Annotated in this window: 57 protein-coding genes and 3 tRNA genes (2 of these 60 running past the window's edge); 30 read left to right on the top strand and 30 right to left on the bottom strand. The window is 70.6% G+C overall.

Going from position 1 to position 56194, the window contains the following annotated elements:
• The 4 genes in view from yidC to rpmH are tightly spaced (at most 12 nt apart) and all read right to left on the bottom strand, a layout consistent with a single transcriptional unit that may run on beyond the window.
• A protein-coding gene (gene yidC, locus ACWPXV_RS06780; protein WP_454084513.1) for a membrane protein insertase YidC crosses the window boundary here: on the bottom strand, positions 1-339 show its start. The gene continues 873 nt to the left of window position 1, outside the view; only the first 339 of its 1212 coding nucleotides appear in the window; it begins with the start codon at positions 337-339; its stop codon lies beyond the left edge, outside the window.
• Positions 340-351: 12 nt separating this feature from the next.
• Entirely contained in the window at positions 352-687 is a 336-nt protein-coding gene (yidD, locus tag ACWPXV_RS06775; RefSeq protein ID WP_454084512.1) for a membrane protein insertion efficiency factor YidD, read from the bottom strand.
• A complete protein-coding gene (rnpA, locus tag ACWPXV_RS06770) occupies positions 684-1040 on the bottom strand; it encodes a ribonuclease P protein component (RefSeq protein WP_454084511.1) in 357 nt (118 codons plus the stop codon). Before rnpA ends, yidD begins: the two co-directional genes overlap by 4 nt.
• A 3-nt stretch (positions 1041-1043) precedes the next feature.
• The gene (rpmH, locus tag ACWPXV_RS06765; RefSeq protein ID WP_110853377.1) at positions 1044-1181 is read right to left on the bottom strand and encodes a 50S ribosomal protein L34; all 138 of its coding nucleotides are present in this window, start codon (positions 1179-1181) and stop codon (positions 1044-1046) included.
• 218 nt (positions 1182-1399) lie between these two features.
• Between rpmH and dnaA the strand changes: the two genes are divergently transcribed.
• The 12 genes from dnaA (at position 1400) to ACWPXV_RS06705 (ending at position 14054) form a co-directional block, all read left to right on the top strand.
• Positions 1400-2881, top strand: coding sequence for a chromosomal replication initiator protein DnaA (gene dnaA, locus ACWPXV_RS06760; protein ID WP_454084510.1), 1482 nt, complete (start codon positions 1400-1402; stop codon positions 2879-2881).
• A 528-nt stretch (positions 2882-3409) separates the two neighbouring features.
• Complete coding sequence (dnaN, locus tag ACWPXV_RS06755) at positions 3410-4537, top strand: DNA polymerase III subunit beta (protein ID WP_454084509.1); 1128 nt, start codon at positions 3410-3412, stop codon at positions 4535-4537.
• A gap of 47 nt (positions 4538-4584) precedes the next feature.
• On the top strand, positions 4585-5481 hold the full coding sequence (gnd, locus tag ACWPXV_RS06750; protein WP_454084508.1) for a phosphogluconate dehydrogenase (NAD(+)-dependent, decarboxylating): 897 nt from the start codon (positions 4585-4587) through the stop codon (positions 5479-5481).
• A gap of 2 nt (positions 5482-5483) precedes the next feature.
• Complete coding sequence (gene recF / locus ACWPXV_RS06745) at positions 5484-6644, top strand: DNA replication/repair protein RecF (protein ID WP_454084507.1); 1161 nt, start codon at positions 5484-5486, stop codon at positions 6642-6644.
• Complete coding sequence (locus tag ACWPXV_RS06740; protein WP_454084506.1) at positions 6637-7191, top strand: DUF721 domain-containing protein; 555 nt, start codon at positions 6637-6639, stop codon at positions 7189-7191. Before recF ends, ACWPXV_RS06740 begins: the two co-directional genes overlap by 8 nt.
• Positions 7192-7421: 230 nt before the next feature.
• Positions 7422-9446, top strand: a complete 2025-nt coding sequence (gene gyrB / locus ACWPXV_RS06735) for a DNA topoisomerase (ATP-hydrolyzing) subunit B (RefSeq protein ID WP_454084535.1) — start codon at positions 7422-7424, stop codon at positions 9444-9446.
• 94 nt (positions 9447-9540) lie between these two features.
• Positions 9541-12030 carry a DNA gyrase subunit A gene (gyrA, locus tag ACWPXV_RS06730; RefSeq protein ID WP_454084534.1) on the top strand — a complete coding sequence of 830 codons (2490 nt, stop codon included), beginning with the start codon at positions 9541-9543 and terminating at the stop codon, positions 12028-12030.
• A gap of 131 nt (positions 12031-12161) precedes the next feature.
• A complete protein-coding gene (locus tag ACWPXV_RS06725; RefSeq protein WP_454084533.1) occupies positions 12162-12779 on the top strand; it encodes a DUF3566 domain-containing protein in 618 nt (205 codons plus the stop codon).
• 104 nt (positions 12780-12883) lie between these two features.
• A tRNA-Ile gene (locus tag ACWPXV_RS06720) sits at positions 12884-12957 on the top strand.
• Positions 12958-12986: 29 nt separating this feature from the next.
• On the top strand, positions 12987-13145 hold the full coding sequence (locus ACWPXV_RS06715; protein WP_307784934.1) for a DLW-39 family protein: 159 nt from the start codon (positions 12987-12989) through the stop codon (positions 13143-13145).
• Between the two features lie 38 nt (positions 13146-13183).
• Positions 13184-13259: transfer RNA gene (locus ACWPXV_RS06710), tRNA-Ala, on the top strand.
• 105 nt (positions 13260-13364) lie between these two features.
• Complete coding sequence (locus ACWPXV_RS06705) at positions 13365-14054, top strand: DUF981 family protein (protein WP_454084505.1); 690 nt, start codon at positions 13365-13367, stop codon at positions 14052-14054.
• Between the two features lie 63 nt (positions 14055-14117).
• Here the strand turns inward: ACWPXV_RS06705 and ACWPXV_RS06700 are convergent, their stop codons facing one another.
• A complete protein-coding gene (locus tag ACWPXV_RS06700; RefSeq protein ID WP_454084504.1) occupies positions 14118-14852 on the bottom strand; it encodes a hypothetical protein in 735 nt (244 codons plus the stop codon).
• Positions 14853-15048: 196 nt separating this feature from the next.
• Here ACWPXV_RS06700 and ACWPXV_RS06695 point away from each other — a divergent pair, with 196 nt between their 5' ends.
• Positions 15049-15570, top strand: a complete 522-nt coding sequence (locus ACWPXV_RS06695) for a peptidylprolyl isomerase (RefSeq protein WP_454084503.1) — start codon at positions 15049-15051, stop codon at positions 15568-15570.
• 4 nt (positions 15571-15574) lie between these two features.
• Positions 15575-16420, top strand: a complete 846-nt coding sequence (locus ACWPXV_RS06690; protein WP_454084502.1) for a rhomboid family intramembrane serine protease — start codon at positions 15575-15577, stop codon at positions 16418-16420.
• Positions 16421-16579: 159 nt separating this feature from the next.
• Here ACWPXV_RS06690 and ACWPXV_RS06685 read toward each other — a convergent pair whose 3' ends face one another.
• Positions 16580-16828, bottom strand: a complete 249-nt coding sequence (locus tag ACWPXV_RS06685) for a cell division protein CrgA (RefSeq protein WP_454084501.1) — start codon at positions 16826-16828, stop codon at positions 16580-16582.
• 146 nt (positions 16829-16974) lie between these two features.
• Between ACWPXV_RS06685 and ACWPXV_RS06680 the strand changes: the two genes are divergently transcribed.
• From ACWPXV_RS06680 to ACWPXV_RS06665, 4 genes are read left to right on the top strand one after another with little or no spacing between them, the layout of a single operon-like run.
• Positions 16975-17700 carry a DUF881 domain-containing protein gene (locus ACWPXV_RS06680; protein WP_454084500.1) on the top strand — a complete coding sequence of 242 codons (726 nt, stop codon included), beginning with the start codon at positions 16975-16977 and terminating at the stop codon, positions 17698-17700.
• Positions 17701-17743: 43 nt separating this feature from the next.
• Positions 17744-18538, top strand: a complete 795-nt coding sequence (locus ACWPXV_RS06675) for a class E sortase (RefSeq protein ID WP_454084499.1) — start codon at positions 17744-17746, stop codon at positions 18536-18538.
• Positions 18538-18702, top strand: a complete 165-nt coding sequence (locus ACWPXV_RS06670; RefSeq protein ID WP_454084498.1) for a hypothetical protein — start codon at positions 18538-18540, stop codon at positions 18700-18702. Before ACWPXV_RS06675 ends, ACWPXV_RS06670 begins: the two co-directional genes overlap by 1 nt.
• Complete coding sequence (locus ACWPXV_RS06665) at positions 18699-19319, top strand: aminodeoxychorismate/anthranilate synthase component II (RefSeq protein WP_454084497.1); 621 nt, start codon at positions 18699-18701, stop codon at positions 19317-19319. Before ACWPXV_RS06670 ends, ACWPXV_RS06665 begins: the two co-directional genes overlap by 4 nt.
• Before the next feature lie 118 nt (positions 19320-19437).
• On the opposite strand, the gene pknB is transcribed toward ACWPXV_RS06665, so the two are convergent.
• The 7 genes from pknB to ACWPXV_RS06630 form a co-directional block, all read right to left on the bottom strand.
• Complete coding sequence (pknB, locus tag ACWPXV_RS06660) at positions 19438-21324, bottom strand: Stk1 family PASTA domain-containing Ser/Thr kinase (RefSeq protein WP_454084496.1); 1887 nt, start codon at positions 21322-21324, stop codon at positions 19438-19440.
• Positions 21325-21326: 2 nt separating this feature from the next.
• Positions 21327-22388 (bottom strand): serine/threonine-protein kinase, encoded by a 1062-nt coding sequence (locus ACWPXV_RS06655; RefSeq protein ID WP_454084495.1) that lies wholly within the window; start codon positions 22386-22388, stop codon positions 21327-21329.
• Between the two features lie 2 nt (positions 22389-22390).
• Positions 22391-23848 (bottom strand): peptidoglycan D,D-transpeptidase FtsI family protein, encoded by a 1458-nt coding sequence (locus ACWPXV_RS06650; RefSeq protein ID WP_454084494.1) that lies wholly within the window; start codon positions 23846-23848, stop codon positions 22391-22393.
• Positions 23845-25281, bottom strand: coding sequence for an FtsW/RodA/SpoVE family cell cycle protein (locus tag ACWPXV_RS06645; RefSeq protein ID WP_454084493.1), 1437 nt, complete (start codon positions 25279-25281; stop codon positions 23845-23847). The genes ACWPXV_RS06650 and ACWPXV_RS06645 overlap by 4 nt, the downstream gene beginning before the upstream one ends.
• Complete coding sequence (locus tag ACWPXV_RS06640; RefSeq protein WP_454084492.1) at positions 25281-26576, bottom strand: PP2C family protein-serine/threonine phosphatase; 1296 nt, start codon at positions 26574-26576, stop codon at positions 25281-25283. The genes ACWPXV_RS06645 and ACWPXV_RS06640 overlap by 1 nt, the downstream gene beginning before the upstream one ends.
• Positions 26577-26580: 4 nt before the next feature.
• A complete protein-coding gene (locus ACWPXV_RS06635; RefSeq protein WP_454084491.1) occupies positions 26581-26928 on the bottom strand; it encodes an FHA domain-containing protein FhaB/FipA in 348 nt (115 codons plus the stop codon).
• A 129-nt stretch (positions 26929-27057) separates the two neighbouring features.
• A complete protein-coding gene (locus ACWPXV_RS06630; protein ID WP_454084490.1) occupies positions 27058-27771 on the bottom strand; it encodes an FhaA domain-containing protein in 714 nt (237 codons plus the stop codon).
• Between the two features lie 173 nt (positions 27772-27944).
• Here ACWPXV_RS06630 and ACWPXV_RS06625 point away from each other — a divergent pair.
• A tRNA-Leu gene (locus ACWPXV_RS06625) sits at positions 27945-28028 on the top strand.
• Positions 28029-28492: 464 nt separating this feature from the next.
• On the opposite strand, the gene ACWPXV_RS06620 is transcribed toward ACWPXV_RS06625, so the two are convergent.
• The 6 genes from ACWPXV_RS06620 to ACWPXV_RS06595 form a co-directional block, all read right to left on the bottom strand.
• Positions 28493-29080: a hypothetical protein gene (locus ACWPXV_RS06620; RefSeq protein ID WP_454084489.1), complete on the bottom strand. Its 588-nt coding sequence runs from the start codon at positions 29078-29080 to the stop codon at positions 28493-28495.
• Positions 29077-30231, bottom strand: a complete 1155-nt coding sequence (locus ACWPXV_RS06615; RefSeq protein WP_454084488.1) for a hypothetical protein — start codon at positions 30229-30231, stop codon at positions 29077-29079. Before ACWPXV_RS06615 ends, ACWPXV_RS06620 begins: the two co-directional genes overlap by 4 nt.
• A 59-nt stretch (positions 30232-30290) precedes the next feature.
• Positions 30291-30962, bottom strand: coding sequence for an ABC transporter ATP-binding protein (locus ACWPXV_RS06610; protein ID WP_454084487.1), 672 nt, complete (start codon positions 30960-30962; stop codon positions 30291-30293).
• 68 nt (positions 30963-31030) lie between these two features.
• Complete coding sequence (locus ACWPXV_RS06605; protein WP_454084486.1) at positions 31031-31636, bottom strand: hypothetical protein; 606 nt, start codon at positions 31634-31636, stop codon at positions 31031-31033.
• An 840-nt stretch (positions 31637-32476) separates the two neighbouring features.
• On the bottom strand, positions 32477-32911 hold the full coding sequence (locus ACWPXV_RS06600) for a hypothetical protein (protein WP_454084485.1): 435 nt from the start codon (positions 32909-32911) through the stop codon (positions 32477-32479).
• Between the two features lie 130 nt (positions 32912-33041).
• Positions 33042-34175 carry a calcium/sodium antiporter gene (locus tag ACWPXV_RS06595; RefSeq protein ID WP_454084484.1) on the bottom strand — a complete coding sequence of 378 codons (1134 nt, stop codon included), beginning with the start codon at positions 34173-34175 and terminating at the stop codon, positions 33042-33044.
• Positions 34176-34621: 446 nt separating this feature from the next.
• Here ACWPXV_RS06595 and ACWPXV_RS06590 point away from each other — a divergent pair, with 446 nt between their 5' ends.
• The 4 genes from ACWPXV_RS06590 (at position 34622) to ACWPXV_RS06575 (ending at position 38553) form a co-directional block, all read left to right on the top strand.
• The gene (locus ACWPXV_RS06590) at positions 34622-35899 is read left to right on the top strand and encodes a hypothetical protein (protein WP_454084483.1); all 1278 of its coding nucleotides are present in this window, start codon (positions 34622-34624) and stop codon (positions 35897-35899) included.
• 38 nt (positions 35900-35937) lie between these two features.
• Positions 35938-36408 carry a PPOX class F420-dependent oxidoreductase gene (locus ACWPXV_RS06585; protein WP_454084482.1) on the top strand — a complete coding sequence of 157 codons (471 nt, stop codon included), beginning with the start codon at positions 35938-35940 and terminating at the stop codon, positions 36406-36408.
• A 333-nt stretch (positions 36409-36741) separates the two neighbouring features.
• Positions 36742-38424, top strand: a complete 1683-nt coding sequence (locus ACWPXV_RS06580) for a sodium:solute symporter family protein (RefSeq protein ID WP_454084481.1) — start codon at positions 36742-36744, stop codon at positions 38422-38424.
• Between the two features lie 9 nt (positions 38425-38433).
• On the top strand, positions 38434-38553 hold the full coding sequence (locus ACWPXV_RS06575) for a putative transporter small subunit (protein ID WP_454084480.1): 120 nt from the start codon (positions 38434-38436) through the stop codon (positions 38551-38553).
• Here ACWPXV_RS06575 and ACWPXV_RS06570 read toward each other — a convergent pair.
• The 4 genes from ACWPXV_RS06570 to ACWPXV_RS06555 all read right to left on the bottom strand — a co-directional run bounded on the left by ACWPXV_RS06570 (position 38546) and on the right by ACWPXV_RS06555 (position 42562).
• Entirely contained in the window at positions 38546-40033 is a 1488-nt protein-coding gene (locus ACWPXV_RS06570; protein ID WP_454084479.1) for a peptide MFS transporter, read from the bottom strand. The genes ACWPXV_RS06575 and ACWPXV_RS06570 overlap by 8 nt on opposite strands.
• Positions 40034-40074: 41 nt before the next feature.
• Complete coding sequence (locus ACWPXV_RS06565; protein ID WP_454084478.1) at positions 40075-40746, bottom strand: signal peptidase I; 672 nt, start codon at positions 40744-40746, stop codon at positions 40075-40077.
• A gap of 28 nt (positions 40747-40774) precedes the next feature.
• On the bottom strand, positions 40775-41374 hold the full coding sequence (locus ACWPXV_RS06560) for a TasA family protein (protein ID WP_454084477.1): 600 nt from the start codon (positions 41372-41374) through the stop codon (positions 40775-40777).
• Positions 41375-41578: 204 nt separating this feature from the next.
• Positions 41579-42562: a diaminopimelate dehydrogenase gene (locus tag ACWPXV_RS06555; protein ID WP_454084476.1), complete on the bottom strand. Its 984-nt coding sequence runs from the start codon at positions 42560-42562 to the stop codon at positions 41579-41581.
• A 181-nt stretch (positions 42563-42743) separates the two neighbouring features.
• Here ACWPXV_RS06555 and ACWPXV_RS06550 point away from each other — a divergent pair, with 181 nt between their 5' ends.
• Together ACWPXV_RS06550 and ACWPXV_RS06545 are read left to right on the top strand one after the other, a co-directional pair.
• The gene (locus ACWPXV_RS06550) at positions 42744-43730 is read left to right on the top strand and encodes an ABC transporter ATP-binding protein (RefSeq protein WP_454084475.1); all 987 of its coding nucleotides are present in this window, start codon (positions 42744-42746) and stop codon (positions 43728-43730) included.
• Complete coding sequence (locus tag ACWPXV_RS06545) at positions 43727-44716, top strand: hypothetical protein (protein ID WP_454084474.1); 990 nt, start codon at positions 43727-43729, stop codon at positions 44714-44716. Before ACWPXV_RS06550 ends, ACWPXV_RS06545 begins: the two co-directional genes overlap by 4 nt.
• 6 nt (positions 44717-44722) lie before the next feature.
• Here ACWPXV_RS06545 and ACWPXV_RS06540 read toward each other — a convergent pair whose 3' ends face one another.
• The 7 genes from ACWPXV_RS06540 to ACWPXV_RS06510 all read right to left on the bottom strand — a co-directional run bounded on the left by ACWPXV_RS06540 (position 44723) and on the right by ACWPXV_RS06510 (position 51364).
• Positions 44723-45712 carry an ArsA family ATPase gene (locus ACWPXV_RS06540; RefSeq protein WP_454084473.1) on the bottom strand — a complete coding sequence of 330 codons (990 nt, stop codon included), beginning with the start codon at positions 45710-45712 and terminating at the stop codon, positions 44723-44725.
• Positions 45703-45927 carry a cory-CC-star protein gene (locus tag ACWPXV_RS06535; protein ID WP_285884065.1) on the bottom strand — a complete coding sequence of 75 codons (225 nt, stop codon included), beginning with the start codon at positions 45925-45927 and terminating at the stop codon, positions 45703-45705. The genes ACWPXV_RS06540 and ACWPXV_RS06535 overlap by 10 nt, the downstream gene beginning before the upstream one ends.
• A 46-nt stretch (positions 45928-45973) precedes the next feature.
• On the bottom strand, positions 45974-47674 hold the full coding sequence (locus ACWPXV_RS06530; protein WP_454084472.1) for a carbon starvation CstA family protein: 1701 nt from the start codon (positions 47672-47674) through the stop codon (positions 45974-45976).
• A gap of 120 nt (positions 47675-47794) precedes the next feature.
• Complete coding sequence (locus tag ACWPXV_RS06525; protein ID WP_454084471.1) at positions 47795-49522, bottom strand: BCCT family transporter; 1728 nt, start codon at positions 49520-49522, stop codon at positions 47795-47797.
• A gap of 73 nt (positions 49523-49595) precedes the next feature.
• Positions 49596-50072 (bottom strand): hypothetical protein, encoded by a 477-nt coding sequence (locus tag ACWPXV_RS06520; RefSeq protein WP_454084470.1) that lies wholly within the window; start codon positions 50070-50072, stop codon positions 49596-49598.
• Positions 50073-50162: 90 nt separating this feature from the next.
• Positions 50163-50918, bottom strand: a complete 756-nt coding sequence (gene mtnN / locus ACWPXV_RS06515) for a 5'-methylthioadenosine/S-adenosylhomocysteine nucleosidase (protein ID WP_454084469.1) — start codon at positions 50916-50918, stop codon at positions 50163-50165.
• Positions 50915-51364 (bottom strand): S-ribosylhomocysteine lyase, encoded by a 450-nt coding sequence (locus ACWPXV_RS06510; protein WP_454084532.1) that lies wholly within the window; start codon positions 51362-51364, stop codon positions 50915-50917. The genes mtnN and ACWPXV_RS06510 overlap by 4 nt, the downstream gene beginning before the upstream one ends.
• Before the next feature lie 447 nt (positions 51365-51811).
• Here ACWPXV_RS06510 and nrdH point away from each other — a divergent pair, with 447 nt between their 5' ends.
• The 5 genes from nrdH to ACWPXV_RS06485 form a co-directional block, all read left to right on the top strand.
• Positions 51812-52057, top strand: coding sequence for a glutaredoxin-like protein NrdH (gene nrdH / locus ACWPXV_RS06505; protein WP_454084468.1), 246 nt, complete (start codon positions 51812-51814; stop codon positions 52055-52057).
• Positions 52058-52152: 95 nt separating this feature from the next.
• The gene (gene nrdI / locus ACWPXV_RS06500) at positions 52153-52569 is read left to right on the top strand and encodes a class Ib ribonucleoside-diphosphate reductase assembly flavoprotein NrdI (RefSeq protein WP_454084467.1); all 417 of its coding nucleotides are present in this window, start codon (positions 52153-52155) and stop codon (positions 52567-52569) included.
• Positions 52566-54689 (top strand): class 1b ribonucleoside-diphosphate reductase subunit alpha, encoded by a 2124-nt coding sequence (gene nrdE / locus ACWPXV_RS06495; protein WP_454084466.1) that lies wholly within the window; start codon positions 52566-52568, stop codon positions 54687-54689. The genes nrdI and nrdE overlap by 4 nt, the downstream gene beginning before the upstream one ends.
• 45 nt (positions 54690-54734) lie before the next feature.
• Positions 54735-55712, top strand: a complete 978-nt coding sequence (gene nrdF / locus ACWPXV_RS06490) for a class 1b ribonucleoside-diphosphate reductase subunit beta (RefSeq protein ID WP_454084465.1) — start codon at positions 54735-54737, stop codon at positions 55710-55712.
• A 144-nt stretch (positions 55713-55856) separates the two neighbouring features.
• Positions 55857-56194, top strand: the beginning of a protein-coding gene (locus ACWPXV_RS06485) for an SDR family oxidoreductase (protein WP_454084464.1). 502 nt of this gene lie beyond the right edge of the window; only the first 338 of its 840 coding nucleotides appear in the window; it begins with the start codon at positions 55857-55859; its stop codon lies off the right edge, out of view.

Below are 56194 nucleotides of genomic sequence, written 5' to 3'. Positions count from 1 at the left end.
GCAGGAAGCGAACGGGTTGGTCCCGTGCTTCTGGTAGAGCGCCATCATCTCGGACTGCATCTGCTGACGCGACGCAGGGTCGTTCTTGCCCTTGTACTTCTTCTGCAGCTTCTGCAGCTCGGGCTGCAGGACCTGCATGCCGCGAGATGCCTTGATCTGCTTGAAGAACAGCGGGATGAGGAAGATGCGCATGAGGACCGTCAGCCCGACGATCGACAGCGCCCACGTCCATCCGCTGGCCGGGTCGAGCCCGACGAAGGTCCACAGCTCGTGGAAGAGGTGGAGGATCCACGCGACGACCCACTTGATGGGGAACAGGATCGTGTCAAAGGCACCCATGCGGGTCGTCTCCTAGAAGTCTTCCGGCGCGTCCGTCACACGCGCCCCACCGGCAGCTACACCGAGGGTACGTGCTCGTGCGTCGCGTCTTGACCACGGCATCGGCTCGCCGGTGTGCGGGACGTGGTCGACCCCGCCCCGGCTCCAAGGGTTACAACGGAGCAGTCGCCAGACGGCGAGAGCGAGCCCGCGCACCGCACCGTGCCGTCGCAAGGACGTCACCGCGTACGCGGAGCACGAGGGGTAGTAACGGCACGTCGGCCCGAACCAGGGGGAGACGACGAGCTGGTAGCCGCGCACGAGCAGGGCGAGGCCGCGGCCCAGCAGCCCGCTCAGGCGGTCGCTCATCGTCGCGCTCCTCGGCGGCGCGCACCGCTCAGCGCCGTGTCGAGGTCCGCCCCGAGCGCCGCGCTCGACGCCCCGCGGGCAGCCGGAAGCGCCCGCACGACGAGCTTGTCGCCGTCGTGCAGGGCGCTGATCCGGGAGGCGAGCAGTCCGCGCAGCCGGCGCTTGACCTGGTTGCGCTCCACCGCGTTGCCGACCGCCTTGGACACGACGAGACCCGCACGCGGCGCGGCCGGTGCGGCGTTCTCGGCGGACCGAAGGTGGACGACGAGTCGGCTCGTGCCGCTGCGAGCACCACCGCGCACCGCGTCGGTGAAGTCCTCAGACCGACGCATCCGGTGCTGCGGCGGCAGCACGACTCAGGCCGAGAGCTTCTCGCGGCCCTTGCGACGACGGGCGCCCAGGATGGCGCGCCCGGCGCGCGTGCGCATGCGCAGCCGGAACCCGTGCACCTTGGCACGCTTCCGGTTGTTCGGCTGGTAAGTCCGCTTGCTCACGGCAGTACTCCAAAACGTCGGTTGTCTACGCTGCGGCTGGGCAGCAGATCCGCGGCTGCGCCGCTCCTCCGCATGACAGAAGCGGTGCGCAGGCACCACGGAAGAGCCGTCAGGACGGCTTGGCCACGATACGTGAGCGGGAGAACGCCGGTCAATCCGACCTCCGAGCGTCCGAGTATGCCGTCCCTCACGCCCCTTCTGCACATCTGTGGATATCTATGTGGATCGAGGGGCAAGGTGCGACACTCGTGGCTCTGCCCGCTGCTAGAGAGGACCGCTGTGCCCGAGAACGACGACATCACCGACGTCTGGGCACGTGCCGTGGACATCCTCACCGAGAGTGGGGACATCGGCGGCGCCCAGCGCGCCTTCATCCGCCTCACCCGCCCCCTCGGTGCCGTCGACGGCACCCTCCTCCTCGCCGTCCCCAGCGACTTCGCCAAGGACTTCCTCGAGACCCGGGCCCGCGTCGCTCTCACCGAGGCGCTGACCGAGGCGTTCGGCTCGGCCGTCCGCTTCGCGGTCACCGTCGACCCGACGCTGGAGGAGACGTCGCCCCGCGTCCCCAGCGCCGACACCCCCGACGACGCCCCCGCCCCGCCCACCCCCAGGAGACGCGCGCTGCGGCCCGCCGCGCCTCCGCGGTCGCCGAGGCGGACGCCGCTCGGCTCAACCCGAAGTACACCTTCGAGACCTTCGTCATCGGCTCGAGCAACCGCTTCGCCCACGCAGCTGCGACCGCTGTCGCCGAGTCGCCGGCCCGCGCCTACAACCCGCTGTTCATCTACGGCGGCTCCGGGCTGGGCAAGACCCACCTGCTCCACGCCATCGGGCACTACGCCCGCAGCCTGGACCCCAGCGTCCGCGTGCGCTACGTGAACTCCGAGGAGTTCACCAACGACTTCATCAACTCGATCCGCGACGACAAGGCCGAGGCCTTCCAGCGTCGCTACCGAGAGGTCGACGTCCTCCTCATCGACGACATCCAGTTCCTGCAGGGCAAGGAACAGACGATGGAGGAGTTCTTCCACACCTTCAACACGCTGCACAACGCGAACAAGCAGGTGGTCATCACCTCCGACCTCGCGCCCAAGCAGCTCAACGGCTTCGAGGACCGGATGCGGTCCCGCTTCGAGTGGGGCCTGCTCACCGACGTGCAGCCGCCCGACCTCGAGACCCGGATCGCCATCCTTCGCAAGAAGGCGAACAACGAGAATCTCGAGATCGACGACGCCGTTCTCTCCTACATCGCCTCGCGGATCTCGACGAACATCCGTGAGCTCGAGGGCGCCCTCATCCGCGTGACGGCCTTCGCCAACCTCAACCGCCAGCCGGTCGACGAGTCGCTCGCGGTCATGGTCCTCAAGGACTTCATCACCGACACCGACGGCGAGGACATCACCCCGACGCTGATCATGGGCCAGACCGCCGACTACTTCTCCGTGTCGATCGACGCCCTGTGCAGCGCCGACCGCTCCCGTGTCCTCGTCAACGCCCGGCAGATCGCCATGTACCTGTGCCGCGAGCTCACCGAGCTGTCCCTGCCGAAGATCGGCCAGCTCTTCGGTGGCCGCGACCACACGACGGTCATGCACGCGAACCGCAAGATCCGCGAGCAGATGGCGGAGAAGCGCTCGACCTTCAACCAGGTCACCGAGCTCACCAACCGGATCAAGCAGAAGGCCCGCACCGGCGGCTGAGCTGCTCGACGCGTCAGGGACCTGCACGACGGCGGCACGTCGCCGTGCAGGTCCCTTTCTGCTGCCCCCGGCACGGTGATCGGCTCGCGACTGCGGCGCCTGCCGGTCCTCGCCGTACGGGGGCGCTGGACGAAGGAAATGTGTCCCGCGGCCCAATGCACAGCTGTGGACAAGTCTGTGGATTGCCGTGGACAGCGGAAACTTGTCAGTGGACAGACCATCCCCCGTCGGTGGATGACGCCGAGAGCAATGACAACAATCCACTGCTCCGGCCCGTCCTCCACAGGACGACCAGCACCGCCCCACACAGCCCGGCTGCCGGCGTGACCTGCACGGACGTGAGATGTCCACAGTGTCCACACCACCGACGACGAAGACGAGACCCCACTTCCAGATCGCTTGTGAATAACAAGATCTGGCCGGGCGATGGCACTCCACTCGCGTCCTGAGCGTCGGTGCACTCGCGTAAGGTTTCCCGTGCGCAGCACCATGCGCTGCGCCGTCACGCTCCGAGAGAGGTCAACAATCGTGAAGCTCAGGGTCGAACGGGACGTCCTTGCCGAGGCCGTCGCCTGGACAGCTCGCTCCCTTCCCGCGCGCCCGCCGGTCCCGGTGCTCGCCGGTGTCCGGCTGGAGGCGAGCAGCGAGGGGTCCCTCACCCTGTCGACCTTCGACTATGACGTCTCGGCCCGCTCCGCGGTCCCGGCGGCGGTCGAGGAGGCCGGCGTCGTGCTCGTCTCGGGCCGCCTCCTTGCCGACATCGCCAAGTCCCTCCCGGCCAAGCCCGTGGACCTCACGCTGGACGGGACCAAGGTCGTGCTCCGCTGCGGCGCCAGCCGGTTCACGCTCCTCACCATGCCGGTGGAGGACTACCCGGCGCTGCCGGCGATGCCCGAGCTCTCCGGCACCATCGACGCCGACGTCCTCACCGAGGCCGTCGCCCAGGTGAGCATCGCCGCGAGCCGTGACGAGACGCTGCCGCTGCTCACGGGTGTCCGCGTCGAGATCGAGGGCGAGAAGCTCACGCTCATGGCCACCGACCGCTACCGCCTCGCGATGCGAGAGCTCAGCTGGCACCCGAGCGACCCGTCGATCTCCTCCGTCGCCCTCGTCCGGGCGCGCACGCTGTCCGACGTCGCCAAGTCGCTCACCAGCGCGGGCAGCGTCGACGTCGCCCTCGGGGGCGAGTCCGCCTCGCTCGTCGGCTTCGCCGCCGGCGGTCGGCAGACCACCTCGCTGCTCGTCGAGGGTGACTACCCGCCGGTGCGTCGTCTCTTCCCGGACGAGACGACCACGCACGCCGTCGTCGCCACCGCCGCACTCGTCGAGGCCGCCCGCCGTGTGTCGCTCGTCGCCGAGCGCAACACCCCCATCCGCCTGAGCTTCTCCGACGGCCAGGTCGTCCTCGAGGCCGGCCAGGGCGAGGACGCGCAGGCCTCGGAGGTCCTCGAGGCCACGCTCGTCGGCGAGGACATCGTCACCGCCTTCAACCCGCACTACCTGCTCGACGGCCTGGGGGCGCTGACCACCGACTTCGTGCGTCTGTCCTTCACCCACCCGAGCAAGCCGGCCGTCATGACCGGTCAGGGCAGCGCCGAGGGGGAGAGCGAGGACGAGTTCCGCTACCTCCTCATGCCCATCCGGTTCGCCGGGTAGCCACGCTGCGGGTACGTTCGCAGCAGCCGTCCACGAGGGGAGCAGACATGCACATCGGCATGGTTGGTCTGGGCAAGATGGGCGGCAACATGCGCCAGCGCATCGAGGCCGCCGGGCACACCGTCACCGGGTACGACACCAACCCGGAGATCAGCGACGTCGCCTCCCTCGCCGAGCTCGCCGCGGCGCTGCCGGCCGGCAACCGCGTCGTGTGGATCATGGTCCCAGCCGGTGCACCCACCCTGTCGGTCCTCGAGGAGCTGGCCACCGGTCTGGGCGCCGGTGACCTCGTCATCGAGGGCGGCAACTCCTACTACCGCGACGACCAGACCAACGCGGCCATGCTCGCCAAGCGGGGCATCGGATACATCGACGCCGGCATCTCCGGCGGCGTGTGGGGCCGCGAGTACGGCTACGGGACGATGGTGGGGGGCAGTGCCGAGGACGTCGAGCGCGCGATGCCGATCTTCGACGCCCTGCGCCCCGACGGCCCCCGCGAGGAAGGCTTCGTCCACGCCGGCGGGGTCGGCGCGGGGCACTTCTCCAAGATGGTGCACAACGGCATCGAGTACGGGCTCATGCAGGCCTACGCCGAGGGCTACGAGATCATCGCCTCGCGCTCCGACCTCGTCCCCGACGTCGCGGCCGTGCTGCGCGCGTGGCAGCGCGGCACCGTCGTCCGCTCATGGCTCCTCGAGCTGCTCGTCGACGCCCTCGAGGGCGACCCGGGCCTCGCGAGCGTCGACGACTACGCCAACGACTCCGGCGAGGGCCGCTGGACCCTCGAGGAAGCCATCGACAACGCCGTGCCCGCCCCGACCATCTCCGCCGCGCTGTTCGCCCGCTTCGCCTCCCGGCAGGAGCAGTCTCCCGCCATGAAGGCGATCGCCGCCCTCCGCGAGGAGTTCGGGGGACACGCCGTCCGTCGCGCCGACGAGCGCTGAGGATGTACGTCTCCAACCTCTCCCTGCACGACTTCCGCTCCTACACCGAGCTGGTCCTCGCACTCGACCCGGGCGTCACCGCCTTCGTGGGACACAACGGCCAGGGCAAGACGAACATTGTCGAGGCCGTTGCATACCTCGGGACCTTCTCCAGCCACCGCGTCGCCTCCGACGCCGCGCTCGTGCGGCACGGGACGGGCGGCGCCGTCGTGCGGGCCAAGGCCAACCGCGGAGGACGCGAGACCCTCGTCGAGCTGGAGATCGTCGCGGGCAAGGCCAACCGGGCACGTCTCAACCGGGCGCCGGTGAGCCGGACCCGCGACGTCCTGGGCATCGTGCGCAGCGTCGTCTTCGCGCCCGAGGACCTCGAGCTCGTCAAGGGCGACCCCCAGGCCCGCCGCCGCTTCCTCGACGACCTCCTCGTGCTCCTCACCCCGCGGCTGGCCGGTGTGCGCAGCGAGTACGACAAGATCCTGCGCCAGCGCGGTGCGCTCCTCAAGACCGCCGGGGCCGCCCGCCGCCGCGGCTCCAGCCCGGACCTGTCCACCCTCGACGTGTGGGACCGCCACCTCGCCGCGGCCGGCGCGGAGATCACCGCCGCCCGCATCGACCTCCTCCACCGGCTGCGCCCGCGGACGGCGCAGGCTTACGAGCAGGTGAGCGCCGGTCAGGGCGATGCTCACCTCGGCTACCGCTCCGCGCTCCTCGGCGTCGACGGCGAGGGCGAGGCCAGCCCCGAGGAGGAGAGCGCGCTCACCGACGTGGCCCAGCTCGAGGAACGGCTCGTCGAGGCGATGTCCCGCGTGCGGAGCAAGGAGATCGACCGCGGCGTGAGCCTCGTCGGCCCGCACCGGGACGACCTGGTCCTCACCCTCGGCGGGCTCCCCGCCAAGGGCTACGCCAGCCACGGGGAGTCGTGGTCCTACGCCCTGGCCCTCCGGCTCGCGTCCTTCGACGTGCTCTCGGACGACGACGACGGCGGACCCGTCCTCATCCTCGACGACGTCTTCGCCGAGCTCGACGTCCGTCGGCGCGAGCGGCTGGCGACCATGGTGGGCGGGGCCGAGCAGGTCCTCATCACCGCGGCCGTCGCCGAGGACGTCCCCGACTCGCTGCGCGGGGCGCGCTTCACAGTCACCAAGGGCGAGGTCACCCGTGAGTGACGAGACGCCCGAGGAGCCGGAGGAGGAGGAGACGACGTCGTCGGCCGCGCGCCAGGCCCTGGCCCGCGCCCGCGCCGCCGCCGCGGCCAAGGGCCTGCGACGCACCGCCGCCGGACGGCCCGTCCCCGGCAAGCGCCGCTTCCATCCCGGGCCCGGGTTCAGGGACGTCGGCAGCGGCTCCGGCCCCTCCCGCCGCGACCCGCAGATGCTCGGCCCGATCGTCGACAAGATCCTCACCGAGCGCGGATGGACCGCCCCCGTGAGCCTGGGCGGCGTCGTCGGGCGCTGGCGCGAGATCGTCGGGGACCAGCTCGCCGACCACTGCGTCGTCGAGACCTTCGACGAGTCCGTGCTCGTCGTCCGCGCCGACTCCACCGCCTGGGCCACGCAGCTGCGCCTGCTCCAGCCCCAGCTCGCGCGCCGGCTGGCCGAGGAGGTCGGTGAGGACGTCGTGGAGAAGATCGTCATTCGCGGACCCGGTGGACCGAGCTGGACGCGCGGGCCGCGATCGGTGCGGGGCCGAGGACCGCGCGACACCTACGGCTGAACCCGCTCACGAGGCGCTCGCGGGCGACCAATCACACTGTGGATGAACTTGTGGATATGCGGTGATTCGGGCCCCCACGCAGTAGAATCGGGTGACCCCGCCCGCGGGGTGTCGGCTGGAGTCACACCCCCGGGCAGCTGTGGTGCCAGGTGCACCGTCCCGGACCAGGCGACGATGCGGTACTGCGCCGCGACGAATGACGAGGAGAGCCCCAGACAGTGGCTGACGAGATGCCCCCGAGCCCCGGGACGAGCCAGCAGGACGCCGGCTACGACGCAACGAACATCACCGTTCTCGAGGGCCTCGAGGCCGTCCGCAAGCGGCCGGGCATGTACATCGGCTCCACCGGTGAGCGCGGCCTGCACCACCTCGTCTACGAGGTCGTCGACAACTCCGTCGACGAGGCGCTCGCCGGCCACGCGACCACCATCGACGTGACGATCCTGCCCGACGGCGGCGTGCGCGTCATCGACGACGGCCGCGGCATCCCCGTGGACATCGTCGAGTCCGAGGGCAAGCCGGCCGTCGAGGTCGTCCTCACCGTCCTGCACGCCGGCGGCAAGTTCGGCGGCGGCGGCTACGCCGTCTCCGGCGGTCTGCACGGTGTGGGTGTGTCCGTCGTCAACGCCCTGTCCACGCGGCTGCACGTCGAGGTCCACCGCGCCGGCGACATCTGGCGCCAGAGCTACCAGGACGGCGTCCCCACCGCTCCCCTCGCGCGCGTCGGCAGCACCGAGCGGACCGGCACGACCGTGACGTTCTGGCCCAACGCCGACATCTTCGAGACGACCGACTTCGACTTCGAGACGCTGCGCGCCCGCTTCCAGCAGATGGCGTTCCTCAACAAGGGCCTGCGCCTCACCCTGACCGACGAGCGCGCCGGCGTCACCGATGCAGGAGACGAGGTCACCGGTGACGACGAGGGCACCGCCGACGACGCCCACCCCGGCCGCCGGGAGGTCACCTACCAGTACGAGAACGGGCTGCGTGACTACGTCGCGCACCTCAACTCGGCGAAGAAGGTCGAGCTCGTCAATCCCGAGATCATCGACATCGAGTCCGAGGACACCGACCGGCAGATCTCCCTCGAGATCGCCATGCAGTGGACCAGCGCGTACTCCGAGTCGGTGCACACCTACGCGAACACCATCAACACCTCCGAGGGTGGCACCCACGAGGAGGGCTTCCGCTCCGCGCTCACCTCCCTCATCAACCGGTACGCCAAGGACAAGGGACTCCTCAAGGACAAGGACGACAACCTCACCGGGGACGACATCCGTGAGGGGCTGACCGCCGTCATCTCGATCAAGCTCGGCGAGCCGCAGTTCGAGGGCCAGACGAAGACCAAGCTCGGCAACACCGAGGCGCGGACGTTCGTCCAGCAGGTCGTCTACAGCCACCTCGGCGACTGGCTCGACGCGCACCCGAACGAGGCCAAGGACGTCATCCGTAAGGCCCTGCAGGCCGCGGCGGCGCGGATGGCCGCCCGCAAGGCCCGTGAGGCCACGCGCCGCAAGGGTGCCCTCGAGTCCGCCTCGATGCCCGGCAAGCTCAAGGACTGCTCGAGCCGCGACGCGACGAAGTCCGAGATCTTCATCGTCGAGGGTGACTCCGCCGGCGGCTCGGCCGTCCAGGGCCGCGACCCCGAGCACCAGGCGATCCTGCCGCTGCGCGGGAAGATCCTCAACGTCGAGAAGGCCCGTCTCGACCGTGCCCTGGGCAACCAGGAGATCCAGGCGCTCATCACCGCCTTCGGCACCGGCATCGGCGAGGACTTCGACATCGCCAAGCTGAGGTACCACAAGATCGTGCTCATGGCCGACGCCGACGTCGATGGCCAGCACATCACCACGCTGCTGCTCACCATGCTGTTCCGGTACATGCGCCCCCTCATCGAGGGCGGTCACGTCTACCTCGCCCAGCCGCCGCTCTACCGGCTCAAGTGGTCCAACGCGCAGCACGAGTACGTGTACACCGACCGCGAGAAGGACGCCCTCCTCGCCGAGGGCGCCGCGGCCGGCAAGCGACTCCCCAAGGACAGCGGGATCCAGCGCTACAAGGGTCTGGGCGAGATGAACGAGCAGGAGCTGTGGGACACGACGATGGACCCCGACACCCGCACGCTGCGGCAGGTCACGGTGGGAGAGGCCGCGGCTGCGGACGAGGTCTTCTCCGTGCTCATGGGCGAGGACGTCGAGTCCCGTCGTGAGTTCATCCAGCGCAACGCGCACGACGTGCGCTTCCTGGACATCTAGACCTCCCTGCCCCGCCCTGCCTGCCGAAGGATAGAAGGACGAAGTGACCCAGCCCCCCATCGACCACGTCGAGCAGGTCGACCTCAAGCTCGAGATGCAGCGCTCGTACCTCGACTACGCGATGAGCGTCATCGTCGGGCGAGCACTGCCGGACGTCCGCGACGGACTCAAGCCGGTCCACCGCCGCGTGCTGTACGCGATGTACGACGGCGGGTACCGCCCCGACGCGTCGTTCAACAAGTGCTCGCGCGTCGTCGGCGAGGTCATGGGGCAGTACCACCCGCACGGTGACACCTCGATCTACGACGCCCTCGTGCGTCTGGTGCAGCCGTGGTCGATGCGCTACCCGCTCATCGCCGGGCAGGGCAACTTCGGCTCCGCGGGCAACCTCGGCGCCGCGGCCCCGCGGTACACCGAGTGCAAGATGGCGCCGCTGGCCATGGAGATGGTCCGCGACATCGACCAGGCCACCGTCGACTTCCACGACAACTACGACGGCAAGAACCAGGAGCCGGACGTCCTGCCGGCCCGGTTCCCCAACCTCCTCGTCAACGGGTCCGAGGGCATCGCCGTTGGCATGGCCACCCGCATCCCGCCGCACAACCTGCGCGAGGTCGCGTCGGGTGTCCAGTGGTTCCTCGACAACCCCGAGGCGAGCAAGGAGGAGCTCCTCGAGGCGCTCATGGAGCGCATCAAGGGCCCCGACTTCCCCACCGGCGCGACGATCCTCGGCCGCCGCGGGATCGAGGACGCCTACCGCACCGGCCGCGGCTCCATCACCCAGCGCGCCGTCGTCAACGTCGAGGAGATCCAGGGCCGGCAGTGCCTCGTGGTCACCGAGCTGCCCTACCAGGTCAACCCGGACAACCTCGTCACGAAGATCGCCTCGCTCGTCCACGACGGGCGCCTCCAGGGCATCGCCGACATGCGCGACGAGTCCTCCGGCCGCGCCGGCCAGCGCCTCGTCATCGTGCTCAAGCGTGACGCCGTCGCCAAGGTCGTCCTCAACAACCTGTACAAGCACACCCAGCTGCAGGACAACTTCCCGGCGAACATGCTCGCCCTCGTCGACGGCGTGCCCCGCACCCTCAGCCTGGACGCCTTCATCCGCCACTGGGTGACCCACCAGATCGACGTCGTCGTCCGCCGTACCCGCTTCCTGCTCAACCGGGCCGAGGAGCGCATCCACATCCTGCGCGGCCAGCTCAAGGCCCTCGACATGCTCGACGCGGTCATCGCGCTCATCCGCGCCTCGGAGAGCGGGGACGCCGCCCGCGCGGGGCTCATGGACCTTCTGGAGATCGACGAGGTCCAGGCCGACGCGATCCTCGCGATGCAGCTGCGCCGCCTCGCGGCCCTCGAGCGCCAGAAGATCGTCGACGAGCACAACAAGATCGAGGCGGAGATCCGGGAGTACAAGGACATCCTCGCCTCCCCGCAGCGGCAGCGGACCATCGTCGCCGAGGAGCTCGGCTCCATCGTCGCGAAGTACGGCGACGAGCGACGCACGACCGTCGTGCCCTACGAGGGCGACATGTCGATGGAGGACCTCATCCCCGAGGAGGACGTGGTCGTCACGATCACGCGGGGCGGCTACGCCAAGCGGACGCGGACGGACAACTACCGCTCCCAGCGCCGCGGCGGCAAGGGCGTGCGCGGCGCGCAGCTGCGCGAGGACGACATCGTCGAGCACTTCTTCGTCACCACCACCCACCAGTGGCTGCTCTTCTTCACGAACATGGGCCGCGTCTACCGCGCCAAGGGCTACGAGCTGCCCGAGGGCGGCCGCGACTCCAAGGGCCAGCACGTGGCCAACCTCCTCGCCTTCCAGCCCGACGAGCGCATCGCGCAGGTCGTGGCGCTGCGCAGCTACGAGGACGCCGACTACCTCGTCCTCGCCACGCGCTCGGGCCTGGTGAAGAAGACCCGCCTGCAGGAGTACGACACCAACCGCACCGGCGGCATCATCGCGATCAACCTCCGCGAGGACGGCGACGGCGAGCGGGACCGGCTCGTCTCGGCCCAGCTCGTCAACAGCGAGGACGACCTGCTCCTCGTGTCGCGCAAGGGCCAGTCGATCCGCTTCACCGCGACCGACGAGGCGCTGCGCCCGATGGGCCGCTCGACCTCCGGTGTCACCGGCATGAAGTTCCGCGCGGACGACGAGCTGCTCGCCATGGACGTCGTGCGTCCCTGGTACGAGAACGCGGCGCTCTTCGTCGTCACCGAGGGCGGGTACGCGAAGCGCACCGCCGTCGAGGAGTACCGGGTCCAGGGCCGCGGCGGGCTGGGGATCAAGGTCGCCAACCTCGTCGAGGCGCGCGGTGACCTCGTCAGCGCGCTGCTCATCAGCCCGGAGGACGAGGTGCTCGTCATCATGGAGCGCGGCAAGATCGTCCGGTCCGCGGTGGCCGAGGTCAGCCTCACGGGCCGCAACACCCAGGGCGTCATCTTCGCCAAGCCCGACAAGGGCGACCGGATCATCGCCGTCGCCCGCAACGCCGAGCGCGACGCCGATGGCGTAGCGTCGACCCCTGACGAGACCGAGGAGCCCGCCGAGGGCGACGATGGAGGAGACGCATGAGCAGCACCACGCCCGGCCAGGGCGGCGCGGGGGACGTGACCCCGCCCGACGGTGAGTCACCCCGCCCGTCCCAGCAGGACCGTGCTGCGATGCGGACCAGTCTCGCCGAGCGCTTCGCCGCGGCGCGCGGTGTGGAGGAGCACCCCGTCGTGCCCCGTCCCGACGACTCCGCACCGGTGAGCTCCACGGCCACCAGCCAGGTCCGCCCGGGATCCTCCGGCGTCGCCGGCGGCACGGCCACGGCCCCCCGCTACGGCGCCTCGGCCACGAGCACCTCCGCTCCGGCCACGGCCCCCCAGCAGGCCGCGCAGCCCGCGCAGCAGACCCAGCGCGACACCCAGGCGTCCGCCGCGGCCGGTGAGGCGCGTCCGGCGTCCCGGCCCGCCTCCGGCCCGCGCCGCGTGCGCCTGTCGGTCGCGCGGGTGGACCCGTGGTCGGTGATGAAGCTGTCCTTCCTCCTGTCGATCGCCGTCGGGATCGGCATCGTCGTCGCGGCGGCCGCGATGTGGTTCGTCCTCGACTCGATGCACGTCTTCGCCGATGTCGAGGAGCTGCTCGTCACGCTCGACTCGGAGAACTTCCTCCGGCTCATGGACTACGTCCAGTTCGACCGGGTCATCTCGATGGCCGCGATCATCGCCGTCGTCGACGTCCTGCTCCTCACGGCACTGTCGACGCTCGGCGCGTTCCTCTACAACATCGTCGCGGCCCTCGTCGGCGGTGTGCACCTGACGCTGACCGACGACTGAACTGTGGCGAACGCGACGTTCCACCGGGCCCCTACGGGTTTGGGAACGGTCCGCGGGCTGGGGTAGTCTGCTGCGGCACCCCCCGGCCACAGCCGCAGTGCACCGGGCCTATAGCTCAGACGGTTAGAGCGCTTCCCTGATAAGGAAGAGGTCGCTGGTTCGAGTCCAGCTAGGCCCACCCGATCATCACCCGAGGAGGAGACCCGCATGAAGAAGATCCTCGGACTGGCCGCGCTGGCGGGCGCCGGCTACGCCGTCTGGACCAAGGTCAAGGCCGACCGCGAGGAGCGCGAGCTCTGGGCAGAGGTCACCGACAGCTTCGGCGGGAACACCTTCCCCGAGACGGGCACCAGCACCACCGCCTGAGCGCGGGTAGCATTCCCCTGCCGGCCACGCCGGCGCCGGGGGCCATGGCGCAATTGGTAGCGCACCTGCTTTGCAAGCAGGGGGTTGCGGGTTCGAGTCCCGCTGGCTCCACCACGCGACGACGCGTCTCGGACGGTGGCGACCGGGCCTCTCCGACTTTAGTATGGTTGACCCTTCAACGTTACGGTGCTGTGCGCCGTCAGAGAAGGGAAGTTGTCCGTGGTTGTCTACAACGAGCTCATCGCCATCACGGCGGGGGCCGGTCTCCTGGGCTTCGCGAAGTTCCTCCAGCTCCTCATCCGCTCCGAGCGGGTGAACAGCGAGGCGTGGGCGGCATTCTTCGGCGTCACCGGAGTCCTCCTCTTCGCCCTGGGCTTCCACACGACGGTGACGTGGCCCTACGGCGGGGACGGCTTCGAGTACGCCAACATCGCCTTCGGCCAGCCGGCGGCCGGCTTCGGTGCGCTCCTCCTCGTCGCCGCCGTCTACCTGTGGCGTCAGCGCACCCTCTTCGAGGGGGACGTCGAGACGGCGAACGCCCGGGCGCTGGACGCGCTCAAGCCGACGAGCATCTTCGTCGGCGTCCTCGGGCTGGGCATGGCCGTCATCGCGATCTCCTTCGTCCGCTACCAGCTGGGTGCTGCGCCGCCGGAGGAGCCCATCACCGGTCGCTTCGGCCACCTGCCCCTCCTCGAGGCGCTGTTCCTCGGCGGTCTGTGGGGCGTCGTCGCCGTCGGCGCGATCCTCTTCGCGATCGCGTTCTGGACCGGCCGCACGCGCCTGCTGCGCGGGGTGGTGTGGGCGTTCGTCATCGGCGGCATCGCCTTCGCCCTCTTCGGCGCGATGAACTTCTACACGCACATCGGCATGTACTACAACATCGCCCACGGCACGATGATCAAGTGGTAGTTCGCTAGCCACGACGTGCAAGACGCCCGGGACCAGCAGGTCCCGGGCGTCTGTGCGTGTGTCTCAGGCGTTGCGGGTCTTGTCCACGTCCGTCTCGCCGCGACCGGCGTCGACCGGGGTGGTCTCGGTGGTGACCGCGCCGGCCGAGGTCTCCGTCTCGGCCACCACGTCGGCGGCGTCGACCGCGGGCTCACCCTCCTCCAGGGTGTTGGGCACGGAGGTGACCTGGCCGCCGCTCGAGGCGTCGTCGTTCGGGGTCGTCACGGTGGTGTCCTCCCAGTACTCCTCGGCCCACGGGTCGTCCACGGGCTGCGTGCGGCGCCACAGCAGGTAGCCGGTACCTGCGGCGGCGGTGCCGACGAGGATCCACCCGACCTTCTTGCCGGAGCTCTTCTTCTTGGGCTTGGTGGTCATCGCCTTCTGGGCGGCCTTGCCGGCCTTGGTGGCCTTCTCCGCGACGGTACCCTTGCCACCAGCGGCCTCGGCGGCGTCGTGCATCGCCTTCTGCACGCGGGGCAGGTAGTCGTCCACGATCCTGTCGCGGGTGCCGTCGACGACGGGACGCGCCTTCTCGGCAGCGGCCTCGATCTTCGGGGCGGCGACCTTGACGCCGTCACGCAGCGCCTTGTCGATCTTCGGGGCGGCGACGTCGGTGGCCCAGACCTTGCCCTGCCCGGCGAGGGAGGCAGCGAGCTCGCCCGCCTTGCCGGCCTGCTCGCCGAGGACGTGCCCGAGCTCGACGGCCTGCTGGCGGACCTTGTCCGTGTCGACCTCGCGGATCTTCTGCTTGCGCGACATGTGCTCTCCCTCGTGACTGACAGCTACGTGTGGCTCATCGTCCCACCGCGGGCAGACGAGCGCACCATTCCCGGGGCCGATTTCTCGCCGTGCGGCGCGTCAGCGACCCCGTCCTGCCCCCAGCCTCCCACGTCTCCGCCCCGAGGGCACGAGCCGCACCTGCGCGCACCGCGGGGGCCGTGAAAGGATCGGAGGCATGGAAGCAACTGTGCACACGAACCTCGGGGACATCGTCATCGAGCTGTTCCCCAACCACGCCCCCAAGACCGTCGACAACTTCGTCTCCCTCGCCAAGGGCGAGCGGACCTGGACCCACCCCGGGACGGGCGAGGAGACGAACGAGCCGCTGTACAACGGCGTCGTCTTCCACCGCGTGATCCCCAACTTCATGATCCAGGGCGGCGACCCGCTGGGCACCGGCACCGGCGGCCCGGGCTACACCTTCGACGACGAGATCCACCCGGAGCTCGACTTCACCCAGCCCTACATCCTCGCCATGGCGAACGCCGGCAAGATCGGCGGGCGCGGCACCAACGGCTCCCAGTTCTTCATCACGACGGCGCCGACCACCTGGCTGCAGGGCAAGCACACCATCTTCGGGCGGGTGGCCGACGGCGCGAGCCGCGCGGTCGTCGACACGATCGGCACGACCCCCACCGGGCGCGGCGACCGTCCCGTCGAGGACGTCGTCATCTCCTCGATCACCATCACCGACTGATCGAATGACCGCGAGTCCGTACGGGCAGGCCGGCACCGACGCGGCGCCGGCCTGCCCGCGGCACCCTGACCGGGTCTCCTACGTCAGGTGCCAGCGCTGCAACCGTCCCGTCTGCCCGGAGTGCCAGCGGCCCGCGCCGGTGGGGGTGCAGTGCGTGGACTGCGTCGCCCGCGCCCAGGCCGCGCTGCCCGCCCGGCGCACCGTCTTCGGTGGGCGCGTCCGCGAGGGGCGCCCGGTCGTGACGATCACGATCATCGCGCTGTGTGTCCTCGCCTACGTCGTCCTGCGGGCGGCGGACGCGCGGGCCTCGCTCGTCTTCGTCCCCTTCGCCGGCGAGAGCGAGCCCTACCGGTTCCTCTCCGCGGCGTTCCTCCACGGCGGCTTCCTCCACCTGGCCGTCAACATGTACGCCCTGTGGATCGTCGGCTCCGTGCTCGAGCCGGCCCTGGGGCGCTGGCGCTTCGCCGCGCTCTACCTCGTCAGTGCGGTGGCCGGCTCGGTCGGGGTGCTGCTCTTCGCCTCCCCGTACGAGATCGAGTGGATCACCCCGGTGGTCGGCGCCTCGGGCGCGGTCTTCGGGCTCTTCGGGGCCGTGGGGCTGGCGATGCGGCGTCTGGGACGGGACACGACGCAGATCCTCGTGCTCATCGTCATCAACACCGTCATCGGCTTCACGATCCCCAACATCGCCTGGCAGGCGCACCTCGGCGGCCTCGTCGTCGGAGCGGCGCTCGCCGCGGCGTACGTCTACGCGCCGCGCAAGCGGCAGACGGCCACGAGCGTCGTGGCGACGGTCCTCGTCGCCGCCGTCGTCGTCGCCCTCGCCGCGGCGAAGTACGCGATCACCTGAGTTACACGCCTGTAGTTCTCCACAGGGTTGTGCACACCTGTGGACTTACACCCGTGTAGTTCTCCACAGGGCGCTCCACAGCTGTGGGCAACTTTCCGGCCCCGGAAAATGCGGAACGCCGGCTCCCCGAGGGGAACCGGCGCACCGTGGCGGGTGGCGTCAGCGCCAGCGCAGGGTCATGAGGAACCCGGCGAGCAGGACGACGAAGCCGATCCCGAGGTTGAGGTTCCCGATCCCCGGGATCGGGCCGGCGGCCTGCACGATGTAGGTGACCACCACCCACAGCATCCCCACGACCATGAGGACGACGGCGGTCGGCACCCACCAGCGGGGGCTCTCCTTGACCTCGGCGGGCGCGGTCGGGGGCGTGTACGTCGCCTTCTTCTTGCGGCGCTTGGACTCCGGCACTGTCAGCTCTCCTTCGGGTGTTCCGCCCGGCTGGCGGTACCTCGGCTCTGTACGTGGCGTCGCTGCCCTTCCGAGGCGGCGGCACCTCCCTTAGCGTAGTGGTCGGGAACGTCTGTGGGGGCCAACGCGTTGAGGGGGAGGTGAGGATGTCCGAGCCAGGGTCCGCCGACCGCCGACGCGGGTCCGTCGCCGTCGGTGTCGTCGCCGCCCTCGCCGGCGTCCTCTTCGCGACCAGCGCCACCCTCTTCGAGGACGACGCCGACCGCTCCCCGACGAACCTCGTCGACCTCGCCCGCGTCGAGACGGCGCGGCTGGAGGACAACGAGGCCGAGGTCTCCGCCCTGCGCGAGCAGCGTGACGCGCTCGTCGCCGCCCAGCAGCCGCTGGCCGAGCCGGACACCGGGAGCAGCGAGCTCACCGCCCTCGCCGCCGGACGCACGCCCGTGACGGGACCGGGCGTCGTCGTCGAGCTGTGGGACGCACCCGCGCCGCCCGACCTCACTGCAAGCGGCCTGCACCCGGACGACCTTGTCGTCCACCAGCAGGACCTCGAGGCGGTCATCAACGCCCTGTGGACCGGGGGTGCGGAGGCGATGATGATCCAGGACCAGCGCATCACGTCGACGTCGTCGGTGCGCTGCGTCGGCAACGTCCTGCTCCTCCACGGCCGGCACTACTCCCCTCCCTACCGGATCTCCGCCATCGGCGACCCCGAGGCGCTGCGGGACGCAGTGGAGACCTCGCCGGACGTCGCGGTCTACCTCCAGTACGTCGACGCCGTCGGGCTGGGCTGGTCCTTCGCGGAGGACGAGGAGATCGAGATGCCCGCCTACACGGGCTCCCTGCGTCTGGACCACGCCCAGGCTGGGTGAACTACGCTCGACCCGGACACTTCGACCGACAAAGGACCCCGTGATGGCCACGCTCGACCAGCTCGAGGAGCTGCCCTGGCAGCAGGACGGCAACGAGCCGCCGCGCCGCACCCGGCCCCGACGCCAGAAGCGGGGGTTCTTCTCCACGCTCGTGGGCGTGGTCGGCGAGCTCATGATCACCGCGGGCGTGCTCCTCGGCCTGTTCGTCGTGTGGCAGCTGTGGTGGACCGACGTCGAGGCCCACAGCTACCAGGCGGGGGTCCTGGAGGAGTGGGAGAAGCGGGACGACGTCGTCAAGGCGCCCGTCGAGGAGGGCGAGCGGCGCACCGACCCGCCGCCGATCCCCGACGCCGTCGCCGAGGGCGAGCTGCTCGGCACGATGTACATCCCGCGCCTCGGTGACGACTACCGCGTCACCATCGCCCACGGCGTGGGCCTGGGGGACGTGCTCAACCAGGGCTACATCGGGCACTACCCCGACACGCAGCTGCCCGGCGAGACCGGCAACTTCGCGACCGCGGCGCACCGCCAGTCCTACGGTGCGCCGTACCGGGAGATCGAGCAGATCGTCGTCGGGGACTCCGTCATCGTCGAGACCAACGACGCCTACCTCGTCTACGAGGTGACCGAGACCGAGATCGTCCACCCCTCGCAGGTGGAGGTCATCGCGCCCGTGCCGAACGAGCCGGGCGTCGCCCCGACCGAGCGGATGATCACGCTGACCACCTGCCACCCGCTGTTCTCGGCGGCCGAGCGGTGGATCACCTACGGCGAGTTCCAGTACTGGATCGACAAGAGCGACGGCAAGCCGGCCGAGCTCCTCGAGGAGGGACGCTGATGTACGGCACACTGTGGCGGGTCCTGCCGGGGCCCGTGTGGTTCCGGGTCATCCTCGCGCTGCTCCTCGCGGCAGCGGTCGTCTACGCCTGCTTCACCTGGCTCTTCCCGGAGATCGCTCCCTACATGCCCTTCAACGAGACGACGATCGAGGACGGCGCATGACCCGGCTCCTCGTCGTCGACAACTACGACAGCTTCGTGTGGACGATCGTCGGCTACCTCGAGCAGCTCGGGGCCGGCACCGTCGTCCAGCGCAACGACGCCGTGACCGCCGACCCGCGTGACTTCGACGGCGTCCTCGTCTCTCCCGGGCCGGGCACGCCCAAGGAGGCCGGCGCCAGCCTGGAGGTCATCGAGCGCTGCGCCGAGCACCGCGTGCCGATGCTCGGGGTGTGCCTGGGTCACCAGGCCCTCGGGGAGCTCTTCGGCGGGACGGTCACCCACGCCGCCGAGCTCATGCACGGCAAGACCTCCCCGGTGGAGCACGACGGCTCGGGCGTCTTCGCCGGCCTGCCCACGCCGTTCACGGCCACCCGCTACCACTCCCTCGCCGTCGACGCCGCGACCGTGCCCGAGGAGCTCGCCGTCACCGCGACGACGGCCGGTGGCGTCGTCATGGGCCTGGAGCACCGGGAGCTGCCGCTCCACGGCGTGCAGTTCCACCCCGAGTCGGTGCTCACCGAGCACGGCCACCGGCTGCTGGCCAACTGGCTGGCCGTCACCGGCGACGCCGAGGCCCCGGCCCGCAGCGAGGGCATGGCCCCGCTCGTCCGCGCCTGACGCGACACCCGGCCCCCCACGACCCCCCTTCGCCGAGTACGCACAAACGGTCACGCTGAGCCCCCAGACGGAGGCCGTGCGTGACCGTTTGTGCGTACTCGCGGACGTGGGGTGGCGGTCAGGGCCCGTTGCCGCGCCCGCGGCCGAAGTCGCTGTTGCCGGGACCGTCTGCGGACGTCTCCTCGTCGCTCGGCTCGTCCTCCGGCGGCTCCTCGTCGCCGGGCGGCGGCTCCTCGGTGGTGGGCTCCGGCGTCGTCGGCTCGGGCTCGGGCTCGGGCGGCTCGACGGCGACGACGAGCTCGATGGTGCTCAGGCGCGGCACCGGCCCGGTGCGGTTCTGGTCCAGGACGGTCCCGGGGTCGAAGTCGCCGGAGGGCTGCTCGGTCTGGGTGACGGAGAGGTTGAGCTCGCGCAGGGTCTCGGTGGCGGACTCGACCGTCTCCCCGGTGAGGTCGGGGACCTCGACGTTGCCGGTGGCGATGTGGAGGACGACCTCGGCGTCCGGCTCGATCGCGACGCCGGCCTCGGGCTCGGTCCGCGCGACACGGTCCTTCTCATAGTCCGGGCTGTCGATCGGGGCGTAGGTGATGCGGACCCGGATCCCGAGCTCCTGCTCGGAGAGCTGGTCCTGCGCCTGGCGCTGGCTCAGGCCGGTGACGTCGGGCATCTCCACGGCCTCGGGACCGGCGGAGAAGCGGACGGTGACCGTCTCGCCCTCCTCGGCCGTCTCGCCGACCTCGGGGTCGGAGCTGACGAAGAGCCCCGGCTCGATCTCGGCGGAGAACTCGGGGTCCCCGATGGCGAAGGTCAGGCCCTCCGCCTCCACGGCCTCGCGGGCCTCCGTCTGGTCCATCCCCTCGAGCGGGGGCACGGTAACCGTCGTCGGCGCGGGCAGCTCCTCCTCCCGGTCGTTGGTGAGGAGGAGGTAGGTGACGCCCGCAGCGGCGAGGAGACCGACGAGCACGAGCAGCCATACCCACCACGGGGAGCGCTTGTTCTCCTCCTCGTCCTCCTCGGGCGCGACGGCGGTGCGCGCGCGGGTGGCCGGCATCGCCTGGGTGGCCGGGCTGGCTCCCATGACGGTCGTGGGCTGGCTCGCGGCGGCCGCGGCCGCGGCCCACGAGCTCGTGGCCGGGGCACTCACGGCGCCGCCTCGCAGGGCGGCTTCGAGGTCGCTGCGCATCGCGGCGGCGTCGGGGTAGCGGTCCTCGCGGTCCTTGGCCAGCGCCTTGAGCACGATGCGGTCCAGCGCCTCGGGGATGTCGGAGGCGACCGCGCTCGGCGGCTTCGGGATCTCGCGGACGTGCTGGTAGGCCACGGCGACGGCGGAGTCGCCGCTGAACGGCGGCTGGCCGGTGAGCAGCTCGTAGAGCAGGCAGCCGGTGGAGTAGATGTCCGAGCGGGCGTCCACGACCTCCCCGCGTGCCTGCTCCGGGGACAGGTACTGCGCCGTGCCGACGACGGCGTGGGTCTGGGTCATCGTGGCGGCGGAGTCGGCCATCGCGCGGGCGATGCCGAAGTCCATGACCTTGACCTGGCCCGTGGGCGTGAGCATGACGTTCCCGGGCTTGATGTCCCGGTGGACGATGCCCTCGCGGTGCGAGTACGCCAGCGCGGACAGCACCCCGATGACGATCTCGCTCGCCTCGTCGATCGGCACGGCGGAGCCGTCGGTGAGCAGTGAACGGACGGTGTGGCCCTCGACGTACTCCATGACGATGTACGGCACGTGGGCGCGCTCGCCCGCGGAGGTGACGACGTCGTCCTCTCCTGTGTCGTAGACGGAGACGATCGCCGGGTGGTTGAGGGACCCGGCCGACTGCGCCTCGCGGCGGAAGCGCGCCTGGAAGGTGGGGTCCCGGGCGAGGTCGGAGCGGAGCACCTTGATGGCGACCGTGCGCGAGAGCCGGTTGTCGTAGCCGAGGTACACCTCGGCCATGCCGCCACGACCGATGAGCTCGCGGATCTCGTAACGTCCGGCGAGCACCTTGGGTACTTCGTCCACCACTAGTGGTTCCTCACTGTCAGTCGATCGGTTCGAGTCTCCGGGCTGCTGCCCGCCGGCTGGTCCCCGCCCAGGGCAAGGGTACCGAGGGTGAGCGCGAGCACCGCGGCGAGGGCCAGGCCGGCGCCCACGACGGTGAGCCAGAGCCGGTCGGCGGTCAGCTCCGCCCACGTGGGGCGGCGCCAGCGGCGTGGCTGGGTCGGGGGTGCGGCGGCCCCCGTGACGTCGGTGGTGGGCGAGGAGACGGCGTCGGCGTTGAGCTCCCTCATCCGGCGGGCGACGGCCGCCGCGGAGGCCGGGCGCTCGGCCGGGTCCTTGGCGAGCATGGCGGTGACGAGCTCACGGACGGGCGGGGGCACGTCGTCGGGCAGCGGCGGCAGGGGGGTCGTCACGTGCGCCATCGCGATGTCGACCTGGTTGTTGCCCGTGAAGGGCCGCCGGCCGGCGAGGGCCTCGTAGGCGATGACGCCCAGGGCGTAGACGTCGCCGGCCGGCCGGGCCGGACGGCCCATGGCGAGCTCGGGCGGCAGGTACTGGGCGGTGCCCATGACCATGCCGGCGGCCGTGAGCGCGGGCTGCCCGGCGCCGAGGGAGATGCCGAAGTCGGTGAGCTTGGCGGTGCCGTCGGCCATGACGAGGATGTTGGACGGCTTGACGTCGCGGTGGACCACCCCGGCCTGGTGGGCGGCGTGCAGCCCCTCGGCGCACTGGGCGAGGACCGGCAGCAGCCACTGCGGGGACAGGGTGCGCTCCCGCTCGATCACCTCCGACAGCGGCTCGCCGGGCACGTACTCCATGACGAGGAAGCCGCCGCCGTCCTGCTCGCCGTAGTCGAGGAGCACGGCGACGTTGGGGTGGACGACGCCGCTCGCGTTGCGGGCCTCGGCACGCAGGCGGGCGAGGGAGGCGGCGTCCCCGAGGAGGTCCTCGCGCAGCACCTTGGCGGCGACGGTGCGGCCGAGGAGGAGGTCCCGGGCGCGCCACACCTCGCCCATGCCGCCGACGGCGATGCGCTCGGTGAGCTCGTAGCGCTCACGGAGCAGGTGGCCGGGGCGGATGGCCATGGTCAGTCCGACAGCAGCGCGGCGAGAACCTCGCGCGCGATCGGCGCGGCGGTCGTGCCGCCGGAGGCGATGTCCCCCTCGATGCCGCCGTTCTCGACGACGACGGCGACCGCGACCTGCGGGTCGTCGGCCGGTGCGAAGGACGTGAACCACGCGTGCGGGGGCGCGTCGGTGCCGCTCTGCGCCGTGCCGGTCTTGCCGGCGACGGCGATGCCCGGCAGCTGCGCGGCGCTGCCCGTGCCGTTGGCGACGACGCTCGTCATGAGCTCGGTGAGCACCTCGGCCGTCTCGGCGGAGACGGACTGGCGCAGCACGGTGGGCTCGGTGGTGGCGACGACCTCGAGGTCGGCGTTGCGCTCGGTCGCCACGAGGTAGGGCTGCAGCTGCTCCCCGCCGTTGGCGATCGCCTGGGAGACCATCGCCATCTGGAGCGGGGTCACCCGGACGCTGTACTGGCCGATCGCGGACATCGCGGTCTGCGCGCCGTCCATCTCGGTGGGGAAGGTGGACGGGGTGACGCGTAGCGGGATCCGCAGCTCCTGGCCGAACCCGAAGGCCTCGGCCTGCTCGGCGAGCCGCTCCGGGCCCAGGTCCATCCCCAGCTGGGCGAAGGTCGTGTTGCAGGACTGCTCCATCGTGTACCGCAGCGGCGCGGTGTCCTCGGAGGTGCAGGAGATCCCGCCGGGGTTGTTGACCACCTGGGTCGACAGCGGCAGCTGGAGCTGGGCGGGGGACGGGACCGGGCTGTCCGCCTCCAGGTCCTGGTCCTCGATGGCTGCCGCGGCGGTGATGACCTTGAAGGAGGAGCCCGGCGCGTAGAGGTCGCCGGCGATGGCGCGGTTGACGAGCGGGTCGGCCTCGTTGGCCAGCAGCGCGTCGTAGGCGGCCTGGGCGGCGGCGCCGTCGTGGGTGGCGAGCTCGTTGGGGTCGAAGCTCGGCTTGGAGACCGAGGCGAGGATCGCGCCGGTGCGCGTGTCGAGGGCGACGACGGCGCCGCGCTGGTCCCCCAGGGCGTCCCAGGCGGCCTGCTGGGCGGCGGGGTCGAGAGTGAGCTCGACGGAGCCGCCCTGCGGCTGGCGGCCGGTGACGAGGTCCTGGATGCGCTGGACGACGAGGGAGTCGGCGGTGCCGCCGAGGACGTCGTTGGCGGCCTGCTCCATGCCGGTCATCGAGCTGAGGCCGGCCGCGAAGTAGCCCGTCGTGTGGGCGTACAGGAGCGGCTCGGCGTACCCGCGCTGGTAGCCGTAGGCCGAGTCGACGGGCGTCGAGGAGGCGATGGCCTCCCCGGCGACGATGATCGGGCCGCGGTCCTGACCGAACTCGCGGTAGATCGTGCGGACGTTGCGGCCGTCGGCGTTGAGGGACGGTGCCTGGACGAACTGGACGGACGTCGCCGCCACCATGAGCGCGAGGAACATGAGGGCGACGATGGTCATGAGCCGCCGAACGGGGGTGTTCACGAGAGCCTCACCACCTCGGTGGGGTTCGCGTCGTCCCCGGTGGGGCGGAAGCTCACCTCGGCGACGTCGCCGCTCGTGTCGAGCGGGCCGATCGGCAGGTCACCGCTCATCGCGACCGGGCGCCGCGCGGCGTCGGAGATGCGCAGCAGGAGGGCGACGATCACCCAGTTGACGACGAGCGAGGACCCGCCCTGGGCGAGGAAGGGCATCGTCAGACCCGTGAGCGGGATGAGGCGGGTGACACCCCCGACGACGACGAAGCACTGGAAGGCGACGACGAAGGACAGGCCCGAGGCGAGGAGCGTCCCGAAGCCGTCGCGCACCCCGATGGCAGCGCGCATGCCGCGCTGGGCGAGGACGAGGTACATGAGGAGGATCGCGAGCAGCCCGGTCAGCCCCAGCTCCTCGCCGAGCGAGGCGATGATGAAGTCGGACTGGGCGTAGGGCACGATGTCCGGCCGGCCCTGGCCCCAGCCGGTGCCCATGAGGCCGCCCGACGCCATGCCGAACAGGCCCTGGACCACCTGGTAGGAGCCGCCGAACTCGCGGGCGTAGATGTCGGGGTCCAGCGCGTTGAGCCACACGTCGAAGCGGTCGCTCACGTGGCCGAGGGTGGTCGCGGCCAGCGCGGCGGCACCGCCGAAGAGGAGCAGGCCGATGAGGACCCAGCTCACCCGCTCCGTGGCGACGTAGAGCATGGCGACGAAGAGCGCGAAGAACAGCAGCGCGGTGCCGAGGTCGCGCTGGAAGACGAGGACGACCAGCGCCACGGCCCAGGCGAGGAGGATCGGGCCGAGGTCGCGCACCCGGGGCAGCTGCAGGCCCAGCACCCGGCGCCCGGCCAGCGCGAGAGTGTCGCGGTTGGTGACGAGGTAGCCCGCGAAGAAGACGGCGAGGAGCACCTTGGCGAGCTCGGCGGGCTGGAAGGACATCGAGCCGATGGAGATCCAGATGCGCGCGCCGTTGATCGTGCGGCCGAGCCCCGGCAGGAGGGGCAGGAGCAGCATGACGAGGCCGAGGATCATCGACAGGTACGTGTAGCGCCGCAGCAGCCGGTGGTCGCGCAGCGCGATGACGACGGCGACGGCGGCCGCGATCCCGAGCATCGTCCACAGCACCTGGCGAGAGGCGAAGGCGCTGCCCTCGGCGATGTCGATGCGGTGGATCATCGCCAGCCCGAGCCCGTTGAGGGCGACGGCGACCGGCAGGATGACGGGGTCGGCGTAGGGGGCGCGCCACCGCAGGACGACGTGGGTCACCAGGGCCAGGACGACGAGCACCCCCGCCTGGGTGACGATGTCCGCGGGCGGGGCGCCCTCCGTCGCCAGGCCGACCTGGAGGTAGGCGTACAGGCCGATGGCCAGGCCGAGCAGGAGGAGGACGAGCTCGACGCCGCGTCCCCGGCGGCCGGGCTGCTGGCTGACGATCGCCATCAGCCGGCCTCCGCCGTCGGGGCGGGGGTGGGCGACGGCGTGGGCGACGGACTGGGCGAGGGCGTGACGGTCGGCTCGGGCTCGGTGGCCCGGACCTCGTCACGCAGCTCCGTGACGCGGTCCTCGGCCTGGTCCAGGGACGAGACGGTGATCGTCGCCTCGAGGCGGTCACGGGCGTAGCCGGGCAGCTCGTCGAGCCGCAGGTCGGTGCGCGAGTGGACGGTGGACAGGGACAGCGGCCCCAGCTCCTGGGGGATGCCGCGGTAGATCGCCACGACCTCACCCTCGGGGGCGAGGAAGTACTGGGTCTGGGTCCACCGGTAGCCCAGCCACCCGCCGGCGCCGACGAGCACCAGGACGAGGAGCGTGAGGAGAGTACGCCCGATCCAGCGCCGCCCGCGGGGCGCCTCGGGCTCGTCGTCGTCGTCCGGGGACGGGGCGGCGGGGGAGGGGGCGGCGGCCCGGCCGGCGGCCCCCGAGGTGCCGCGGGTGCCGCGCAGGCGGTCCGTGGCCGCGGCGCCGACCACCTGCGGGCCCGAGGCGGGGACGAGGCCGGCGGGCAGGGCGTCGGAGTCGAGGAAGTCGGCGACGACGCAGGTGACGTTGTCGGGCCCGCCCCCGCGCAGCGCGAGGTCGATGAGCTCCTCGGCGCAGCGGCCCGGGTCGGGCACGCGGAGGAGGGTGTCGGCGATGGTCTCGGCGCTGACGACGCCGGACAGGCCGTCGGAGCACAGCAGCCACCGGTCACCGACGCGCACCTCGCGGACCGACTCGTCGAGGATGACGTCCCCGTCGGTGTCGCCGAGCACGCGCAGAAGCACCGAGCGCTGCGGGTGCCGCTCGGCCTGCTCGGGGCTCAGCCGCCCGGTCTCGACGAGGTGCTGGACGAAGGTGTGGTCGGTGGTGACCTGCGTGAGCTCGCCGTCCCGCAGGAGGTAGGCACGGGAGTCGCCGATGTGGACCATGGCGATCTTGTTGCCGGAGCGCAGCAGCGCGATGCACGTGGTGCCCAGGCCGGCGAGCTCGGGGTCGGCGTCGGCGCGCTCCTCGAGGTCCGCGTGGGCGGCGGCGACGGCGTCGCGCAGGCTGGGGAGGAGCTCGTCGGCGGGCGGGTGGTCGTCGTCGAGGTGGACGAGGTGGGCCAGGGCGACGGAGGAGGCGATGTCGCCGCCGGCCGGGCCGCCCATGCCGTCGGCGAGGACGAGCAGGTAGGGGCCGGCGTAGCCGGAGTCCTGGTTGCTCGAGCGCACGAGCCCGACGTCGGAGCGGGCGGCGTAGTTGGGAGTCAGGGGCATGGGCTCAGCGCTGCAGCTCGATGACGGTCTGCCCGACGCGCACGGGGGTCCCGGCGGTCAGCTGCACGGGCTGGGTCAGGCGCTGGTCACCGACGAAGGTGCCGTTGGTCGAGCCGAGGTCCTCCACCCACCAGGCGCCGTCCTGGGGGTAGAAGCGGGCATGGCGCCCCGAGGAGTAGTCGTCGTCGAGGACGAGGGTGGAGCTGGCGGCGCGGCCGACGACGACGGCGGAGGGACCGAGCGGCATCGTCGTGCCGGTGAGCGGACCCTGGGTGACGACGAGACGGGTGGGGGTGGAGCGCGGGGGCCGCTTGGGGCGGCGGCGTGGGGCGGCGGCCGCGCTGGGCGTCACCCCGGGAGCGGCGGGTGATCTTCGTGCCGAAGATGTCGCGGCGCAGCACGGCCAGGGCGCCGAGGACGAAGACCCACAGCAGCACGAGGTAGCTCAGGCGCAGGAGGGTCACGGCCAGCTCGGTCATGGTCAGCCGCCTGCCAGGTCGTCGTCGGCGGCACCGTTCCAGAACATGATCCGGGTGCGGCCGATCGTGATGGTGTTGCCGTCCAGCAGGGTGGCGGCCTGGATCCGGTGCCCCTCGACGAAGGTGCCGTTGGTCGAGCCGAGGTCCGTGGCGACCGTGCCGGCCGGCGTGACGCGGAGCTCGAGGTGACGGCGCGAGACGCCGGTGTCGTCGACGACGACGTCCGCCTCGGTGCCGCGGCCCAGCACGGTGACCGGGCCGGTGAGGAGGTAGCGCTGGCCGTCGATGTCGATGATGGGGTGGCGCGTGGAGGCCGCCGTCGACGTCGCGGGCGCGGTGGAGCCGCGGCGGGTGGCGGAGGTGACGCTGAGGCGGCCGGTGCTCACGGACTCGTCGGTCTCGAAGTGCACCCGGACCGGGCCGACGAAGGCGTAGTGCTGGGAGTCGGCGTGCGCGGTGGCCGCGGACACCATCTCCTCGGCGAGGGCGTCGGCCCCCCACGCGTCCACGCGCTCGCGGTCGGAGGGGCTCAGGAGCACGGTGAACTCGTTGGGCACGACGGTGCGGTCACGCGACACGGCGGCAGCGCGGTCGTCCATGTCCCGGCGGATCGCACTTGCGATCTCCACCGGCTTGACCTCGCTGCGGAACGCCTTGGCGAACACGTTGTTCACCGCGTTCTCGACCTTCTTCTCGAAGCGATCGAGCGTTCCCATCGGTACACCTCCTCCCACGACCCCTCATGATCGTAACGATTGTGCATCGCGGCTGACGCATCCACGGCGCGATGCGGGGGAGCGGGGTGCCCCGCTGTGAGACGCCTCTCCCTGAGGGTGACGGCGTCGTCGGCCGCCCGGGCTGCGTGCTAATCTCGTCCACGCTGTACAACGCGCGAGTGGCGGAATAGGCAGACGCGCACGGTTCAGGTCCGTGTGCCCGAAAGGGCGTGGGGGTTCAACTCCCCCCTCGCGCACAGCAGAAGACCCGCAGGATTCCAACGAAAAGTTGGGGCCCTGCGGGTCTTTTTTCGTCTCCATGTGACGTCCCATGTGACTAGCTGTCTCGGTGGAGACCTCAGGGCGGCTGCCGGTCCATGGGTGAGTCTTTGTGCCTCTGACCTGCGTCTCCGGATCCACTAGCTTTCCTTCTCCGGTCGTTCCTGCCGGAGTGAACGCTTGGGGAGATCGCGGGCAACACGTCATGGTCGCTCCAGACGAGGACCTCACCGCCCAGGAGGTTGCTGATCTGCTGGGCATGAGCGCTGGGGAGCTGGACGCGCACGTCCGCCGTCGCCAGGCACCTGCCCCCACCGGCAGAGTCCTCGGCCGGCCAGTGTGGTCCCGAGCCGTCATCGACGAGTGGTACCCGCTGGACATATAGGACGCGCCCACCTCGGGTGGTGCGTTCCCCGCATCTGTAGTGAGTTCTGGTCGCTGCCTAACTCGAGTGCGTTGTGACGCTCCGGCCGGTACCGACCCAGAGTCCCACGGTGAGCAGGAGCGCCGCTGGCAGCAGTGAGGCCGAGGTCAGTGTCGGTAGCCCGGGCCATGACATGAGGTGGTCACCGTCCGGGTTGCCGAACGTCAGCATGGCGATCCCCCAGGCGACGGGGACGATCGCGGCGACGACGACACCGAGGTGACGCCTGAACAGGAGACCGGCGCCGGTCATGCCGGCGAGGTTCCGAGTGAACAGGCCCAGGTCTCCGGAGGAGGTCAGGAACGTGACAGCCTCGGCCAGAAGTCCGGCGAGAGCGATGAACGCGAGGATCTGCAGTATCTCGAGCATGGCCGGGGGCCGCGTCGCTGCACGTTGCGCACGTGGGGTCGACGTCGCCAGGGACGCGAGCACGGCACTGGCCCCGATCGCCGGTAGCGCGACGCGGATCGGGAACCCTTCGTAGAACTGCCCGGTGAGGTTGAGCTGGGGCAGTCGGGTCGTGCCGATGAGGCCGGAGAGCACCGCACAGATGATGACGATGAGCGTCGGCACCACCACCCGGTGGACGCGCAGCCAATGGATCATTCCGGTGGCGCCAGGCTCGGGTCGCAGGTCTCCAAGGCAGCGGTCAGGTGACGGATGCGTTCGTTGGTGTCATCCCCCTCGACCAGATAGTCCTCCGCCCACAGTGCGCCGGTGTCGTAGTGCGCGGGAACTCCCAGCTGACCCATCCACCACGAGAGCAGCAGGTAGTAGGCGTTCGCGAGGCGCGAGGGGATCTGGCCGTCGGCGTCCGCACAGTGATCGAAGTTCGGCGGCAGCGCGTGGGAGACCGCGACAGCGAGCTCGACCGGCTCAGCAGACGTCGTGAAGAGAGGCGCTCCGGCCGCTGTGAGGTCCTCGGAGTATGCCCCCGGTATGTCGAGATCGCGTTCGTCTGCGACATCCGCAGCCAGGTCGAGCACGGTCGCAAGGCCGGGCAGAGCCTCCTTGTGTTCCGGCCAGACGCACACCTCGGCGGTCCGAGCCTGCGCGCACGAGAGGTCACCATCGCGCGGGCTCGCTGGACTCCAGGCGAGCTCATCCACCTGCGCCGCGGCCACCTGCGCGCCCAGTGCGACGAGCGCGATGCCCGCAACCGCCCCGACGAGACGGGGGACCTTCCGCAGGGTCATCACCACACCCGCGAGGATGAGGGTGCCCCAGAAGAGGACCTGCGCCGTGAGGACTCGAGGGGAGATCGTCTGGTCGGGACTGCAGCAGTCGCCGACAAGGAAGAGGTGACGCAACCACAAGGGGTGCATCGCTGGCGGAACCGCCATCACGCCGTAGCCCAGGGCAAGCACCAAGGGTGCTGCGATGACAGCAGGGATGAACCGGCCGAGCACCTGGCCCGTGAAGCTGGCGGCCAGCAGGCACACGGCCGCGACGCCCAGCAACGGCAGGTGGGGCAGTACCCAGATCTGCTCGGTGAGCATGACGATCACCGCGGTGGCCGCCACCCCGAGCATCCCCACCAGGGCCTGAGCAGCCGCGACGCTGAGCGCGCCGCGTATCGGATGCCGAAGCCCTGCCTGGACGCTGCCCCTCATGCCGCGCTGCGTCGCGCCGGCGAACACTCCGGCGGCCGCGACCATCGGCACGATGAACACCAGCGGCGTCATCGAGCTGACCGTCACCGACACGCCGCGCAGGTCGACCGGATAGACCCCCACGATGACGACGAAGACCACCACGGCGACCGCCACAAACACTGCGAGGACTGGCAGGCGAGCGAGGCGGGCGACTCCGGGACTCACAGGTCGAGGTCCGGCACGAGAGTGAGGTACGCCTGCTCCGCGCGCCGCGGGCCAGCCGGGGCGCGCTCGAGGAACTCTGCCACCGTCCCGGTGAACACGAGCTGACCGCGCGACATCACCGCGACGGTGTCGAACAGGTCGTCGATGTCATCGACCTGGTGGGTAGAGACGAGGATGTCGACGCCTTCGAGGCCGAGCAGTACCTGGCGGAACCGCTCCCGCTGGGCGGGGTCAAGACCGACTGATGGCTCGTCCAGTGCGAGCAGGGACGGTGAGTGCACCAGCGCCTGGGCGAGCAACAGTCTGCGACGCTGCCCGCCGGACAGGGTCCGCGCCTTGCGGCCCGCCTGCTCTGCCAGCCCCACCAGAGCCACCGCGTGCGGAGCGGCACTGCGTGCTGTTGCGCGGGACATGCCCTTGAGCCACCCGAAGTAGGCGACGTTCTCCGCGACAGTGAGGTGCGGAGCTGACTCACCGTCCTGTGGCATCCACCCCACCGCGCGGCGGTATGACCGCCTGGTCGAGTCTGCGCCGGGCAGCGACAGAGACCCCCGTTGAGGGGTGATCGCGCCGGCCACGATTCCCAGCAGGGTGCTCTTGCCCGCACCGTTCGGCCCGAGCAACGCCGTTCGCCCCTTGGGCAGGGACCAGGAGAAGTCCTCGAGCACGAGCTGACCCAGCCGGTAGCGGTGGCTGATCCTCCCGCAGACGAGAGCGGACTGACGGGTGGCTGCGACTACCACTTCACCGTCACGGCGCTAGCGAAAAGACGGTTCGACGTGTGGTTGATGCCGCGGTAACGGAGGAAGTAGTCGCCCTTAGTGGTCATGCGCCCCCAGTCCTTGGAGGTCAGCTTGCCCCGGCAGTTGCCCATCTGCTTCTCGCCGTAGGTCGCGTCGGGTCGAAGGCTGACATTGCGGCGCAGTTCGAAGCGCGGGTCAGCAGTGCTGCCTCCGTACGAGGAGTCGATGCAGTGCGATAGCGCGAGGAACGTCTTCTGGGCGTCTGTGTTCTTGTCGTTCCAACGCCGAGTCTCGGTATTGACCTTGATGTCGAACAAATCGGAGTCGAACTTGTCCTCAGCGACGGCGGCTGACGTGAGTCCGAATCCCAGCATCAGGCCAGCCGTCAAAGTCGCGGGAGCACGACGAAAGCGCATAACTACCCCCACATAGTTTCCGATGACGGCATCTTTGCCGCGCAATTCCGGACAATACTGTCCGCACGTGTCGCTGTCAACGACTTCACGATCCCCCGAGACCGCGTGCGACGACGCCCTGCAGGCCATCATCGTTGGTGTCCCCGAGCGTGCCGGGAACTGGGAGGCCACCGTCACGGTCACGGACTCAACCGGCCCGTCCCTCGACGCTCCCGTGAACCTGAACGTGGCGCCCCCGAACCCGCTCCCGCCGGGCTGGCATCAGTCCCGAGCGCGCGGCTTTGGCGCGCGAGCCGGCCTTAGTGCTTCTCATAGTGATTCCTGGTGTTTCCGGACGCAACGCAGCGCGCCTTTGTGTGCAATGGGATGCACCTCTCGCGCCACCAGTTGCACCTATGGCGGGCGCAACTAGTTGCATCTCTTCAATACGGTGATGCCGGGACCTGGGGTGAAATGAGGGCGCCGCCAAGAGCCGCACCGGTGGGTGAGAACACTCCGTTCGGTCTGCCGGCCGGCATGGCATACGGGGGTGTGGCGTCGGGGCTAGTGGCCGGGCTGTGCCAGTGGTGCCCCGCTGGCCGATGAAGTGGTTGCATGATCGTCGCCTCCCACCGTGCTGCGCTTGCTGAAATCGATCGTACAAGTGTTCCCATACGCGGCTTTTGGTGGCCCTTGGCGGCGCGGGGGTCGAGGTCCGTTCCTTCGTCCCGGACCTCAGCGGCGGGTGCGGCCGTGCCGGGCGTGAGGACGCACCTTTCCGGACGGTGCCGCAGAGACGACCTCGAGGACGACGTTGGCGATCACCCGCTCGCCGGCGTCACATCTTCGAGGCAGTCGTGTAGAAGGGAGACGGGGAATCGGCTCACCGGGGCGAGCACCGGCTGGCTGGGTGGGCGCGTCGTCGCCGTCCTGAGCGGTCGTCGTGGGTCGGCCTACCGCCGGTGGTGGGTCCGCTTCCGACGAACTTCACTGTCCTGCGGGTGGCGTTGTTCAGCGGACATCCCGGCGTCGTCAGCTTGGGCGTCACGGACAGACCGGGCGGAGCGGAGTGATGTGCTGAATGGGGGACACGTTGCTGAGGCGGTGGGAGGCAGCAAGAACTCCGTCTCCGTCGTAACCGCCTGTGGTCCGGTTTCTATGCCGGTCCCTTGCCAGTCGTGGGCTTCTCGCTGGCTCCCTGGCTAGCACCCCTGTGGGGGGCGCCCCGTCGAAGGTGGCAAGGCTGATGGACACGAGGAGCGCCACGACCGCTGCCCCCGTCATCGCCGCGGTCGGCCACCAGCGCCCGAGCATCACGGCCGCAGCCACGAGCGCGGCGGTCGCCAGCACTCTGACCAGTCGTCGAGCCAGTACGTCACCACCCCCGGCACCGGCTGTCAGCAGGGCGAGCTGCGTGGCGACGAGGGAGACCACCACCCCGCCGAGCATGCCCAGCACCAGCACCACGACCCGCCTCATCCCGTCACCCTAGGGACGGGGGACACCACCCCGCAGGCGAACCTCGAGCTACGCGACGACTAGCTGCCCTGCCGGTCACGTTGCGCGGCTGACTGTCGGGCAGGGACTCGTGCCTGCCTCCCCGCCCTCGTCACTCCGACGGTGCCGCGCGCCGGACCTCCTCGTCTTCTCCTGCGGTGCGGCGCCCGCGGTGCAGCCCGACCTCGTAGCTCGTGAGCACCACGAGAGTGAGCACGGTGATCGGGATGACGAAGAGGAGCATGACGCCGCTGAACTGCGGCAGGGCGTCATGACCGGCGGCGTCGAGCAGGAGGTAGGTGACGTAGGCGACGTAGTAGGCGACGAACAGCGCCGCCTCCCAGCGCGCCACGCAGAAGCCGGTGAAGGCCACGGGCAGCAGGGCCAGGGCGACGGCGATCATCACCGGCAGGTCGAAGCGCACCGCTCCCGCTGCCACCGGGACGCCGTCGGGCGAGACGACTGCCGCGATGCCCATGACGGCGCCGATGTTGAAGATGTTGCTCCCCACCACGTTGCCCACGGCCATCTCCACGTTCCCGCGGAGCGCGGCGATGACCGATGTCGCCAGCTCGGGCAGGGAGGTCCCCACGGCGACGACCGTCAGGCCGATGACGAGCTCACTGAGGCCGAGAGTGGTGGCGACGTCCGTGGCACCGCGGACGAGCCACCGTGCCCCGACGACGAGCATCGCGACACCGCCGACGACGAGGAGAGCGTTGAGCCACGGGCTTCCCGGACGGGCCGGCGCGTCGTCGTCCTCGTCGCGACCGCTGCCACGGGTGGCGACGACGCGCCATGTGACATAGCCGACGAGGAGCGCCAGCAGCAGGAGGCCGTCGAGCCTGCTCACCGAGCCCCCGAGGCTGAGGAGGAGGAGCAGCACCGACATCCCGACCATCACCGGCACGTCCTGCCGGATCACCGGGCGGCGGACGGCGATCGGCAGAATGAGCCCGGCCGCCCCGAGGACGAGCAGGACGTTGGTGATGTTGCTGCCCACGACGTTCCCGACGGCCAGCCCGGGACTGCCGGAGAGGGTCGCGTCCACCGTGACGGCGAGCTCGGGCGCCGACGTGGCGAAGGAGACGACCGTCAGTCCGACGATCAGCGGGGACATCCCGATCGAGCGTGCCAGCGCGCCCGCACCGCGTACGAGCAGCTCGCCACCGACGACCAGGACGGCGAATCCTCCGAGCAGAAGTAGAGCGGTCACGCGAGCCAGCCTGCCCCAAGGCGACGGCATCGACACCCGGGACGGTGTCGCGCCGCGTCGGCCGGGCGCGACGACGTGTGCCGAGGCCTCAACTCGGGGGCCCGGCGACCGATGGACTGGGCACGGGAGCGGACCAGCCGCTCCCTCATGGAGCCGCTGAGGGAGACGGTCGATGAGGCGGACGCGTCTGTACCTGAGGCCGATCGCCGCCGACCCCGACCTCGAGCCGCTTGGTGCACTCCGGGAGGTCGCCCCGGACGGCGATGCCCCCGCCGTGCGTGATGCCACCACCGGCAGGGTCCTCCCGGTACCTGCGCCGCCACCCCCAGGCGCAGGTCCGGGGCGACGGGACGCGGGTGGACGTGCCCCCCGCCCGGCCCAGCTGCTGGCCGCGACTTCTTGAAAGCGCCCCGGACCTGCCGATAGGTCCGGTGGGCGCGTGCGCGCCCCTTGCCTGACGTCCCTGGGAGCACGCCGTGATCAGCGCCAGCGCGTGGTCGAGCCGATGGGCTGCCGGTACGGCCGCCCTCCTGCTCACCGGTGGCAGTGCCCTGCCCGGCGCCGACCTCGGGCCGCACGAGCCCGGCCCGGCTCCCGACGTCGAGGCGCCGGTCGAGCAGGCGCCCGCGCCTGTGGAGGAGCCGACGGCGGAGCCCGACGCGAGCGGCCCGGGCCACGGTGAGCCGACGGACCCTCCGGACACCCCACCTGCTGACGAGCCGCCCGCCAGCGAGGTGCCGGTCGACGACACCCCCGCCGACGATGCGCCGACCGACGACGCCCCCACGGACGAGGCTCCCGCCGACGACACCCACGTGGACGACGCACCCGCGGCGGACACCCCGGCCGAGGAGCCGGAGCAGGCCGGTCCCGTGCTCGTCGTCGTGCCCGAGCCCGTCCGCGGTGACGTCGACGGGGCTCCCGGCTACACGCTGCCGCTCGGGGATGGCGGCTTCACCTGGCTCGTCGACGGCGTCCGCGTCGACGAGCTCGGCGCTGCCGCACGTCTCGTCGAGTCTCCCGACGGCGGCTGGTACGAGCTCAGCGCCGTCGCCCTCGGCAGGGACGTCGAACGCATCGTGCTCGCCGTCGTCGCCGCACCCGGGCACGCCCTCCTCGCGGCCGACGGCACGACGTCGCTGGTGCGGTCGGTCCTCGACCCGCGCACCTCGGCCGAGCTCGCCCTCCCCAGCGCGCTCGACGGCGCGGGCCGCGAGGACGCCGTCGTCGTCCCCGACGCCCCCGGCCAGGTGGTGCAGGACGCCGCCGGCGAGGCCCTCGACCCCGGCACCCACCCGGTCACCGCCGAGTACGTCGACGGCGCCGCCACCGTCACGCTGACCGTCACCGCCGCCGACGGGCACCGTCTCGTGGTCGACGGCGCACCGGTGGAGGCTCTCCCGGGTGCGGGAGGGGCCGTCGAGGTGCTTCTCGTCCTCACCGACGTGCCGCCGACGGCGGTCGAACCGGCACCTGCCCCCGAGGCGGCGCCGTCGCCCGCGCTGCCCGAGAGGGCCCCCGAGGAGCCGCAGGAGGAGGCGGCGGAGCAGCTCGAGCTCCCCGCTCCGGTGCTCACGGTTGCCGCGGTGGTTCCCGAGCCGGCGGTCGCCGCCGCCGTCGTGACGGACGTGGCGGAGGCCGAGGTGCTCGAGGAGCTGCCCGAGTCCGGGCCTGAGGGGCTGGGTCTCATGGTGATGCTCGGCGGGCTCCTGCTCGGCGGCTCGTGGCTCGTGCTCGGGATGCGCGGGGACTGACCCGGCGCGGCCCCGTAGCCGCCCCTACGATGGTGCGCATGCCTCGCATCGCCACCGCCGACCGCGTGATCCGCGAGGACCTCCTCGCCTTCGTGCGCGACCGTCACCACCTCGTGCTGCTCACCAGCAGGGCCGACGGCCGCCCCCAGCTCTCGCCCGTCTCCGGCGGTGTCGACGCCGAGGGCAGGATCGTCATCTCGACCTACCCGGACCGCGCGAAGGCGGTCAACCTGCGGCGCAACCCCGCGGCGTCCGTCCTCGTGCTCTCCGACGACTGGGACGACGCATGGGTCCAGGTCGACGGGACCGCGGAGGTCCTCGACATGCCCTCGCCCGAGGCGGAGGACGCGCTCGTCGAGTACTACCGCTGCATCGCGGGCGAGCACCCCGACTGGCAGGAGTACCGCGAGGCGATGCGCCGCCAGGGCAAGTCCCTGCTGCGCATCACGGTCACCGGGTGGGGGCCGGTGGCCACCGGCGGCTTCCCACCGGACCGCGCCCCCGCCTGAGCCTCATCAGCTCACCTCGACCGATCCCGCCTCAGCCCCGCCACCATGCGGAAAACGGGCACTCGCATGCCCGGATACACGCCGACGGTTTAGGCATCCTTGACCGATCTTGCTAGTGTCCGTCGCGTTGGTCGGCGCCCGCGCTCCCCGCTCACCGCTGGTGGGAGAGCTTGCCTGGCGCGCTGACCGGGCTTCCTGGCCCGACGTCGGGGAGCCGCACGCGCCGGTGTGCACGGACTCCCGGACGCCCTGCGGGGCCGGTCCGGCGGGCCGGCGCGCCCGTGTGCCTTGAGATCCGCGAGGCCGTCCGGGCCCGCCGAGGAGAGGAAGTCCATGAGTCCCGAGGGAACCGCAGGCCAGCTGAGCGCTCCCCTCATCATCGCGCTGCTCGTCCTCTTCTACGGCGGGACGCTGCTCATCACCTTCACGATCAGGAAGAAGAACGAGAACGCCGACGGGTACATGACGGCCGGCTCGAAGATCGGGTTCGGCGTCTCGGCGGCGTCGATGACGGCGACGTGGATCTGGGCGTCCTCGATGTACGCCTCGGCCACCGCCGGGTACACCTACGGCGTGTCCGGCCCCATCCACTACGGGCTGTGGGGCGCGCTGATGATCCTGTTCATCTATCCCTTCGGCCGGCGTATCCGGACGGTCGCCCCCCGCGCGCACACCCTCGCGGAGGTGATGTACGCCCGCCACGGCCGCTCGAGCCAGCTCATGCTCGCCGGCTCCAACGTCCTCGGCAGCGTCATCAGCCTCACCTCGAACTTCATCGCCGGCGGGGCGCTCGTCGCCATGCTCTCGCCCTTCAGCTTCCAGCAGGGCATCGTCACCATTGCGGGCAGCGTGCTGCTCTACACGCTGTGGTCCGGCTTCCGGGCCTCCGTGCTCACCGACTTCACCCAGGTGATGGCCATGCTCGGGGCCGTCGTCGTCATCATCCCCGTCATCTTCTTCGCCGCCGGTGGCCCGGCGATCTTCGCCGAGGGCGCGGCCGCGCACGTGACGCCGCAGCAGCAGAGCTTCTTCTCCTCCGACGCCTTCCTCAACCAGGGCGCGCCGTACATCGCGGCCGTCCTCGCCTACGCGATCGGCAACCAGACGATCGCCCAGCGGCTCTTCGCCGTCCGCGAGGACCTCATGAAGCCCACCTTCGTCACGGCGACCGTCGGCTACGGCGCGACGATCATCGGCATCGGGATGCTCGGCGTCCTCGCCCTGTACCTCGGGATCGAGCCGGCGGGCGGGGACGTCAACAACCTCATCCCGCAGCTGGCCACCACCTACCTGGGCCCGGTGCTGCTCGCAGTCTTCTTCATCATGATCATCGGTGCGCTGTCCTCCACCGCCGACTCCGATCTCTCGGCGCTGAGCTCGATCATGATGGCCGACGTCTACGGCCAGAACGTCGCCGGCCGGAAGCACGCGAACCCACGCACGATGCTCCTCGTCGGGCGGGTGACGATGATCGTGGCGACGGCGGCCGGCCTGTACTTCGCCAGCGGGCAGATGAACATCCTCGAGCTGCTCGTGTTCGTCGGCGCGCTGTGGGGTGCCCTGGTCTTCCCGGTCATCGCCAGCTTCTACTGGGGCCGGGTCACCAACGCCGCCTTCACCGTCGCGACGCTCAGCGCCATCGCGCTCTTCGTGCCGGTCCGCTTCGAGCTCGTCCCGATGAGCGGCCCGGTCGGTCTCCTCGTCGACGTCCTCGCCGTCATCGGCGTCGGCGTCGTCCTCGGCCTCATGTGCTTCGGCTTCTTCGGCCTGCGCGTGGCGCTCGCGGTCGGGACCGTGGCGACCGTCGTCGTGGCCCCCTTCGGGATCGGGTTCCTCCACGACTACACCGTGCTCAGCGCCTCGCTGGTGGCCTACGCGGTGAGCACGCTCGTGTGCGTGGCGGTGTCCCTGCGCAGCCGGGAGAACTTCGACTTCTCGCTCATCGCCCGCCGTACCGGTGACTTCGACCAGCGTGACGACGCCGTCGACGCCCCCGCCCCGACCCCGACCCACTGAGAGGCAGACATGCTCACCTTCTACGTCCTCATGTGGCCCGCCGCCGTGGCGGTCGTGCTCTTCGTGATCGCCCGCGGCTTCTACCGCGACTGGCGCGAGGCCCGTCGCGAGGGCCGCCAGCTCATCTGATGCCGCGCATGGCCCGCGTGATCCGCGGCGCCAGGGCGAGCAGGACCAGCCCGATGCCGATCGTCACGGCGCCCAGCGTCCCGAAGTAGGCCACCTCGTTGTCCTCGCTGTAGAAGCCGGCGAGTGAGCCGGACAGCGCCGTGCCCAGGGCCACGGAGAGGTAGAACAGCGACACCATGAGCACCGGGTAGGCCTTGGGCGCGAGCTTCGTCGACAGGGACAGGCCCACCGGGGACAGCAGGAGCTCACCGCACGTCGCGACGAGCATGATGAGCGCGATCCAGAGCACCGGGACCGCGGCCGTGCCGGCCATGGGCAGGAAGATGAGGAATGCGGCGCCCATGAGCATGACGCCGAGGCTGAACTTCACCGGCGTCGTGGGCTGCCGGCGGCCGAGCCGCGTCCACAGGGCTGCGAACACCGGCGCGAGCAGGATGATGAAGGCCGGGTTGAAGGACTGCACCCACGGGATCGGCATCGTCCAGCCCCCGACCTCGCGGTTGAGGCGCGTCTCGGAGTAGATCGTGATCACCGTGAACTGCTGCTGGAACAGCGCCCAGAAGGCCACCGATCCGACGAACATAGGGATGAAGGAGACCACCCGCGAGTGTTCGTCGCCCTTGACCTTCGGGCTGGTGAGCAGGATCGCGAAGAGGACGACGGCGGCGACGGCGGTGGCCACGACGACGACGTCGGCCAGGTTGCCGGGGGTCAGCAGGCCGGTGAGGGCGGCGACGACGATGACGACGACGGCCCCGACGGCGATCGCCCCGTACCGCCCGTACATCTCACGGGGCAGCGGGTCGGGCACCCGGCGGGTGGGGTGGGGCAGGTGGCGGCGGGCCAGGGAGTACTGGACGAGCCCGATCGCCATGCCGACGGCGGCGAGGCCGAAGCCGAGGTGGAAGCCCCAGGCCTCCTGGACGATCCCGGTGAGGAGCGGGCCGAGCAGGCCGCCGATGTTGATCCCCATGTAGAAGATCGAGAAGCCGGCGTCGCGGCGGGGGTCGTCGGCCGTGTAGAGGGCGCCGACGAGGTTGGTGATCGTCGCCTTGAGGCCGCCGGAACCGATCGCGACGAGGATGAGACCGACGCCGAGTCCGACCACGCCGGGCACGACTGCCAGCGCGACGTGCCCGAGCATGATGAGGACGGCGCTGGCGTACATCGTCCGCTCGGAGCCGAGCAGACGGTCGGCCACCCAGCCGCCGAGGATGGAGAAGAGGTAGACCGATCCGCCGTAGGCGCCGACGATCCCGGCGGCGACCGTCCGGTCGATCCCCAGACCACCCTGGGTGGCCTCGAAGTACATGTAGAGCAGGACGATGCCCTGCATGCCGTAGAAGGAGAACCGCTCCCACAGCTCGACGGAGAAGAGGTTCGCCAGGCCGCGCGGCTGGCCGAGGAAGCTACCGACCTCTCCGCTGCCTCCAGGCGCTGCGGGTGACGTGCTTGCGGTTGCCGGGTCCTCGGAAGCCATGGGGGCCATGGTCCGCCTGCGTCCTGGGCGACGCAATCGGGTCAGGGGGTGGCGGGGGCCTGGGTGGTGAAGGTCACCGGGTAGCTGAGGGTGGAGTGGAAGGTCGCCTCGGCCTCGCCCGACGAGAGGACGGCCACCGCGAGGAGAGCCGCCCCGCTCACCGGGCCCCAGGTTCGCCTTGGAGCCGCGTGAGCGGGGGAGCGGTGGCGGCCGTCGCGCTCGCGGACCCTCCCGAGGAGGACGCAGGCGCCCACGCCGAGCACCGTGAGCACCATCGGCGGGTAGCGGCCCTGCGCCGCCCACGCGTACGGCAGCCCCACCCACGGCACGCGCAGGACGCCGACGCCGTGGACGGCGTCCGCCGTGACAGGCAGGGTGTCCGGCGCGTCGTTCGCGTCACCGCGCAGGAGGAGGCCGCCGTCGTCGTCGGTGCTGTCGAAGCGGTGGAGGAGCCGGCTGCCCTCCTCGCCGGGGGCATCGGCGAGGAGGACCTGGCCCGGGCGCAAGCGGCTCGCGGGGACCTCACGGGTGACGACGACGTCACCCATGCGGATCGCCGGCTCCATCGAACCGCTGAGGACCACGGAGGGCTGCCAGCCGATGAGGACCGGAAGCACCGTCCAGACGAGGAGGCCGGCCAGGGTGGCCAGCGCCGACCGTGCGCACAGCGCGACGGCGTGGCGGACCCACCGGTTCGGGGGCGCGTCGCTCACGGCGTGCTCCTTCCCGGGTGCGGGGCGGTCAGGAGGTGCTCTGCGCCTCGACGACGAAGCTCAGGTCGACCGTGTGTCCCTGGACGGTCTGGGGAGCGTCCTCGGCGACCTTGTAGGTGAAACGGAAGGTGCCCTGCTTGTACGGCTGCTCGGGACCGACGGGGTACTTCAGTCCCTTGTCGAAGGAGTCCATAGCAGCGAACTCAGCCAGCGTGCCCGCGAAGATCGTGCCCTTCGCCCGCTCGTCGAAGGCGGAACCGGCGCTGCCCTCGACGAGGAGGTCGATGTGGTCGGCGAGCCTCTCTCCCTCCGGCGCCGGCGTCGACGCGAAGCCTTCGCTGTAGAAGCTCACCTCGGCGTCCAGGGTGCCGCTGTAGGTCACCGTGATCTCTTCCGCGTCGTCATCGCCCGGGACGAGGTCCTCGATGCTGAACATCGGCGCTTCCGCGTAGTTGTCGGTAATGGTCACCGAGCCCGCGGTCCAGGTGTTGTCCTCGTTGGTCGTGGTGTCGGTGAAGGCGGCGTAGGACGCCTGCCAGATGAGCACGGCGCTGATGACGAGGCCGACGGGGACGGCGAGCCAACGTGCGTAGCGGGCCGAGCGGGACATCGAAGCAGTCGAAGCCATTGGGGTTCCCTCCATGGGAGTCACCGAGCCGAAGCTCGGGGGTCGCAGATCCATGCGAACGGATGAAGTCTGCGGCCGTGGCCATGGAGGGACAAGGCGTTTGCGTTGTGAGGTTAGCCATACGTTTGGACGATGCGCACAGTTCATTAGCACAACCTTCGGAGGAGGACTCCTACTTTCGACGTAGAGGGCCGGGATTCCGGGTCAGAGCAGCTCGGCGCGCAGCTGCTCGACCGGCTTCGGCGAGAGCAGTGACGGCGCGACATCGAGCACCGTGAGGGCTCCCGTCTCGCCGCGCTCGTTGAGCCGGGCCGCGGCGCGGGCGTACGCGACGAGCACGCTCGCGGTGAACTCGGGGTTGCTCCCCAGCTGCAGCCGGTACTCCACGACCTGGTCGTGTCCGCCGCCCGTGGTGCCGCTGCGGATGACGAAGCCGCCGTGGGGCATGTCCGCGTGCTCGCGCGCGAGCTCCTCCGCGGTGATGACGGTGACGGTCGTGTCGTAGTCGGCGAAGTAGTGCGGCATCGTGACGATGGCCCGCTCCACCTCCGCGGCGTCGGCGCCGTCCTCGAGGACGACGTAGCACTCGCGGACGTGCTTCTCACGGGTCTCGAGCGTCGGGCGGGAGCCGCTGCGGACCGCGTCGATGGCGGCGGGCGAGGGGACCGTGTACTGGACGCCGGCAGCCACCCCGGGAACGCGGCGCAGCGCGTCCGAGTGCCCCTGGCTCAGTCCCGGTCCCCAGAAGGTGTACGTCTCACCCTCGGGGAGGAGCGCCTCACCGAGGAGCCGGTTGAGGGAGAACATCCCCGGGTCCCAGCCCACCGCGACGATCGAGGTGTTGCCGCCCGCCCGTGCCGCGGCGTCGACGGCTGCGACGTACTCGGGGATGCGGGCGTGGGTGTCGAAGCTGTCGACGGTGGTGAAGTGCGCAGCGAGCTCGGGCCCCTGCTGCGGCAGGTCGTCCTTGGAACCGCCGCACAGGACGAGGACGTCGACCTCGCCGCGGTGGTCGAGCAGCTCGTCCCAGCGCAGGACAGGGGTCTGCGGCGTGGGCGGCTCGATCGTCGCGGGGTCGCGGCGGGTGAAGACGGCGTGCAGCGTCATGTCGGCGTTCTGCCCGACGGCGGCGGCTACGCCCCTGCCGAGGTTGCCGTAGCCGGCGATCGCGATGCGTCGCAGTCCCATGGGTCCTGCCCTTTCCCTCCGGTGGTGGTCCGCACCCACCGTACGCACGGCTGTGCGCCCCGTGCGCGTGCGCCCACCTGTCGACGACGCGCGCGAAAGCGCCGTCCGGCCGGGCCGTGAGCCGGTAGCCTCCCCCAAGGCTGGCTCTCGTCGGCCGTCTTCGTCCTCCCCTGGAGCCCCCATGAGCGACCTCGCGGTCGACACCTCCGCGCTGCGCAAGACCTACCGCCGTCGCGGTGGGGGCAGCGTCGGCGTCGAGAACCTTGACCTCCACGTGCCGGTCGGCGGCGTCCACGGTTTCCTCGGTCCCAACGGCTCGGGGAAGACGACGACGATCCGCATGCTCCTCGGTCTCATCCGCCCCGACTCCGGGTCGATGAGGATCTTCGACCAGGAGGTGCCCAAGCGGCTGCCGGACGTCATCGGCCGGGTCGGCGCGATCGTCGAGTCGCCCAAGTTCTTCCCCACCTTCACCGCGCGCCGCAACCTCGAGCTGCTCGCCGGTGCCATCGGGGCGCCGCGCGGCCGGGTGGACGAGGTGCTCGAGTCGACGGCGCTGTCCGAGCGGGCGGGGGACCGGTACAAGACCTACTCCCTGGGCATGAAGCAGCGCCTGGCGATCGCCGCCACGCTCCTCAAGTCCCCCGACCTGCTCATCTTCGACGAGCCGACCAACGGCCTGGACCCCGGTGGCATCCGGGAGATCCGCGAGACGATGCGCCGCCTCGGCGACGAGGGCCGGACTGTCCTCGTCTCCAGCCACATCCTCGCCGAGGTCGAGCAGGTCGCCGACACCGTCTCCATCATCGGGCGGGGCCGGCTGCTCGCCGAGGGACGGGTGGCCGACGTCATCGGCGCGCGCTCCGAGGCGGGCGCGATCAAGGTGGGCGTCGCAGACCTTCCGGCGGCCGAGCAGGTCCTCACCCGTGCCGGCCTGCGGGTCCGCGTCGACGGCGGCCTGCTGCGGGTGCGCGGGGTGCAGGACCCGGCACGGGTGACGGAGCTGCTCGCGCAGCAGGGCCTGTACGTCAGCGAGCTCACCGCCGAGCGGGTCGACCTCGAGCGCGTCTTCCTCGACCTCACCGCCGGCCAGGGCCTGGACGAGGGCTCCGGCGGTCGGCACGGCCGAACGCCCGGCCCGACGACGGACGGCGGTGACCCCGCATGATGCGGCTGCTGCGTGTCGAGCTGCGCCGGCTCTTCTCCCGGCGCCTCGTCGTCCTCACGATGCTCGGTGCGCTCGCGGCGTCCCTGCTCGTCCTGTGGGCGGCGTGGGACTCCTCCCAGCCGATGTCCGACGCGGACCTCGCCATGGCCGAGGAGATGTACCAGCAGGAGCTGGCGTACTGGGAGGAGCACGGCGAGGAGGACAGGGCCCAGTGCCTCGAGGACGAGGCCGCGGAGGCCGAGCGCCTCGGCGAGGACGTCGACTGGGGCTGCGAGGGCATGACCGCCCCGGAGCGCGAGTGGTACGTCTTCACCGCCTCACCGCTCCACGAGACCCTGCCCTCCTCGCTGAGCGCCGCGTCGACCTTCCTCCTGTTCGCGGTCGGTCTCGTCGGCGCGACCTTCACGGCGGCGGAGATCAGCACCGGCGCGATGAGCACCTGGCTGAGCTTCGAGCCGCGGCGCCTGCGGGTGTACGCCTCCAAGCTGGCCGCGGCCGCCATCGGCGTGGTGCCGGTGGCGGTCCTCTCCGTCGCCGTCGTCACCGCCGGCTCCTGGCTGATCGCCGACCACTTCGACCTCGCGTCCGGGATGGGCGCCGCCCAGTGGACCGACACCGCGTGGATGGCGCTGCGGATCCTTGGTCTCGCGGTCATCGGCGCGCTCGTGGGCGCCGCGCTGGGTTTCCTGCTGCGCCACACCGCCGGCGTCCTGGGCGCCGTGGTCGTCGGCTTCATCGCCAGCCAGATGCTCCAGGGACTCGTGCCACGGACCGCGCCCTGGATGCCGGTCACCAACGTCGACGGCTGGGTCCGGCACGGGACGACGTACTACACCGAGGAGTGCACGACCGAGGCCGGCGGCACGATGTGTGACCTCACCGAGCACGCGCTGGCCTTCGGGCACAGCGCGGTCTACCTGCTCGTCCTCACCGCCGTCGTCGTCGTCCTCGGCGCCGTCGTCTTCCGCCGCCGCGACGCCGTCTGAGCCAGGTCAGCGGGCGCGGGCGATCTCCTCGGCGAAGCGCGCGAGCGCGCGCTCCCCGACGACGTCCTCCACGAGCAGGGGCAGCTGGACGAGCGGGACGTGCGGCAGCGCGGTGCGGACGGTCTCCAGGTGGACCTCCTCCTGAGCGTGCCGCCGGGCGAGGAAGTCCCCACGGTCCGCGGGGGAGCGCTTGTTGACGACGAGCGCCCCCACCTCGACGCCGGAGCGCAGCAGCCTCCCGTAGAGCTCGACGGTCTCCAGTGCCGGCAGCCGTTCGGCGGCGAGCACGATGACGAAGGCCGTGCGCTCGCCGTCGGCCAGGAGGTCGCGTAGGGCGGTGAAGCGGGTCCGGCGGCGCAGGAGGATCCGGCGGATCTCCTGGTCGCGGTCCTCCCGGCGGTCCCGCCGGCGACCGGTGCCGACGATGTCCGCGGCTGCGCCGTCGTCGTCCATCGCCCTCATCGCCGCCCCGAAGCGGGCGGAGCGGTCCTGCCGCCGCAGCAGCCCCTCGGTCCACGCCGACATCGTCTCGGGCAGCGTCATGAGACGGGCGGTGTGCCCGGACGGTGCGGTGTCGAAGACGACGAGGTCGTGCTGCGGCTCCTCGAGGACCTCGGCGATCCGCTCGAGGACGGCGGCCTCGTGCGTCCCCGGGGCGTCGCGCGCGAGGTCGAGGTGCTTGGTCACCTCCCCGGACAGGTGCTCGGGCATGAGGCGGCGCATCGTGTGCCCGACGGCGGCGAGGTGCTCGTCGGTGGTCCTCGCCGGGTCGATCTCCAGCCCCTCGAGCCCGTCGGCGAGGGGGACGACGGCGTCACCGACCGTCCGCTGCCACAGGTGCCCGAGGTTGTGGGCTGGGTCCGTCGACACGACGAGCACCCGCCGTCCCGCCCGGGCCTGCGCGAGGGCGACGGCGGAGGCGACGGCCGTCTTCCCCACCCCGCCCTTCCCGCCGACGAAGAGCACCTGCCGCCGCGCGGCCAGCTCTAGCAGCACGAGAGGTGGTCCAGCGGGGAGCGGTCCATGCCCATGCGGCGGTGCCAGTCGTGGAAGCGGTCGTACATGACGGGCAGCAGCTCCACGGTGTAGTAGCTCGCGGGGTTGGGCACGCCGAGCGCCTCGGCGAGCACGATCATCATGAAGAGGTCGTCCTCGTCGCGCTGGGCGCGCGCGAAGGTGCGTCGGTACGGGCCGACGTAGAGCTCGCGCAGGCCCGCCGCGAGGCGGCCCGCGCGGGCGGGCGGGCGGGGTGCTCGGTCATCCGTCGACGCTGGTCTCCACCGCGAGGCTCTCGTCGTCGGTCTCGGGCGGGGACTTGCGGGCCTTGGTCATCGCGATGGTCGCTTCGAGGATCACCCAGATGGCCGCGACGATGATGACGAGGTCGAGGACGAGCAAGAGCCAGTTCTCGCTGGTGTAGAAGGTCCTCACCTGGACGATCGCCGCGAACAGCGACATCGCCATGACGAACACGAGCGGGATGAGGACGGGCAGGACGGGGCGGCGCTTGCGCAGCAGGATGACGGCGACGATCGACAGCGTGAGACCGGCGAGCAGCTGGTTCGTCGTCCCGAAGAGCGGCCAGATGACCATGCCGCCCGAGCCGTCCGCGCCCGCGCCGAAGGCCAGCCCCATGCCCACGACGAGGACGATCACCGTGGCGATCCCCTTGCCCAGCCGCAGGCCGGCCAGCTCGAGGGACTCCTGGACGACGAAGCGCTGCAGCCTGATGCCGGTGTCCATCGTCGTCGCCGCGAAGAGGACGGCCATGGTCGCGAGGATCGTCGCGCTCAGCGAGGCGGGGATCCCGAGCCCGGCGTTCATGATGTTCCCGCCGCCCTCGACGAAGGCGGCGACCCCGCCCTGGTTGAAGGCGGAGTAGACCGCCTCCCAGTCCGCCAGGGTCCGGTAGCCGGCGGTCGCGGCGATGATCGAGCCGAGGGCGAGCAGACCCTCGCCGACGGCGCCGAAGTAGCCGACGAAGCGGGCGTCGGTCTCCTTGTCCAGCTGCTTGGCGCTCGTGCCGGACGAGACGATCCCGTGGAAGCCGGAGATGGCGCCGCACGCGATCGTGACGAAGAGGAGCGGGACGAGGCTCGGCGTCCCCTCCGGGACGTTGCTGTTGAACGCCGGGGCGACGAAGTCGGGCGAGGCGATGAAGACCGAGAGGTAGAGGATGCCGAGGCCGACGAAGAGCTGCAGGCCGTTGATGTAGTCACGGGGCTGGAGCAGCACCCACACGGGCAGGACGGAGGCGACGCCGGCGTAGAGGAAGAGGACGACGACCCAGAAGGCCTCGGCGGACAGGCCGAGGACCGTGTCGGGAAGGACGACGGGGACGCTGTCCCCCAGGACGATGAGGGCGTAGAGAGCGATGACGCCGATGACCGAGACGGCGACGAGGTTGAGCTTCCACCGGTAGATCGCCTGCCCGATGACGAGGGCGACGAGGATGGCACCCCAGACCGGGATCACGGAGGTCGGGGTGCTGACGAGCAGGCCGGAGATGACGACGGCGAAGGCCGCGTTGACCATGAGCAACAGCAGGAAGATGACGACGAGGAAGAGGTTGCGGCCGCGCGCACCGATGTAGCGCCCGGAGAGGGTGCCGATGGACTGGCCCTTGTTGCGGATCGAGGCCCACAGCGCGCCGAGGTCGTGCATGCCGGCGAAGAAGACGGTACCGAGCGTGACCCAGAGGAAGGCGGGCAGCCAGCCCCAGATGACGGCCACCGCCGGCCCGACGATCGGCGCGGCCCCGGCGACCGAGGTGAAGTGGTGGCCCCACAGGACGTACTTGTTCGTCGGCACGAAGTCGACGCCGTCCTGGAGCTCGTGGGCCGGCGTGCGGAAGCTGGCGTTGAGCCGGTAGACCTTGCTGCCGAGGTACTTGGAGTAGAGGAAGTACCCGGCGAGGACCATGGCGATGCCGATGGCCGCGAGCAGCACTGAGTTCACGTCGCTCCGATCTTCGTCGTTGACGACCGGTGGAGCCTGCGGGTGCCCCGCCGCCGGCCGTGATCCAGGTCACCATAGCGGCTGTGGCGGGGCCCGCGGGCACCGCGGGGCTGCGTGGCGTCAGGTGCGCCGACGCCGACGCCGCGGGGGGCGGCTCTCCGGTGTGCTCACGTCCTCGAGGAGCCCGTCCTCCTGCAGGGTCTGGGCCACGTGGGCGGTGAACTGCTCCCGGCGCAGCTGCAGCTCCGCCTGCAGTGTCTTGTGCCGCTCGACCCGGAACTGGCGGACGAGCGCGAAGCACATGACGATCATGACGATGCTGAACGGCAGGGCGATCGAGATGGCCACGCCGCGCAGCGCCGTCAGGCCGCCGGCCAGCACGAGGGCCACCGCCACCGCGCCCTCGAGCACCGCCCACAGCACCCGGCTCCACACCGGCGGCTCGACGTTGCCGCCCGAGGCGAGCATGTCGACGACGAGGGAGCCGGAGTCGGAGGACGTGACGAAGAACAGGACGACGATGAGGATCGCCACCCCGATGACGAGCCCGGCCGCCGGCAGGTCGTCGAGAAGGAAGAACAGCGTGTTCGTCTCGTCGACGACGGCGTTGCCCTCGGCGTCGGTCTGCACCATCCCGCCGCCGCCGAAGAGCTCCCGGTACAGGCCTGAGCCGCCCAGCACGGTGAACCAGACGAAGCTGAAGACGGTCGGCACGAGGAGGACGCCCATGACGAACTCGCGGACGGTGCGCCCCTTGGAGATCCGGGCGATGAACACGCCGACGAACGGTGCCCAGGAGATCCACCAGCCCCAGTAGAAGGCCGTCCACCAGCTCTGCCACTCGATGCCCTGCTCGCCCGCGAGGGCGGAGGTGCGGAAGCTCAGCGCGATGATGTTCTGGAAGTAGGCGCCCGAGGCCTGGATGAGCTCGCGGAGCAGGAACATCGTCGGGCCGGTGACGGCGATGAAGAGCATGAGCGCCACCGCCATCGACATGTTGATGTTCGACAGCCACTTCATCCCCTTCGTCACGCCGCTGACGACGGAGAAGAGCGCGATGCCCGTGACGATCCCGATGATGAGGACGAGGACCATGTTGCTCGGCGTGGAGATGATGTCGAGGAACTCCAGCCCGCCGGCGATCTGCGTGACGCCCAGGCCCAGCGACGTCGCGATGCCGAAGACGGTTCCGACGACCGCGATGACGTCGATGACGTCGCCGAGCCAGCCCTTGGCCCGGTCGCGGAGCACAGGCTCCACGGTCCAACGGATGGAGATCGGCCGGTTGCGCACGTGGACGGCGTAGGCGATCGCGAGGCCGACGACGACGTAGATCGCCCAGGGGTGCAGTCCCCAGTGGAGGAAGGTGATGACCAGGGAGTCCTGCGCCCCCGCGGCGTCGCCGGCGACGATCCGGGAGGCGCGGTTCGGGATCCCGGCGAAGTGGTTGAGCGGCTCGGCCACTCCCCAGAACACGAGACCGATGCCCATGCCGGCCGCGAAGAGCATGGTGAGCCAGGACCCGAGCCGGAACTCGGGCCCCTCGTCGTCCCTGCTCAGGCGGATGTCGCCGAAGTGGCTCAGCCCCATCCACAGCGCGAAGACGACGAAGGCGGAGATGAGCGCGGTGTAGTACCACCCGAAGTAGGTGACGATGCCGTTCTGCACCGTCCCGATGGCCTCCCCCACCGCATCGCCGCCGACGATGGCGAGGACGACGAAGGCGAGGATGAGCACGAGGGAGGGCCAGAACACCGGCGGGTGGATCGACTGGTACCAGCGGCGTGGCCCGTCGTCGACGGGCTGCTCCGGTCCTGTCGTGGGCGAGGTCTCGGGCGGCGTGGCCACGGGGGGCGTCCTTCCGTCGTCGGGGTCCTGCGGCGACAGTACCGAGGGGCCGTGACGAGGGCACGAGGAGGCGTCAGCGCGTGGGCGGGTCCAGCAGCCGGGTCTCCTCGACCACCCGCGTCTCCGCGGCGGCGAGGCGGGTGCGTGCGGTCTCCGCGCGGCCGAGCGCGGTGGTGAGGCGCCCGGCGACCTCCGTGCCTGCCGGGCCGTGCGCCGCACCGTCACGGGTGGCGGCCAGCGTCGCGGCCAGTGCCGCGGAGCTCGCCCGCGCCTCCTCGACGGCGGCGGCCAGCTCCTCCGGCGCGGCGGAGGAGAGCTGGAGGCGGGCGAAGTGCAGGGAGGTGCCGGCCCGGGCGACGGCGTCGTCGAGCTCGTGGACGAGACGGCCGGCGCTCGCGTTGCGCTCGGCCTGGCCGGGCGCGGCGACGGGCCCGCGCTCCACGGGGCGGGTGCTGCGGCGCACGAGGAGCACGACGACCACCGCCACGCCTGCCGCGAGCACGACGATGACGCCGATGACCGGGAGCAGGGCGGACCAGGAGGTGAGCACGCTCCGATCCTACGGTCGGCCCCACCACCTACCAGCGAGAGCTGAGTTGTCCCGGGAACCGGCCGGCTCGTGACAGGGCGCGGTGGCGGCTCAGCCGTTGAGGACGGGGGCGGGGACGTCGAGGAGGTCGAGGACGACGTCGGCGGCAAGGGCGGCGACGTCGTCGACGGCGAGGCGGAAGTCGTCACCGGCGGTGGGCCCGCACAGGTCGGACACGCCCCGCACCGCGAGGTAGGGGATGCCGAAGGAGTAGCAGACCTGCGCGATGGCCGTGGTCTCCATGTCCGCCGTGAGCGCTCGCGGGAACGTCGCCCGGTGCGCGTCGACGGTGCGGCCGTCGACGAAGGAGTCGCCGGAGATCATCGCGCCGACGAGCACGCCGGGGCGGTTGCGCGCACGGTCGACGAGGGTGTCGATCGCCGGGTACGTGGCGGGCATGCCCGGCATCTGGCCCAGCGCGTAGCCGAAGGCGGTCGCGTCGGCCCCGGCGTAGGCGTGCTCGTCACCGACGACGACGTCACCCACGCGCACGCCGTCGGCGAGGCCGCCGGCCGACCCGGTCGAGACGACGAGCGGGGTGCGCACGGCGTGGACGGCCAGGGCCGTCGCCGTCGCGGCGTTGACGCCGCCGATGCCCGAGCGGATGAGGAGGAGCTGGCGTCCGCCGATGGTCGCGATGACGGAGCGTGCCATCCCGACGTGCCGCTGGTGGGCCAGGCTGTCGGCGCGCTGCTCGTAGGGCGCGATCTCCTCGTCCATGGCAGCGACGACGACGGCGTCGACGGTCGCGAGCGGGGCCGTGAGGGGGGCGCCGGGAGCGACCGGGACGCCGAAGAGCTCGCTCATGCCTGGACCTGCTCCCACTCGTCGCGCCGGTCGAGGAACTCGCGGGCGGCCGCCTGAGCGCCGCCGAGGTCGTGGCTGGCGCCCCAGCCGCACTGGACCTCGTTGGCGGCGGGCACCTCCGCGGCACCGAGGACGTCGCGGAGCGTCGCCTCGAGCAGGGGGAGGAAGGCCGGCAGGTCGGTCTCCAGGAGGAGGGCGTAGAAGCCGGTCTGGCAGCCCATGGGGGAGATGTCGACGACGGCGTCGGTGTGGCTGCGCATGTGCTCGGCCATGAGGTGCTCGAGGGAGTGCACGACCGGCATCTCGAGGTGGTCGACGTTCGGCTGGCAGAAGCGGATGTCGAACTTGGTGAGCGTGTCACCGCCCGGCAGCGTCTTGGCGTCCGCCACGCGCACATAGGGCGCCTTCACTGCTCGGTGGTCGAGGTTGAAGCTCTCGACGTTCATCTTCCTCACGCTTCCCATCATGGGCGATGGCTCTGGGCCTGTCTCCGGCAGGTGCGTGTGGGTTTCACCACCCGCCGCGGCACCGACGGCAATCTCGACGGCTGTCCTCAGGTCTGTCCACCACCTGTGGACGACACGCCGAGGACGGGTGTGCACACACGGCCGCCGCCGGGGATGTCAGTGCTCGGTGGGATGGTGGCGACAGGGCCCGACGAGGCGGCGATACGGCCTCCACAGGCCGTCCCCAGGCAGAGGAGCGTCATGCACAGAAACTGCGGCAGGCTGTGGATGACACGCCGAAAACGCGACTCGCCGACACAACACCTTGGGGTTGTTCCGAAGCCGGACCACTAGGTGTAGTGTCGTGCCCAGTCGTCCAGAGAACTACACGTCTGTCGTTCCACCGCCTCCGCCGGCGGGGAATCGCAACCGAGGGGAGATCCTCCGATGAGCATCACCGTCTTCAGCAAGCCGTCCTGTGTGCAGTGCGACGCCACCTACCGCGCGCTGAACAAGCAGGGGCTGGAGTACGAGGTCGTCGACATCTCCACCGACGCCGAGGCGCTCGAGACCGTCAAGGCGCTCGGCTACCAGCAGGCTCCTGTGGTCTTCGCCGACGGCGACCACTGGTCGGGCTTCCGGCCCGACAGGATCAAGGCGCTGGCGGCGCAGGCCGCCTCCGTCGCGGTCTGACCCACAGACTTCGGCCGGGTCGCCCTCACCCGGCGACCCGGCCGAGACCAGCCGGGCCCCGGCCCGGCGACGCAACCGACTTCCGAGGGGGTGACATGGGAAACCTCGTCTACTTCTCGTCGGCCTCCCAGACCACGCACCGCTTCGTGGAGCGGCTGGGCCTGGAGGCGCACCGCATCCCACTGCGGCCGACGGAGCCCTTCCTCACCGTGGATGAGGAGTACGTGCTCATCGTGCCGACCTACGGGGGCGGCAACCAGCGCGGGGCAGTGCCCCGCCAGGTCATCAAGTTCCTCAACGACGTCGACAACCGCGGGCTGTGCCGCGCGGTCATCGCGGCAGGGAACACGAACTTCGGCACCGCCTACTGCCTCGCGGGCGACATCATCTCCGCGAAGCTCCAGGTGCCCTACCTGTACAGGTTCGAACTACTCGGAACAGCAGAGGACGTCTCGCGCGTCCATGAGGGATTGGGACAGTTTTGGCAGCAACGGTCACTGATATCGGCATGACGCAGGGCGCGGCTCCGGAGCTCGACTACCACGCCCTCAACGCGATGCTCAACCTCTACGACGCCGACGGGAACATCCAGTTCGACGCCGACCGGCAGGCGGTCGACGCCTACTTCCGTCAGCACGTGGAGCCGAGCTCCGTCACCTTCCCGAGCGTCGCGGAGCGCCTGCGCTACCTCGTCGAGGAGGGCTACTACGAGAAGGAGGTGCTCGAGCAGTACTCCCCGGAGTTCCTGGACCGGGTCTGGCAGTTTGCCGACTCCCTCGACTTCCGCTTCGAGTCCTTCCTCGGCGCCTTCAAGTACTACACCTCGTACACGCTCAAGAGCTTCGACGGGAAGACATACCTCGAGCGCTTCGAGGACCGGGTCGTCATGGTGGCCCTCGCGCTCGCGGCCGGGGACGAGCAGGTGGCGCTCGACATCGTCGAGGAGGTCATCTCCGGACGGTTCCAGCCGGCCACGCCGACCTTCCTCAACGCCGGTAAGTCCTCGCGCGGTGAGCTCGTCTCCTGCTTCCTCCTGCGCACCGAGGACAACATGGAGTCGATCGCTCGCGGCATCAACTCCGCGCTCCAGCTCTCCAAGCGTGGCGGTGGGGTCGCCCTCTCGCTGACCAACCTCCGTGAGGCGGGTGCGCCGATCAAGCGCATCCAGAACCAGTCCTCCGGCGTCATCCCCGTGATGAAGCTCCTCGAGGACTCGTTCTCCTACGCCAACCAGCTCGGGGCCCGTCAGGGCGCCGGTGCGGTGTACCTCAACGCCCACCACCCCGACATCATGAAGTTCCTCGACACCAAGCGGGAGAACGCGGACGAGAAGATCCGCATCAAGACCCTCTCGCTCGGCGTCGTCGTCCCCGACATCACCTTCGAGCTCGCCAAGACGAACGCGGACATGTACCTGTTCTCGCCGTACGACGTCGAGCGGGTCTACGGGGTTCCCTTCTCCGAGATCAGCGTGACGGAGAAGTACGACGAGATGGTCGCCGACGACCGCATCAAGAAGACGTCGATCAAGGCGCGTGACTTCTTCCAGACGATCGCCGAGATCCAGTTCGAGTCCGGCTACCCGTACGTGATGTTCGAGGACACGGTCAACGCCGCGAACCCGATCGACGGCCGGATCAGCATGTCGAACCTGTGCTCGGAGATCCTCCAGGTGTCCACGCCGTCGTCGTACAACGACGACCTCTCCTACGCGGAGGTCGGCAAGGACATCTCCTGCAACCTCGGCTCGCTCAACATCGCCAAGGCGATGGACTCCCCGGACCTGGGCAAGACGATCAGCACGGCGGTCCGCGCGCTGACGGCGGTCTCCGACCAGACGCACATCACCTCGGTGCCCTCGATCCAGAAGGGCAACGACGAGTCCCACGCCATCGGCCTGGGCCAGATGAACCTCCACGGCTACCTCGCCCGCGAGCGGGTGTACTACGGCTCGGAGGAGGGCATCGACTTCACGAACATCTACTTCTACACGGTGGCCTTCCACGCGATCAGCGCGTCGAACAAGCTGGCGATCGAGCGGGGCCGGTCCTTCGCGGGCTTCGAGCGCTCCACCTACGCGAGCGGTGAGTTCTTCACCAAGTACACCGAGCAGGAGTGGGTGCCGAAGACCGAGCGGGTGCGTGAGCTCTTCGCCGGCGTCCACATCCCCACCCAGGAGGACTGGCGCGCGCTGGCCGCCTCAGTGAAGGAGCACGGCCTGTACAACCAGAACCTCCAGGCCGTCCCGCCCACCGGCTCGATCTCCTACATCAACAACTCGACCTCCTCGATCCACCCGATCGTGTCGAAGATCGAGATCCGCAAGGAGGGCAAGCTCGGGCGCGTGTACTACCCGGCGCCCTACATGACCAACGACAACCTCGAGTACTACGAGGACGCGTACGAGATCGGCCCCGAGAAGATCATCGACACCTACGCCGCGGCCACGCAGCACGTGGACCAGGGCCTGTCGCTGACGCTCTTCTTCAAGGACACCGTCACCACCCGCGACCTCAACAAGGCGCAGATCTACGCCTGGCGCAAGGGCATCAAGACCCTCTACTACATCCGCCTGCGGCAGATGGCGCTCGAGGGCACCGAGGTGGAGGGCTGCGTCAGCTGCACGCTCTAGCAGCACCGCACTGACCGCCCCCCGCAACGAGACGCACAGGAAGAGATGCACGTGGAGAAGCTCAAGCTCGTCGACCGGGTCCAGGCCATCAACTGGAACCGTGTGCAGGACGAGAAGGACGTCGAGGTCTGGGACCGCCTGACCGGGAACTTCTGGCTGCCCGAGAAGGTGCCGCTGTCCAACGACATCCAGTCGTGGAACACGCTCAGCGTGGCCGAGCAGACGATGACCACCCGGGTGTTCACCGGGCTCACGCTGCTCGACACCATCCAGGGCACGGTCGGCGCGGTCAGCCTCATCCCCGACGCCGTCACGCCCCACGAGGAGGCGGTGTACACGAACATCGCCTTCATGGAGTCGGTGCACGCGAAGAGCTACTCCTCGATCTTCTCCACGCTCATCTCGACGCGGGAGATCGACGGCGCCTTCGCGTGGTCGGAGGAGAACGAGCACCTCCAGCGCAAGGCCGCGATCATCATGGAGTACTACCGCGGTGACGACCCCGAGAAGCGCAAGGTCGCCTCGGTGATGCTGGAGTCGTTCCTCTTCTACTCGGGCTTCTACGCCCCGATGTACTGGTCCTCGCGGGCCAAGCTCACGAACACGGCCGACCTCATCCGCCTCATCATCCGCGACGAGGCCGTGCACGGGTACTACATCGGCTACAAGTTCCAGAAGGCCATCGAGACGGCCTCCCCGGAGCGTCGCCAGGAGCTCAAGGACTACACCTTCGAGCTGCTCCTGGAGCTCTACGACAACGAGGAGCAGTACACCGAGGACCTCTACGGCCCCCTCGGCCTCACCGACGACGTCAACGCTTTCCTCCGCTACAACGCGAACAAGGCGCTGATGAACCTCGGCTACGAGGGCCTGTTCCCCAAGGACCAGACCAACGTCAACCCGGCGATCCTCTCCTCGCTGAGCCCCAACGCCGACGAGAACCACGACTTCTTCTCCGGCTCCGGGTCCAGCTACGTCATCGGCAAGGCCGTGGACACCGAGGACGAGGACTGGGACTTCTAGACCCAAGCCCGTACGCCGAGAGCTGGACTGCGCCCCGCGTAGTCCAGCTCTCGGCGCTTTGTGGGGGTGCGCGGGACCTTCGACCGTCGTTCGGGTGCCACCGGTCCGCAAGAGTGGGGACCACACCGAACATCGGAGGATCCCATGGCACGCACCTACGTCATCACCGGCGCCGGCTCAGGCATCGGCGCCGCCGCCGCGCGACTGCTCCGTGAGGCGGGAGCGACCGTCGTGGGAGTCGACCTGCGCGGCTCGGACGTCACCGCCGACCTCTCCACGCCCGCCGGGCGCCAGGAGGCGGTCACCGCGGTGCTCGAGGCCACCGGCGGGACGGTCGACGCCGTCATCGCCTCGGCCGGTGTCTCCCTCCCCAGCGCGCTGACCGTGTCGGTCAACTATTACGGCGTCACCGAGTTCCTCACCGCGCTGCGACCCACGCTGGCGCAGTCCGCCGCGCCGCGGGCAGTCGTCGTCAGCTCGAT

It is taken from the genome of Georgenia sp. Marseille-Q6866, assembly GCF_965111665.1.
The sequence above is the reverse complement of the archived record's forward strand: the minus strand, read 5'-3'. Positions and strand labels throughout refer to the sequence as shown.

Coding starts and splice junctions, on each gene's coding strand:
- ACWPXV_RS06550 (WP_454084475.1), top strand. CDS start 42,744: ATGAGCGACCTCGCGGTCGACACCTCCGCGCTGCGCAAGACCTACCGC.
- ACWPXV_RS06690 (WP_454084502.1), top strand. CDS start 15,575: ATGACCGCGAGTCCGTACGGGCAGGCCGGCACCGACGCGGCGCCGGCC.
- ACWPXV_RS06570 (WP_454084479.1), bottom strand. CDS start 40,033: ATGGCTTCCGAGGACCCGGCAACCGCAAGCACGTCACCCGCAGCGCCT.
- ACWPXV_RS06575 (WP_454084480.1), top strand. CDS start 38,434: ATGCTCACCTTCTACGTCCTCATGTGGCCCGCCGCCGTGGCGGTCGTG.
- ACWPXV_RS06670 (WP_454084498.1), top strand. CDS start 18,538: ATGTACGGCACACTGTGGCGGGTCCTGCCGGGGCCCGTGTGGTTCCGG.
- ACWPXV_RS06595 (WP_454084484.1), bottom strand. CDS start 34,175: ATGCCGTCGCCTTGGGGCAGGCTGGCTCGCGTGACCGCTCTACTTCTG.
- mtnN (WP_454084469.1), bottom strand. CDS start 50,918: ATGAGCGAGCTCTTCGGCGTCCCGGTCGCTCCCGGCGCCCCCCTCACG.
- ACWPXV_RS06560 (WP_454084477.1), bottom strand. CDS start 41,374: ATGGCTTCGACTGCTTCGATGTCCCGCTCGGCCCGCTACGCACGTTGG.
- ACWPXV_RS06640 (WP_454084492.1), bottom strand. CDS start 26,576: ATGCCCCTGACTCCCAACTACGCCGCCCGCTCCGACGTCGGGCTCGTG.
- ACWPXV_RS06695 (WP_454084503.1), top strand. CDS start 15,049: ATGGAAGCAACTGTGCACACGAACCTCGGGGACATCGTCATCGAGCTG.
- ACWPXV_RS06700 (WP_454084504.1), bottom strand. CDS start 14,852: ATGTCGCGCAAGCAGAAGATCCGCGAGGTCGACACGGACAAGGTCCGC.
- ACWPXV_RS06580 (WP_454084481.1), top strand. CDS start 36,742: ATGAGTCCCGAGGGAACCGCAGGCCAGCTGAGCGCTCCCCTCATCATC.
- ACWPXV_RS06715 (WP_307784934.1), top strand. CDS start 12,987: ATGAAGAAGATCCTCGGACTGGCCGCGCTGGCGGGCGCCGGCTACGCC.
- dnaA (WP_454084510.1), top strand. CDS start 1,400: ATGTGGATCGAGGGGCAAGGTGCGACACTCGTGGCTCTGCCCGCTGCT.
- ACWPXV_RS06600 (WP_454084485.1), bottom strand. CDS start 32,911: ATGAGGCGGGTCGTGGTGCTGGTGCTGGGCATGCTCGGCGGGGTGGTG.
- nrdE (WP_454084466.1), top strand. CDS start 52,566: ATGACGCAGGGCGCGGCTCCGGAGCTCGACTACCACGCCCTCAACGCG.
- ACWPXV_RS06510 (WP_454084532.1), bottom strand. CDS start 51,364: ATGAACGTCGAGAGCTTCAACCTCGACCACCGAGCAGTGAAGGCGCCC.
- ACWPXV_RS06545 (WP_454084474.1), top strand. CDS start 43,727: ATGATGCGGCTGCTGCGTGTCGAGCTGCGCCGGCTCTTCTCCCGGCGC.
- gyrB (WP_454084535.1), top strand. CDS start 7,422: ATGCCCCCGAGCCCCGGGACGAGCCAGCAGGACGCCGGCTACGACGCA.
- ACWPXV_RS06655 (WP_454084495.1), bottom strand. CDS start 22,388: ATGGCCATCCGCCCCGGCCACCTGCTCCGTGAGCGCTACGAGCTCACC.
- nrdF (WP_454084465.1), top strand. CDS start 54,735: ATGCACGTGGAGAAGCTCAAGCTCGTCGACCGGGTCCAGGCCATCAAC.
- ACWPXV_RS06645 (WP_454084493.1), bottom strand. CDS start 25,281: ATGGCGATCGTCAGCCAGCAGCCCGGCCGCCGGGGACGCGGCGTCGAG.
- ACWPXV_RS06630 (WP_454084490.1), bottom strand. CDS start 27,771: ATGGGAACGCTCGATCGCTTCGAGAAGAAGGTCGAGAACGCGGTGAAC.
- ACWPXV_RS06585 (WP_454084482.1), top strand. CDS start 35,938: ATGCCTCGCATCGCCACCGCCGACCGCGTGATCCGCGAGGACCTCCTC.
- recF (WP_454084507.1), top strand. CDS start 5,484: ATGTACGTCTCCAACCTCTCCCTGCACGACTTCCGCTCCTACACCGAG.
- gyrA (WP_454084534.1), top strand. CDS start 9,541: ATGCAGCGCTCGTACCTCGACTACGCGATGAGCGTCATCGTCGGGCGA.
- yidD (WP_454084512.1), bottom strand. CDS start 687: ATGAGCGACCGCCTGAGCGGGCTGCTGGGCCGCGGCCTCGCCCTGCTC.
- ACWPXV_RS06620 (WP_454084489.1), bottom strand. CDS start 29,080: ATGATCCATTGGCTGCGCGTCCACCGGGTGGTGGTGCCGACGCTCATC.
- ACWPXV_RS06665 (WP_454084497.1), top strand. CDS start 18,699: ATGACCCGGCTCCTCGTCGTCGACAACTACGACAGCTTCGTGTGGACG.
- nrdH (WP_454084468.1), top strand. CDS start 51,812: ATGAGCATCACCGTCTTCAGCAAGCCGTCCTGTGTGCAGTGCGACGCC.
- ACWPXV_RS06680 (WP_454084500.1), top strand. CDS start 16,975: ATGTCCGAGCCAGGGTCCGCCGACCGCCGACGCGGGTCCGTCGCCGTC.
- gnd (WP_454084508.1), top strand. CDS start 4,585: ATGCACATCGGCATGGTTGGTCTGGGCAAGATGGGCGGCAACATGCGC.
- nrdI (WP_454084467.1), top strand. CDS start 52,153: ATGGGAAACCTCGTCTACTTCTCGTCGGCCTCCCAGACCACGCACCGC.
- ACWPXV_RS06675 (WP_454084499.1), top strand. CDS start 17,744: ATGGCCACGCTCGACCAGCTCGAGGAGCTGCCCTGGCAGCAGGACGGC.
- ACWPXV_RS06555 (WP_454084476.1), bottom strand. CDS start 42,562: ATGGGACTGCGACGCATCGCGATCGCCGGCTACGGCAACCTCGGCAGG.